The sequence below is a fragment of the Mycobacterium asiaticum genome, from assembly GCF_001673315.1.
Taxonomy (GTDB): domain Bacteria; phylum Actinomycetota; class Actinomycetes; order Mycobacteriales; family Mycobacteriaceae; genus Mycobacterium; species Mycobacterium asiaticum_B.
In genome coordinates this window covers 115344-173014 of record NZ_LZLQ01000124.1, presented here as the reverse complement: position 1 = coordinate 173014, position 57671 = coordinate 115344, and the positions used below count along the sequence as shown (strand labels likewise).

Genomic DNA, 57671 nt, shown 5'->3' with positions numbered 1-57671 from the left:
GCCGAGCCGGCGGTGATGGTGCCGTCCTTGCGAAACGCCGGCCTGAGGCCCGCCAACGAGTCGGCGGTGGTGTTGGCACGGATGCCCTCATCCTCGCTGAACTGCAAGGGATCCCCCTTGCGCTGAGGTATCTGCACCGACACGACCTCGTCGGTGAAGACTCCGTCCTTCCAGGCTGCGGCTGCTTTCTGGTGCGACCGCGCCGCGTATTCGTCCTGCTCCTGACGGGTGAACTTGTCGACATCGTTTCGTTGCTCGGTCAGCGCGCCCATCGGCTGGTCGGTGAACACGTCGTGCAACCCGTCGTAGGCCATGTGGTCCAGCACCGTGACGTCGCCGTACTTGTAGCCGGACCGGCTGTCCATCAGCAGGTGGGGCGCCTTGGTCATCGACTCCTGACCGCCGGCGACCACCACGTCGAACTCGCCGGCCCGGATGAGCTGGTCAGCCAGGGCGATCGCATCGATTCCGGACAGGCACATCTTGTTGATGGTCAGCGCCGGCACCTCCCAGCCGATGCCCGCCGCAACCGCCGCCTGGCGCGCCGGCATCTGCCCGGCACCGGCCGTCAGCACCTGGCCCATGATCACGTACTCGACGAGCGAAGCCGGCACATTCGCCTTCTCCAGAGCAGCTTTGATCGCGATTCCACCCAGATCGCTGGCGCTGAAATCCTTCAGCGAGCCCATCAGCTTCCCAATGGGAGTCCGGGCTCCAGCAACGATCACCGACGTTGTCATCAGACCTCCTACACGCGCTCCGAACGGCTGATAGTGCCAACCCGGAGAAGCGGATTCTTTGTTCCGAGGTTACCGTTGTGTAATGACGACCGATCAAGTTGACGCCCGTCGCAGTCTCGCTACCTCGCTGGTCACCGGACTCGATCACGTCGGCATTGCAGTCGCCGACCTGGATGCCGCTATCGAGTGGTACAACGACCATCTTGGCATGATCCTGGTGCACGAAGAAATCAACGACGACCAGGGAATCCGCGAGGCAATGCTGGCGGTGCCCGGCACCAGCGCACAAATCCAACTGATGGCCCCGCTCGACGAGACGTCGGTGATCGCGAAGTTCATCGACAAGCGTGGACCGGGCATTCAGCAGCTCGCCTGCCGCACCAGGGACCTGGACGCGATGTGCGAGCAGCTGCGGTCTCAAGGTGTCCGGCTGGTCTACGAGGCCCCCCGACGCGGCACCGCAAACTCCCGGATCAACTTCATCCACCCCAAGGACGCCGGTGGTGTCCTGATCGAGTTGGTTGAGCCGGCTCCTCGCTGAGGCGGCTAGTACCACTTCCGGGTGGGGCCGCGGGTAGCGCGGTTGGTCCAACACGGCGTGTGCCAGTGCCGTCGGTCGTCGACCGATTGGGCCGACTCCGTTCGCCACACCACCAAGTGAGCTGTGCCGGAACGGATTTCGTGGTCGCATCCCGGACAGCGGTAGGTCTTCAGGGCGCGTGCGGCCGCAACGGGACGCACCTCGTACTCGTAGCCGTCCGGCCCGATCTCCACTCGCCGCAGCGACGGCGGCGATTGCCGCAGCGGCGGCGGCGATTGCCACCGAGGCGGCGGTTTGCGGCGCCGGGCCATCAGAACAGCCGGTACTCGTCGCTGTCCATCCCCCGCATTTTGTCGTAATCCAATGTCAGACAACGGATCCCGCGATCGGTGGCCAGGGTGCGGGCCTGCGGTTTGATCTGCTGGGCGGCGAACACTCCCTTGACCGGGGCCAGCACGGTGTCGCGGTTGAGTAGATCGAGATAGCGGGTGAGCTGTTCCACACCGTCGATCTCGCCACGGCGCTTGATCTCCACAGCGACCGAACCACCGTTTTCGTCCCGGCACAGCAGATCGACCGGACCGATCGCGGTCATGTATTCGCGGCGGACCAGCGTGTACCCCTCGCCCAGCAGCTGGACGTGCTCGGCCAGCAACGCTTGCAGGTGAGCCTCGACTCCGTCTTTGACCAGTCCGGGATCGACGCCCAACTCGTGACTGGAGTCATGCTCGATCTCCTCGACGGTGATCCGCAACTGCTCGCCCGCCTTGTTCTCGACGACCCACAGCTGACCCGGCTCCTCGGTCAGCCAGCAGGGCGGACTCATCCAATTGAGGGGTTTGTAGGCGCGGTCGTCGGCGTGCACGCTGACCGACCCGTCGGCCTTGAACAACAGCAATCTACGAGCCGACGGAAGATGCGCGGTAAGCCGACCGACGTAGTCGACAGTGCATTTTGCGATCACTAGACGCACCCGACTCACCTTAGAGCGTGCTGGACCGAATAGGCTGACGCCACCATGTCGCCCAAGAAGGCCGCCAAACCGAGCGTGGCGCAGCGCCTGGGCCGGGTGCTGGAGAGGGTGACCCGCCAAAGCGGTCGGCCGGACACCCCCGCCTACGGCTCCTGGCTGCTTGGGCGCGTCTCGGAAAGCCAGCACCGCCGGCGGATACGCATCCAGATCATCCTGACCTCGATGGTGGTCGGCGCGAACCTCATCGGGATCGTCGTCGCGCTGTTGCTGGTGACGGTGGCCATCCCGGTCCCCAGCGTGTTCGACGAGGAACTGCTGTGGATCACATTCGGGGTGTCCCCGGCCTACATCGTGCTCGCCCTGGCGGTGGGAACGTATTGGATAACCCGGCGCACCGTCCAGGCGCTGCGGTGGGCCATCGAAGAACGAGCACCCACCCGCGAGGACGAACGCAATACCTTCCTCGCGCCCTGGCGAGTGGCGATCGTGGACCTCATCCTGTGGGGCGTTGGGGCGGCGCTGTTGACCATCCTTTACGGCATGGAAAACCGCATTTTCATCCCGCGGTTCATGTTCTCGATCAGCTTCTGCGGCGTCCTGGTGGCCACCGGAAGCTATCTGCTGGCCGAGTTCGCGCTGCGTCCGGTGGCCGCGCAGGCGCTGGAAGCCGGCCCGCCGCCGCGCCGACTGGCGCCGGGCATCATGGGCCGCACCTTGATGGTCTGGCTGCTCGGCTCGGGCGTCCCCGTCGTCGGCATCACCCTGGTCGCGATCTTCCAGATCCTGCTGCGGAACATGACCGAGACCCAGTTCGCGGTCTGTGTGCTGTTCGTATCGACGGTGACCCTGATCTTCGGTTTCACCCTGATGTGGATCCTGGCGTGGCTCACCGCGACGCCGGTGCGGGTGGTACGCGCGGCGCTGAGCCGCGTCGAGCGCGGCAACCTGCGCGGCGACCTGGTGGTCTTCGACGGCACCGAACTCGGCGAGCTACAGCGAGGTTTCAACGCGATGGTGGCGGGGCTGCGCGAACGAGAACGGGTGCGCGACCTTTTCGGAAGGCACGTCGGCCGGGAAGTCGCGCTCGCCGCCGAACGCGAGAAACCGAAACTGGGTGGCGAAGAACGCCATGTCGCTGTCTTGTTCATCGACATCATCGGCTCCACCAAGCTGGTCACCACCCAGCGCCCCTCGGATGTCGTCAAGGTGCTCAATCGGTTCTTCACCATCATCGTCGAAGAAGTGGACCGGCATTGCGGCCTGGTCAACAAGTTCGAAGGCGATGCTTCGCTGGCCATCTTCGGTGCGCCGAACAGCCTGGACAAGCCCGAAGACGCGGCGCTGGCCGCCGCGCGCTGCATGTCCGAGCGTCTCGCGAACGAAATCTCTGAGTGCAAAGCCGGGATCGGCGTGGCGGCGGGTCACGTGGTCGCGGGCAACGTCGGCGCCAAGGAACGCTTTGAATACACCGTGATAGGCGAGCCGGTAAACGAGGCCGCCCGACTCTGCGAGTTGGCGAAAGACTATCCGGGCAGACTGCTTGCCTCATCGGACGCGCTGAACGGTGCCAGCGAAGAGGAGCGGCAGCACTGGTCCCTCGACGAGGAAGTGACGCTACGCGGACACGACGAGCCCACCCGGCTGGCCAAACCGGTGCAGCCGGCCGACTCGGACAACTGAACCACGCACATTGATGTCGGTTTTCCGCCAGTCATGTCGGCGCCCGGGTGTAATTGTCGAAGGGTGCACGACGATTTCGAACGGTGCTACCGGGCGGTCCAGGCCAAGGACGCCCGGTTCGACGGCTGGTTCGTCATCGCCGTCCTGACCACCCGGATCTATTGCAGGCCCAGCTGCCCGGTGCGGCCGCCATTGGCCCGTAACGTGCGATTCCTACCGACGGCGGCCGCGGCCCAGCGTGAGGGCTTTCGGGCCTGTAAGCGATGCCGTCCAGACGCATCGCCGGGCTCGCCCGAGTGGAATGTGCGCGGCGATGTCGTGGCACGAGCCATGCGGCTCATCGCTGACGGCACGGTGGATCGCGAGGGCGTCACCGGCCTGGCAAACCACCTCGGCTACACGACCCGCCAGCTGGAGCGATTACTGCGCGCCGAAGTCGGTGCGGGCCCGCTCGCTTTGGCCCGCGCGCAACGCATGCAGACCGCTCGGGTGTTGATCGAGACCACCGATCTGCCGTTCGGCGATGTCGCGTTCGCCGCCGGATTCGCCAGCATCCGCCAGTTCAACGACACCGTCCGCCTGGTGTGCGACAGCACCCCGACGGCACTACGCCAGCGCGCTGTCGCGCGATTCGGGTCCGGGTTGACGTCCGCCGGGGTGGTGTCCCTACGCCTTCCGGTGCGTGCCCCGTTCGCCTACGAGGGCGTCTTCGGACATCTGGCCGCCACCGCGGTGCCGGGTTGCGAAGAGGTGCGCGACGGCGCATACCGGCGCACCCTGCGACTCGCCCGGGGCAATGGACTGGTCACCCTCATTCCAGCCCCGGACCACGTGCGTTGTCTGCTGGTGCTCGACGACTTCCGTGACCTCGCCGCGGCGACCGCCCGGTGCCGGCGGCTGCTGGACCTGGACGCCGACCCTGAGGCCGTGGTCGAGGCGCTCAGTGCAGACCCATCGCTGAGCGCAGTGGTTGCCAAAGCACCCGGGCAACGCATTCCCCGTACCGTCGACGAGGCTGAGCTGGCGGTGCGCGCGGTGCTGGGCCAGCAAGTGTCGACCAAAGCGGCGCGCACGCACGCTGCCCGGCTGGTCTCGGCTTACGGACAACCCGTGCGCGACGACGCCGGCGGGCTGACCCACACCTTTCCCTCCGCCGAGGAGCTCGCCGACATCGACCCGATCCACCTGGCGGTGCCGAACGCGCGGCGACGAAGTTTGAGTGCATTGATCGGCGCGATCGCCAGCGGAAATGTCACCCTGGACCCGGGTTGCGACTGGATCCGTGCCCGACGACAGCTGATGGACCTGCCCGGAATCGGCCCCTGGACGGCGGAGATCATCGCCATGCGCGCGTTGGGCGACCCCGACGCGTTCCCGGCCAGCGACCTTGGCCTGAAACTGGCAACCAAGCAGTTGGGCTTACCGGACCAGGAACGCGCCCTGCTCGAGCACAGCACCCGGTGGCGGCCTTGGCGCTCCTACGCAACTCAGCACCTGTGGACCACGCTCGATCACCCGGTGAACCAGTGGCCGACCCGGGAGCATCCAAAGGAGATCGCATGATCAAATACCGCACCATCGACAGCCCCATCGGACCGCTGACACTGGCCGGCCGGGACGGGGTTCTGACGAATCTACGAATGGTGGATCAGACCTACGAGCCCAGCCGCACCGGCTGGACGCGCGACGACGACGCGTTCGCCGAAGCCGTCCGACAACTCGATGCTTATTTCGCCGGCGAGCTCACCGACTTCGATGTCGAGTTGGACCTGGGAGGAACACCATTTCAACAGCGGGTGTGGAACGCTTTGCTCACCATTCCTTACGGAGAGACCAGGTCCTACGGGGAGATTGCGCAACAGATCAATGCACCCGGCGCTGCACGGGCTGTCGGACTGGCTAATGGGCACAATCCGATCGCGATTGTGGTGCCGTGCCATCGGGTCATCGGGGCGAGCGGAAAATTGACCGGATATGGCGGTGGATTGGATCGTAAACAGACACTGCTCGCATTGGAAAAGCAGCGCGCGCCGGCCGACCTCACATTGTTCGACTAAACACTAAAAGTATTGGCACGCCGGAGCGTCCACGCAATAAATCCATGCAATAAATAGACCGGCATATTTCCGTTCATTAATCCCAGCCGTAGCCGAGGCCCAGAAATGCAAAAACACCCCCAAATGAATGGGGGTGTTTTTGTGTGTTCGGCGGTGTCCTACTCTTCCACCCGAATAGGGCAGTACCATCGGCGCTGACAGGCTTAGCTTCCGGGTTCGGGATGGGACCGGGCGTTTCCCTGTCGCTGTGGCCGCCGTAACTCTATTTAAATTTGTGTTGATGGGGGGTGTGGTGTCCCACGACTAATAGCCGTGAAACTGGATAAGTGGTTGCGCTTGGTTGTGTTGGTAAGTTTTCGGCCGGTTAGTGCCAGTTCCCTACACTCATTACTGAGCTTCCAGGTCTGGCCTATCAATCCTGTGTTCTGCAGGGGGCCTTATCCCACCAAGTGGGTGAGAAGCCTAATCTTGGAGAAGGTTTCCCGCTTAGATGCTTTCAGCGGTTATCCTTGCCGAACGTGGCTATCCAGCGGTGCTCCTGGTGGAACAACTGGTGGACCAGAGGTTCGTCCGTCCCGGTCCTCTCGTACTAGGGACAGGTTTCCTCAAGCTTCTGACGCGCGCGGCGGATAGAGACCGAACTGTCTCACGACGTTCTAAACCCAGCTCGCGTGCCGCTTTAATGGGCGAACAGCCCAACCCTTGGGACCTGCTCCAGCCCCAGGATGCGACGAGCCGACATCGAGGTGCCAAACCATCCCGTCGATATGGACTCTTGGGGAAGATCAGCCTGTTATCCCCGGGGTACCTTTTATCCGTTGAGCGACACCCCTTCCACTCGGGGGTGCCGGATCACTAATCCCGACTTTCGTCCCTGCTTGACTTGTAAGTCTCGCAGTCAAGCTCCCTTGTGCATTTACACTCAACACCTGATTGCCGTCCAGGTTGAGGGAACCTTTGGGCGCCTCCGTTACATTTTAGGAGGCAACCGCCCCAGTTAAACTACCCACCAGGCACTGTCCGTGAACCGGATATACGGTTCGACGTTAGGTGTCCAATACGATCAGAGTGGTATTTCAACAACGACTCCACCCTAACTGGCGTTAAGGTTTCACAGTCTCCCACCTATCCTACACAAACCGTACCGAACAACAATACCAAGCTATAGTGAAGGTCCCGGGGTCTTTTCGTCCTGCCGCGCGTAACGAGCATCTTTACTCGTAGTGCAATTTCGCCGAGTCTATGGTTGAGACAGTTGAGAAGTCGTTACGCCATTCGTGCAGGTCGGAACTTACCCGACAAGGAATTTCGCTACCTTAGGATGGTTATAGTTACCACCGCCGTTTACTGGGGCTTAAATTCTCCGCTTCACCCTTACGAGTTAACGGGTCCTCTTAACCTTCCAGCACCGGGCAGGCGTCAGTCCGTATACATCGTCTTGCGACTTCGCACGGACCTGTGTTTTTAGTAAACAGTCGCTTCTCACTGGTTTCTGCGACCGGCTTCCGCTCCCACCGAAAAGGTGTTCACGACATGCCGGCCCCCCTTCTCCCGAAGTTACGGGGGTATTTTGCCGAGTTCCTTAACCATAGTTATCTCGTACGCCTTGGTATTCTCTACCTGACCACCTGTGTTGGTTTGGGGTACGGGCCGTGTGTGAACTCGCTAGAGGCTTTTCTTGGCAGCAGAGGATCACCGAATTCGCCTCAATCGGCTATGCGTCACCTCTCGGGATATATGAGCGACGGATTTGCCTATCGCTCTCCCTACGGGCTTGCCCCAGTATTACCACTGACTGGTACGGCTACCTTCCTGCGTCACCCCATCGCTTGACTACTACCACCCGGGGTCCCACGCAGCCGGTCACCGTCGCTCCCCGAAGGGATTGATCAGCAACCATTTGGGTGGTTAGCACGGATGATTCATCACGGGCGCGCACACACGGGTACGGGAATATCAACCCGTTGTCCATCGACTACGCCTGTCGGCCTCGCCTTAGGTCCCGACTCACCCTGGGCGGACTGGCCTGGCCCAGGAACCCTTGGTCTTTCGGCGGGCAAGGTTCTCACTTGCCTATTCGCTACTCATGCCTGCATTCTCACTCCCCCACCCTCCACCGTCGGTCACCCGACGGCTTCGCTGAATGAGGGACGCTCCCCTACCCACACCTACATAAGTAGATGTGCCGCGGCTTCGGCGGTGTGCTTGAGCCCCGCTACATTATCGGCGCACAATCACTTGACCAGTGAGCTATTACGCACTCTTTCAAGGGTGGCTGCTTCTAAGCCAACCTCCTGGTTGTCTCTGCGACTGCACATCCTTTTCCACTTAGCACACGCTTTGGGGCCTTAGCCGGCGATCTGGGCTGTTTCCCTTTCGACGTACGGAGCTTATCCCCCGCCGTCTCACTGCCACGCTTGACACCACGGCATTCGGAGTTTGGCTGACGTCAGTAACCTAGTAGGGCCCATCGGCCATCCAGTAGCTCTACCTCCGTGGTGAACCACGCAACGCTGCACCTAAATGCATTTCGGGGAGAACCAGCTATCACGGAGTTTGATTGGCCTTTCACCCCTACCCACAGCTCATCCCCTCAGTCTTCAACCTAAGTGGGTTCGGGCCTCCACGCGGTCTTACCCGCGCTTCACCCTGGCCATGGGTAGATCACTCCGCTTCGGGTCCAGAACATGCCACTACACCCCTTACGGGGATGCGCCCTATTCAGACTCGCTTTCGCTGCGGCTACCCCACACGGGTTAACCTCGCGACATGTCCCTGACTCGCAGGCTCATTCTTCAAAAGGCACGCCATCACCCCACAAGGAGGCTCTGACGGATTGTAGGCACACGGTTTCAGGTACTCTTTCACTCCCCTCCCGGGGTACTTTTCACCATTCCCTCACGGTACTAATCCGCTATCGGTCATCGAGAAGTATTTAGGCTTACCGGGTGGTCCCGGCAGATTCACAGCAAATTCCACGGGCTCGCTGCTACTCGGGAGATTGATCAAGGCAGGTGTCAAGTTTTCGCGTACCGGACTCTCACCGTCTACGGCAGACCATCCCAGGCCACTTCCGCTAACTACGACACTTTTTTACTGCCCCTCAGCCAGGTAGAGCCGAGAAGATCATTCCCACAACCCCGCACACACAACCCCTACCCGGTATCACATGCATGCGGTTTAGCCATTTTCCGCGTTCGCTCGCCACTACTAGCGGAATCACAATTGTTTTCTCTTCCTACGGGTACTGAGATGTTTCACTTCCCCGCGTTCCCCCCCGCACCCTATATATTCAGGTACGGGTAACACGACATCACTCGTGCTGGGTTTCCCCATTCGGAAATCCTCGGATCAACGCTCGGTTGACAGCTCCCCGAGGCATATCGCAGCCTCCCACGTCCTTCATCGGCTCTCGATGCCAAGGCATCCACCATGTGCCCTTAGACACTTACAAACACTACAAAAACCAAAGAATAAAATTGCACAAAAATAACACGTTGCCGCGAACGGCAACGCATACATTTTGATGCTCGCAACCACTATCCAATTCTCAAACACCACACCCCACCACCAAGATGGAGGGACAACGCTTCGTGCTAGCGCCCGAGTGTTGTCTCAGGACCCAATAGTGTGTCTGGCTTGCTTGTTGTTGTGCACCCAGCTCTCGTCCACTACAGACGAGAACTCCGCACGGCTTGCACCCCACCAATTGGAGTGCTTTTCGTGGTGCTCCTTAGAAAGGAGGTGATCCAGCCGCACCTTCCGGTACGGCTACCTTGTTACGACTTCGTCCCAATCGCCGATCCCACCTTCGACAGCTCCCTCCCAAAGGGTTAGGCCACTGGCTTCGGGTGTTACCGACTTTCATGACGTGACGGGCGGTGTGTACAAGGCCCGGGAACGTATTCACCGCAGCGTTGCTGATCTGCGATTACTAGCGACTCCGACTTCACGGGGTCGAGTTGCAGACCCCGATCCGAACTGAGACCGGCTTTAAAAGGATTCGCTTAACCTCGCGGCATCGCAGCCCTTTGTACCGGCCATTGTAGCATGTGTGAAGCCCTGGACATAAGGGGCATGATGACTTGACGTCATCCCCACCTTCCTCCGAGTTGACCCCGGCAGTCTCTCACGAGTCCCCGGCATTACCCGCTGGCAACATGAGACAAGGGTTGCGCTCGTTGCGGGACTTAACCCAACATCTCACGACACGAGCTGACGACAGCCATGCACCACCTGCACACAGGCCACAAGGGAACCGACATCTCTGCCGGCGTCCTGTGCATGTCAAACCCAGGTAAGGTTCTTCGCGTTGCATCGAATTAATCCACATGCTCCGCCGCTTGTGCGGGCCCCCGTCAATTTCTTTGAGTTTTAGCCTTGCGGCCGTACTCCCCAGGCGGGGTACTTAATGCGTTAGCTACGGCACGGATCCCAAGGAAGGAAACCCACACCTAGTACCCACCGTTTACGGCGTGGACTACCAGGGTATCTAATCCTGTTCGCTCCCCACGCTTTCGCTCCTCAGCGTCAGTTACTGCCCAGAGACCCGCCTTCGCCACCGGTGTTCCTCCTGATATCTGCGCATTCCACCGCTACACCAGGAATTCCAGTCTCCCCTGCAGTACTCAAGTCTGCCCGTATCGCCCGCACGCTCACAGTTAAGCCGTGAGATTTCACGAACAACGCGACAAACCACCTACGAGCTCTTTACGCCCAGTAATTCCGGACAACGCTCGCACCCTACGTATTACCGCGGCTGCTGGCACGTAGTTGGCCGGTGCTTCTTCTCCACCTACCGTCAATCCGGAAACCGGACCTTCGTCGATGGTGAAAGAGGTTTACAACCCGAAGGCCGTCATCCCCCACGCGGCGTCGCTGCATCAGGCTTGCGCCCATTGTGCAATATTCCCCACTGCTGCCTCCCGTAGGAGTCTGGGCCGTATCTCAGTCCCAGTGTGGCCGGACACCCTCTCAGGCCGGCTACCCGTCGTCGCCTTGGTAGGCCGTCACCCCACCAACAAGCTGATAGGCCGCGGGCCCATCCCACACCGCAAAAGCTTTCCACCACAGGACATGCATCCCGTGGTCCTATTCGGTATTAGACCCAGTTTCCCAGGCTTATCCCAAAGTGCAGGGCAGATCACCCACGTGTTACTCACCCGTTCGCCACTCGAGTACCCCCGAAGGGGCCTTTCCGTTCGACTTGCATGTGTTAAGCACGCCGCCAGCGTTCGTCCTGAGCCAGAATCAAACTCTCCAAACAAAAACCCCTCGCTAACGAGGTGAATTCACAATCAGAGAAAATCTGATCTAACAAAAAGACACCAAAACTGGCATCAAATTAATTGCGACCGCACCCACACACGGGGGTGTACAGGTGCAGTCAAAAAACAACAACAAACAAAACACCAAACACACTATTGAGTTCTCAAACAACACTTCTAGCTTCATTTTTGCCCGTTTTGGGGCAACCCTGCCAGCTTAATACACATCCGGCAGGAGAGTCAAGCCCCGGTTTCGATCTCCTCTGGGAGGTGACCGCGCCTGGTGGGCGTCGCTCTGTTGGTCGTTACTGTACCCGTTCGATCTCAGCTCCCAAAATCCCCAGGTTCTCAACGAATAACGGGTAGCCACGGTCGATGTGGAACACGTCGTGGACCTCGGTGTCGCCATCGGCGACGAGGCCCGCGAGCACCAGGCCGGCGCCCGCCCGGATGTCCGAACACCACACCGGCGCGCTCGACAGCTGCGGCAGACCGCGCACCACCGCGTGGTGCCCGTCGGTGCGGGCGTCCGCCCCCAGTCGGATCATTTCCTCGACGAATCGGAACCGCGCTTCGAAAACATTCTCGGTAATCATCGAAGTGCCGTCCGCGATCGAGGCCAGGGCGATCGCCATCGGCTGCAGGTCGGTAGGAAATCCGGGGAAAGGCAGTGTCGCGACGTTGACCGCCTTCGGCCGCTCGTACTGTGCGATGCGGAAACTGCTGTCGGTTTGAGTCACCGTCGCGCCGGCGTCGTGCAACTTATGCAGGACCAACTGCAGATGGGACGGATCTATTCCCGTCACCGTGATGTCGCCACGGGTCATCGCGGCGGCAATCCCCCAGGTGGCGGCCACGATGCGGTCGCCGATCACGCGGTGCTCGGTGGGGTGCAACCGAGGCACGCCGGTGATCGTCATCGTCGGCGAGCCGGCGCCTTCCACCTGCGCACCCATCTGGTTGAGCATCGTGCACAGATCCACCACGTCTGGTTCGCGCGCCGCGTTGTGGATGGTCGTCACGCCCTCGGCGACGACGGCGGCCATCAGGATGTTCTCGGTGGCGCCGACGGAGGGAAATTCCAGCTGAATCTCGGCCCCGCGCAACGTATCTGCCTGCGCGACCACGCAACCGTGCTCAATGTTGCACTGTGCACCCAGTTGTCGCAGCCCGGCCTGGTGCATGTCCAGCGGGCGCGACCCGATCGCGTCGCCGCCCGGCAGCGCAACCCGCGCCTTCTTGCACCGCCCGACCAGCGGTCCCAGCACGCAGACCGAGGCGCGGAACTGGCGCACGGCGGCGAAGTCGGCGTCGTACTTGGGTTCGTCGGGTGAGGTGATGCGGGCAACGTCGCCGTCAAGTTCGACGGTGGCACCCAGACCACGCAGCACCTCGGCCATCAGCGGCACGTCGAGGATGTCGGGACAGTTGGTGATGGTGCTGGTGCCCTCGGCCAACAGAGTCGCGGCCATCAACTTGAGCACACTGTTCTTGGCGCCCCCAACTGCGACTTCGCCTGACAACCGGTTGCCTCCGGTCACCACGAATCGCTGGGCCACCCGGGCAAGTCTAGTGAAGCGGTATCGGGTTGTCAGTCAGCCCAGCCCCGGGCCCACCGGCCACCCCGGTACGGTTTTGCTCATGGCAGTCCACCTGACCCGCATTTATACAAGGACCGGCGATGACGGTACGACGGGATTGAGCGATTTCTCACGGGTCGCCAAGACCGACGCGCGACTGGTGGCATACGCGGATTGCGACGAGGCCAACTGTGCGATCGGCGTCGCCATCGCGCTTGGCGGCCCGGACGGCGCACTCACTGAGGTGCTGCGGCAGATCCAGAATGACTTGTTCGACGCGGGTGCTGATCTCTCCACACCTGTGGTCGAGAATCCCGAGCATCCTGCGCTGCGCATCGCCCAGGCCTATATCGACCGGGTCGAGGGTTGGTGCGACACCTACAACGAAAACCTGCCGGCCCTGAATTCTTTTGTGCTGCCGGGCGGTTCGCCGCTGTCGGCACTGCTGCACGTGGCGCGTACCGTGGTCCGTCGTGCCGAGCGCTCGGCGTGGGCGGCGGTCGAAGCCCATCCCGACAGCGTTAGCGTACTGCCGGCGAAATACCTCAACCGCCTGTCGGATCTGCTCTTCATACTGTCCCGCGTCGCCAACCCGGAGGGCGATGTGCTGTGGCGCCCTGGCGGCGGCAAAGGCGGCGAGAAGGGGTAACTACCCCTCTGAACGGAGAGGGACTACCCCTCGAAAGGAACGAGGGACTACCCCGCTAAAGAAACGCGGACTTTGGCGTCTGCTCGCCCCGTTACACGCTGCGTCGGCGGGAGCGGGGCGAAGGCCGCGACTCCAACCACGACTGAAACGCGGTCAATGCCCCACGGTCCAGGGCGATTTCGTAACCCAGCCGGCGGTCCTGGGTGGTGTCGCGCAATTCGAGCACCACGATCTCGTCGCTCATGATGTCGAACTCGTCGCCTCGCGGCGCGCGCCGGCCGACGACCTCCACACCCCGCCGGCTCAGCCGTCGATCCGGCCACAACCGCAAACTCGAGAGTCGGTAATACGCAGCTTCGCCGCCGCGGTACCGGATCATGCCGTGTCGCCATCCATGCCCGCCCACCGCGGGGATATCGCGCATGATGGCAGCCGTTCCACCCTGGCGCAGCTTCCATAGCCGGTAGCTCAACGCGAGGACGGCCGTCCCCAACAGAACGACAAGGACGACGAGCACGACCATGCCGACCATGGGCGCGCTCATCTTCTTCAATCAGTCGAGCGCGCCGATGGCGCGCAACCTTGCGCGGCCCCGAGCGGCGGTCTTCTCGTCGTCGGACTCCGAATCCTGCCGGGCCGCACTCTCGTCGATCTCCGACTCGAACTCCGCGGATTCCGCGAGGATGGTGACCCCCTCCTCGGTTACCGACATGAATCCACCGTCGACCGCCACCCGCAGGTCGTCTTCGCCGTCCCGCTCCACGCGCACCATCGCGTCGTCGACCAATTGCGCAACCAACGGGATGTGGTGCGGAAGAACGCCGATCTCACCGACGGTGGTGCGGGTGAACAGGAAAGTCCCTTCGCCCGACCAGATCTCACGGTCGACGGCGACGATCGCGACATTCATTTCCGCCATGTCACACCACCTTCGTTTCTGTCTGGGTCAGGCCGCAGTTCCCTGTCACAGCTTGACGTCGAAGGTCTCGGCCTTCTTGGCCAAGTCGTCGAGCCCGCCGATCAGGAAGAAGGCCTGCTCCGGTACGTGGTCGAAATCGCCCTTCGTCAACTTGTCGAAGGCCTCGATGGTCTCCTTGACCGGCACTGTCGAACCCGGTTGCCCGGTGAACTGCTCGGCCGCCATCATGTTCTGCGACAGGAAACGCTCGATCCGTCGTGCCCGGTTGACCAACTGCTTGTCCTCCTCGGACAGCTCGTCGATACCCAGGATGGCGATGATGTCCTGAAGGTCCTTGTAGCGCTGCAGAATTCGGATGACTTCTTGCGCAACACGGTAGTGCTCGTCACCGACGACGCCGGGGTCCAGAATGGTCGAGCTGGAGGCCAGTGGGTCCACGGCCGGGAAGATGCCCTTGGAGAACACCGATCGCGACAGCTCCGTGGTGGCGTCGAGGTGCGCGAACGTGGTAGCCGGGGCCGGGTCGGTGTAGTCGTCGGCGGGCACGTACACGGCCTGCATCGACGTAATCGACTTGCCTCGGGTCGAGGTGATGCGTTCCTGCAGTTCGCCCATCTCGTCCGCCAGAGTGGGCTGGTACCCCACCGCCGAAGGCATACGACCGAGCAGGGTCGACACCTCCGAACCGGCCTGGGTGAACCGGAAGATGTTGTCGATGAACAACAACACGTCCTGGCCCGCCTCGTCACGGAACCATTCCGCCATCGTCAGTGCGGACAAGGCGACCCGCATACGGGTGCCGGGCGGCTCGTCCATCTGACCGAACACCAGCGCGGTGTCCTTGAGCACGTCGGCTTCCTGGAGTTCAACCCACAGGTCGTTACCCTCACGGGTGCGCTCCCCGACGCCGGCGAAAACCGATGTGCCACCGAAGTTTCGGGCAATACGGTTGATCATCTCCTGGATCAGCACCGTCTTGCCCACGCCGGCACCACCGAACAGCGCGATCTTGCCGCCACGCACGTAGGGCGTCAGTAGGTCGACGACTTTGAGGCCGGTCTCGAGCATCTCGGTCCGGGGCTCAAGCTCTTCGAAGGACGGCGGCTTGCGGTGAATCGACCAGTGATCGAAGTCTTCTCCGTATCCCTCTTTGTCCAGGCAGTGACCCAAGGCGTTGAAGACGTGGCCCTTGACGCCCTCACCGACCGGCACCGTGATGGACTTACCGGAGTCGATTACCTCCACACCGCGGACCAGGCCATCGGTCGGCTGCATCGAGATCGCGCGCACCAGGTTGTCACCGAGGTGCTGGGCCACCTCCAGAGTGAGTGTCTTCGCCATCGACTCGAAAGTGATTTCGGCGGTGAGGGCGTTGAACAGCTCCGGCACAGAACCCCGCGGAAACTCGACGTCGACGACGGGCCCGGTGATCCGAACCACACGGCCGGTGGTGTCGGAACTCTCCGACTTCTTGTCGGTCTTTTCGTCAGTTGCAGTCATGCTCTTTTCGCTTCCTCGTGGGACTACTTGGCGGCGTCGGCGAGCGCGTTCGCGCCACCGACGATTTCGCTGATCTCTTGGGTGATTTGGGCTTGCCGCTCGCGGTTGGCTTGCAGCGTCAGGTCTTTGATGAGGTCATCGGCGTTGTCGGTGGCCGACTTCATCGCGCGCTGGCGCGAAGCCAACTCCGATGCAGCCGATTCCAAGAGCGCCGCATACACGCGGGTGGTGATATACCGCGGCAGCAGTGCGTCGAACAACGTGGTCGCATCGGGTTCGAACGAATACAGCGTGCTCGGACCGGTGTCTTCCTCGACGTACTCAACCACCAACGGAGCCATCCGGTGGGCGACCGCCGTCTGGGACATCATCGACTTGAATTCGGAGTACACGATGTGCAATTCGTCGACGCCCTGGACGTCATTCGACTCGCCGTCATCGTCCTCGCCGGCGCCCTTCATGAACGCATCGACCAGAGCCTCGCTGATCTCCGAAGCGTTCTCCACCTGAGGTTGCTCGGAAAAGCCTGACCACGACTCGACAATGTCCCAGTTCCGAAACGTGAAGTAGTTCTGAGCTTTTCGGCCCACCGTGTAGATGATGGGTTGCTTTCCTTCTTCCCGCAGCAGCGAAAAGAGTTCCTCGGCGCGACGGAAGATGCTGGAGTTGTACGCACCGCACAAGCCGCGGTCGGACGAGAGCACCAGCACCCCGGCTCGTTTGGGGTTTTCTCGCTCGACCAGCAACGGATGGTCCAGAGCGGCCTCGGCGGACAGCGTGTAGAGCATGCTGGTGATCTGCAAGGTGTAAGGCCGGGCGGCGTTCAGCCTGGTCTGCGCCTTGCCGATGCGCGAGGTCGCGATCAGCTCCTGAGCCTTGGTGATCTTCTTGATCGACCCGGCCGAGCGGATCCTCGACCGTAGTTCGCGGAGTGTGGCAGCCATTGTTAGCTACTTCTTGTCCTTCTTGGCATCTCCGGACTTCTTGGACCCGCCGGAATCCTTCTTCTTCGAGTCCTTGTCCTTCGGCTTTTCCTTCTTGACCTGTACCGACTCCTTGCCCACTTCGTCTTCGTCCATGGCCTCGACGTGCTCGTCGCGCACCACCGACTCGCCATCGCTGGCGGCAAAGCCCTTCTTGAAGTGGTTGATGATGTCGGTCAGCTTGTCTTCGTCCTCTTCGCCCATCTTCTGGCTCTTACGCAGCTGCTCGAGGAAACCCTCCTCCGAAGCCCGCACGTGGTCCAGAAGTTCGGCCTCGAAACGCTTGACGTCTTCGACCGGCACCGAGTCCAGGTGACCGCCCGTACCCAGGAAAATCGAAATCACCTGCTCCTCAACGGGCATCGGCTGGAATTGCTGCTGCTTGAGCAGTTCGACCAACCGCTCGCCACGCGCCAACTGCTTCTTGGACGTGTCGTCCAGGTCGGATGCGAAGGCGGCGAACGATTCCAGCTCGCGGTACTGCGACAGATCCAGACGCAGCGAGCCGGCCACCTCCTTCATCGCCTTGATCTGTGCCGCGCCGCCGACTCGGGACACCGAGGCACCGACGTTGATTGCCGGCCGGACGCCCTGGTTGAACAGGTCGGACTCCAGGAAGCACTGGCCGTCGGTGATGGAGATGACGTTGGTCGGGATGTAGGCCGAGATGTCATTGGCCTTCGTCTCGATCACCGGCAGGCCGGTCAGCGAGCCGCCACCGAGATCGTCGGAGAGCTTCGCGCAACGCTCCAACAGCCGGGAGTGCAGATAGAACACGTCGCCGGGGAACGCTTCGCGGCCGGGCGGGCGGCGCAGCAGCAGCGAGATCGCGCGGTATGCGTCGGCGTGCTTGGTCAAGTCGTCGAAGATGATCAGGACATGCTTGCCGTCGTACATCCAGTGCTGGGCGATCGCCGAACCCGTGTACGGCGCAAGCCATTTGAATCCGGCGGAGTCCGAAGCGGGGGCCGCGACGATGGTGGTGTAGTCCATCGCGCCGCCCTCTTCCAGGGCTTGGCGGACGGCGGCGATCGTGGTGCCCTTCTGCCCGATGGCCACGTACACGCAGCGCACCTGCTTCTTCTCGTCCCCGCTCTCCCAGTTCTGTCGCTGGTTGAGGATGGTGTCGACGCACACTGCGGTCTTGCCGGTCTTGCGGTCACCGATGATGAGCTGGCGCTGGCCCCGGCCGATGGGGGTCATCGCGTCGACGGCCTTGATGCCGGTCTGCAGCGGCTCCTTCACGCCCTGACGCTGCACCACCGACGGCGCCTGCAGTTCCAGTGCGCGGCGCTCGTCGGTCTCGATGTCACCGCCGCCGTCGATCGGGCGCCCTAGCGGATCGATCACCCGACCCAGGTAGCCGTCGCCGACGGGCACGGACAGCACCTCGCCGGTGCGCTTGACCTGCTGGCCCTGCTCGAGCTGCTCGAAGTCACCGAGGATGACGGCGCCGATGCTGTGCTCGTCCAAGTTGAGGGCGACGCCCAAAACTCCGCCGGAGAACTCGAGCAGCTCCTGGGTCATGACCGACGGCAAACCCTCGACGTGCGCGATACCGTCACCGGCGTCGACCACGGTGCCGACCTCTTCTCGAGAGGTGTCCGAGCTAAAGGATTCTACGTACTCTTCGATCGCGCTCTGGATGTCATCAGCGGAGATTGTCAACTCGGCCATGGCTTTTCGTCTTCCTACTTCGGGGTTGTGATGACTAGTTCGTGCTGGAGTCCGGCGTCGTGTCAGTCGGGCAACTGAGCCTCGGCAGCGGCCAATCGAGATTTGAGGGTGCCGTCGATCACCTCGTCACCCACCGAGATCATGAGGCCTCCGAGGAGTTCGCTGTCGACGTGTAACTGAACCGTCACCGGGTGACCATAGATGCGGCTCAGCACTTCGATCACCCGCGTGCGCTGCGCGTCACTGAGTTCGGCCGCGGCACTGACTTTTGCGACAACCTCGCCACGGCGCGCCACCGCAACCTCAGCCAGCAGCTTCAGAGCTTCGTCGGCGGTCTGGCTGCCCCGCAACAGTTCGATCGTGTGCGAAAGCAGCGCCGCCGCAACCGGATTGATCCGACCGCTCGCGCTGTCGACGACTTTGCTCAGCAAGCCGACCCGACCCTCGACAGGTCTGGTGTGGTCGCCCAATAGGACGCCGAGCCGCGGTTGCGCGTCGATGATGCGGGAGATGCGGAACAGCTGGTCTTCGACTTCGTCGACCTCGTTGTCGCGTTCGGCTATTGCCAGCAACGCCTGTCGCGAGACATGTTCGGTGGCGTCGACCAGATCCGCGTTGGCCGACCACCGCTCAGCGACCGCGGTGCGCAGCACGTCGAGGGTGGCATCGCCGACCTTGCCGTCCAGCAGGCGTTCGAGCAGCTTGACCCGGGGCTGCGAATCGTCCGATGGGACAGTGAGGTACCGGGTGACCACGACTTCGCGATTGAGCAGCTGGGCCACCGACACCAATTCGTCGGCCACCGTCTTCAGTGCGTCGTTGTCCAGATCCTTGGCCACCGTGTCGAACCGGTCCACCAGGTTGCCCAGCGCCTCGCGGCTCGACGACCGCATCTTTGCCAGCACCGGGTACTCGACGTCGGCCTCTTCCGGTGCCATCTCGTCGAGTTCGTCGAGGAAGCGATCGACCGTGGCGGACCGCTGCTCGTCGTCAGCGACAAAGCTGCGCACCAAGTCCCGCGCCTGACGCACGGATTCGTGGCCCAGCTCCAGCCGGAGTTGGCGGGTGAGTTGCGCCCGCAGTAATTCCGTCTGGCGAACTCCCTGCGCCTTGATGCGTTCCGCTTCGGAATCCGCTTGCGCCTTCATCTGCTCGGCGATGCGTTCGGAGTCGCCCTTGGCCTCTTCTACGAGACGCTCGGACTCTTCCTTAGCCGACTCCACGGCCCTGCTGTGCGCCGTCGTCGACTCGGTGAGGCGCCTGGCCGCCTTGTCCGAGTCTTCCAATTGCTGGCGGACCATCTCTTGCCGGTCCGTCATCATTCTGCGTACCGGCGGCACGACGTACCGCCAGACCAGCAGCACGATGCCCGCAAACCCGATCAGCTGTCCGATAAATGTCGACATATAAGTGGTTATCCGGTCGCTTTTGAAGTCGCAGCGGAAGGAGCGACGTCAACTCCGAGGATCCGGCTGGCCAGCGTGGCCGACATGGCACCCACGTTGGCACGCAGATCCATTTCGACGGCGTCCCTCTCCCGCTTCAATTGTTCGTTGGCCTGGGCCAACGTCTCTGCCACCTGCTGCTCGGCCCGGGAGCGTGCGTCCTCGACGGTCTTGCGGCCCTCGGTCCGGGCATTGTCGCGGAACGATCCCGCCTCGAGCCGAGCTTCCTTCAGGGCCTCTTCGTAGTCGGACTCGGCAGCAGCGAATTGCTCGCTCGCTTTTTTGGTGTCGGTCTGCGTTTTGGCGACCATCGCATCGCGTTCCCGCAGCACCCGCAGGATGGGCGGCACGACCCATTTGCTGATGACACCGAGCACGACCAAGAAGATGGCCAGCACGAAGAAGAACGTGCCGTTCGGGATAAGGAAGTTCTTCTGGCCTTCCGCTACGAGATCAACAGCCGAAGCGAGAAGGCGGACTTCGCCTTCAGGACCCATCACAGTGATTTACTGGGCACCCGGAGTGGCGAAGACGAACAGCGCCATGAACGCCAAGTTGATGAAGTAGGCCGCCTCAACCAGACCGACGGTGATGAAGAACGGCGTGAACAACCGTCCCTGCGCCTCGGGTTGCCGCGCAACTCCAGCGATCAGCGCGTTACCAGCGATACCGTCACCGATACCTGCACCGATCGCGCCGCCGGCCATGATGAGCCCACCGCCGATAAGGGCACCCTGCAGGATTTCGGGAGCTGCTGCCATTATTTATCCTCCTTGATAACTGGTAGTGGTCTACCAGGATTTTCTAGTGGTGGTCTTCGTCCAGTTCCATGGATTGGCTGAAGTACAGGACTGTCAGCAGGGCGAAAATGAATGCCTGGATCGCCCCGACGAACAAGTCGAACGATTTCCAGATGGCATTAGGCAGCCACAAGATATAGGGCGGGAACATCGCGATCAATGCGACCAGGATGCCGCCGGCGAAGATGTTGCCGAAAAGTCGCAGGGACAGCGAGATCGGCTTGGCCAGTTCCTCGACGACGTTGATCGGCGCCAAGATGGCGACGTGCCCCTTGAGCACCCTGAGCGGATGACCGATGATGCCGCGACGCCAGATGCCGGCCGCGTGGTAGCAAACGAAGACAAATAGGGCCAGCGCCAGCACGTAGTTGATATCCGATGCCGCCGCGGAGAGTGCTTCGGTCGGCTTCTCGCCGTCCTTGTACTGCAACGGGAGGACCGAGAGCCAGTTGGAGATCAGGATGAAGACGAAGATCGTCACCGCCAGCGGCAGCACGAATGGGGCGATACGCATCCCGATCGCGCTTTCAACCTGGTTGCGCATCTGAATGGTGACTGCCTCGAAGAACAGTTGCACCCCACCCGGTACGTCGGTCGAGGTGACTTTCGACTTCAGCCAGAACGCCAGCGCGAGCACGATCACCGCAGCGATCGCAGTCGAGTAGATCGTGTCGGTGTTTACCGTCAGACCGAGCCAAGTGGCCTCATGGTGCTCACCGACCTCGATCTGGGCCGCCGCCAGAAGCGACTCAGTCATCACCGGTGCCCCTTTCTTCCATCCCTTCCGATCCGGTCAATACCCCACCCGGTCCGGTCTCAAGCCCACTTGGCGCTCCTGTCCGCAGCTTCTTCCACACCGGAAGCGCAGTCGATGCCACCAGCAGCACCTGAAATATCGCTAAACCGAATACCACGCCCAACCCCTCGGGCCGAAAGATGAAAGCGATGACCAGCGCCAGGATGGTGATAAGCGCTACGCGCGACGCGGAGTTTATCGCCATCGATCTCTTCAGCGGATGGTCACGCGCGGTGATCGACTCCACCGAGCGGCGCACCAGCAAGGCGTTGAGCAAACCCAGCAGCAGCCCGACGCCGAAGAATGCGCCGACGACGGGGTGGCCGGTGTAGGCGGCGATCGCGGTCACCACCGCTGTGACGGCAATGCTGATGACGAACAGCCGAACGGGCCGGAACGCAACAGCGGGAAACACCAACGGCGCGTCTTGCGCTGGTGTCGTCACTGCAGCACCTCAATCCCGTGGTCTGGATGCGTGAACCACATCACTCTGATCTGTGGCCCGCCGAGCGTATCGCAAGGGTTCGCGCTGGAATCACCCAAGGGGTAGCTCCCTGTGTCGGTCGTCATTCGGCACGGCTGCATACGCTTCCAACGGGCCGGGGGGCCGGCAACCCGCGAGGTTTAATTCGGGGCTCTACCAGGACCGTACCATAGGAACGACGCACCTACTACCCATCGTCGTAGTCCTCGTTGCGGCGGCGCAGCAACGGGATGGCGGTCGCGACGCCCGCCACGACGATGGCGCCCAGCATCACCGCGGCGGTGTGGCTCGGGTCGAAAAATATGGTGCTCGCCGCACCGAACGCCACGATGCCCACCCACAGGTAGATCAGCAGGACGACGCGGCGATGCGAGTGGCCGATCTGCAGTAGCCGGTGGTGCAGGTGCATTTTGTCGGGACTGAATGCGCTGCGCCCGGCGCGGGTGCGGCGGACGATCGCCAGCAGCAGGTCAAGCATCGGGACGAACATGACGGCGACCACCAGCAGGAACGGTGACAACAGAGCAAACACGTCACGAGCCCCGTAGGCGTTCTGGGAAATCGGGCCGGCGGCGGTAGTGGACGCCGCGGCGAGCATCAGCCCGACCAGCATCGAACCGGAATCGCCCATGAAGATCCGGGCCCGGTGAAAGTTGTGCGGCAGGAACCCCAGGCAGGCACCGGCCAGCACCACCGAGATCACCGCGGGCGGGTAGTACAGCACGTCACCGCCGTGGTCGCGGAGTAGACCAACCGAGAACATGCAGATCGCCAGTGCGGTGATCAGTCCCAGTCCGGCGGCCAAGCCGTCGAGTCCGTCGACGAAATTCATCGCGTTGACGATCGAAACGGTCAACGCCAGCGTGAGCAGAATCGAGGACGCCTGATCCAGCACGATGGTGCCGACCCCGCCCACCGGGATGTACAGGACGCTCCACGCCACACCCATGGTGACCAGCACACTGGCGGCGGTGATCTGACCGGCGAATTTGGTCAGCGCGTCCAGGCCCCAGCGGTCGTCGATCAGGCCGATGCCCATGATCACCGCCCCGGCAACCAGCACCGCGGGCATGCCGGTGGAATAGACGAAACCGCGCGTCAGAGCTGGGAGTTGGGAGGCCAGGAAGACCGCGGAGGCCACGCCCAGGAACATCGCGAGCCCGCCCATCCGCGGGGTGGGCGTCACGTGCACATCGCGCTCGCGCGGATAGGCGACAGCGCCCAGCCGGGTGGCCAACACGCGCACCGGCCCCGTTGCGAAATAGGTGATGATCGCTGCGGTCAACCCGACCAGGGCGAGCTCACGCAGTGGGACGCCGGCGCTGCGATCCGACAAGGCGAGCAAACCACCGGCCAGGCTGGTCATGTCGCTGGACACCTCGAGACCGTACTTCACGAGCCTGTGAGAACGTTGGCCGCCTTTGGCCGAGCGTGGGGACATCGCCCCCACATGCGATACAGGGTCACTCGGTCAGGCTGGCCGCGTCCACGCCCAGCACCTCGGCGACCCGTTCGGCGCTCACCGGCCCCGCACGCAGGATGCGGACAGTGTTGCCGGTCAGATCGACGATCGTCGACGCGCTCTGCTGCGCGGCGGGTCCTCCGTCGAGGTAGACGTCGACGAGGTCGCCCAGTTGACGATGCGCCTCGCCGGCGTCGACCGCGGCAGGCTGGCCGGAGACATTGGCGCTGGACACCGCCATGGGACCAACCTCGCGCAGCAACTCGATGGCGACCGGGTGCAGCGGCATGCGCAGCATCACGGTGCCGTGTGCGTCCCCGAGATCCCAGCCCAGTGACGGCGCCTGCGTCACGACCAGGCTGAGCGCCCCCGGCCAGAAAGCGCGGATCAGATCGCGCGCGCCGTCGGGCATTCCGTACACCAAGCCCTCGATCGTGTGCCAGGAGCCGACCAGCACGCCCACCGGCATGTCGCGGCCACGCCCCTTGGCCGACAACAGCGCATCCACCGCGGTGCGGTCAAAGGCGTCGGCACCGATGCCATAGACGGTGTCCGTCGGCATGACCACCAGCCGGCCGGCCTTGAGCGCCCCTATCGCAGCAGTGATTCCACGGGCCCGCTGGTCGGGGTCGGCACAGTCGAAGATGTCAGTCACCCGCGCCGCTCCTCCTGGCCGTCACGAACCGTGGCCGTCCGGCCAGGTCGTTGCGGGCCACGATGTCGTCGAAAAGCCCTGTTTCGGCAACGGAATTCACAGTCAGTGCCGAAGTGCTGTCATCGTGCTCCACGGCGAATGATCCACCAGGACGCAGCCACCGCCCGGCGAGCCCCGCAACGGTGGGAATCACCGCCATTCCATCAGGTCCACCAAACACTGCGTGCGCCGGATCATGTTGAGCTACTTCGGGTTCCAGGACGGCATGGTCGGGAACGTAAGGTGGGTTGGCGACCAGGAGATCGACCTGAGCGTCGAGTTCCGCGAGCAGGCCCGGCGTGCGCACGTCGGCGGATATCAGTTCGACGCCGGTGCCCGCGGTGTTGCGACGCGCGTAATCCAGGGCCGCTGGGGAATCATCGATGCCGATGACGCGGGCGGCGGGCCAATGCCGGGCCAGCGTCACCGCCAGAGCACCCGATCCGGTGCACACATCAACGATGCAGGGCCGTGACGGAAGAGGTTGCGCCATAGCCCATTCCAGGATCGCCTCGGTTTCCGGGCGCGGAATGAACACGCCCGGGCCGACGTGCAACAACGCCGGACCAAAAGCCGTGGTCCCGACGAGATGCTGCAACGGGATCCGCTGCGAACGCTTGGCGACGAATTCGCGGTAACGATCGAAGAATTCATCGGCCGGCGGATCGAACGCGACCAGTCGGCCGCGATCGGTACCGGCCACATGCGCTGCCAACTGTTCGGCATCGTAGCGGGCCGAATCGATTCCCGCCTCAGCGAGGAGCGCCGCAGCGGAGTCGATCGCCTGCCGGAGCGCGGTCATGTCGCTTGTTGGAGCCGGGACTGTTTGTCGGCTTCGCTCAACGCATCGAAGAGGGCATCCAGGTCGCCGTCGAGCACCTGATCGAGATTGTGCGACTTGAATCCGATTCGGTGATCGGTGATTCGGTTCTCGGGGAAGTTGTACGTCCGGATGCGCTCACTACGGTCCACCGTGCGGATCTGGCTGGCGCGGTCGGCCGACGCGTCGGCGAGCGCTTGCTCTTCGGCCAGGACCTGCAGGCGAGCCGCCAACACCTGCAACGCGCGGGTCTTGTTCTGCAGCTGCGACCGCTCGTTCTGGCAGGTGACCACAATCCCGGTGGGCAAGTGGGTGATCCGCACCGCGGAGTCGGTGGTATTAACGCCCTGCCCGCCCTTACCTGAGGAGCGGTAGACGTCGATGCGCAGATCCGATTCGTCGATCTGCACCTCGCCGACCTCTTCAGGTTCCGGATACACCAGCACGCCGGCAGCCGAAGTATGCACGCGCCCTTGAGATTCCGTTACCGGCACCCGCTGCACGCGGTGCACCCCGCCCTCGAATTTCATTCGCGACCAGACCCCGTCGACCGAATCACCTTTGCTGGCAATGGCCAAGGTGGCATCTTTATAGCCGCCGAGATCCGAAGTGGTTTCACCCAGTACCGTCACCGTCCAGCCGTGCCGCTCGGCGTAGCGGATGTACATCCGGGCCAGGTCCGCGGCGAACAACGCCGACTCTTCGCCGCCCTCACCGGACTTGACCTCCAGCAGGATGTCGTCGGCGTCGTGCGGGTCGCGCGGAGCCAGCATGTCGGTGAGTTGGTCGTCCAACTCGGCGACCCTGGCTTGCAGCTCGGTGACCTCGTCGATGAATGAGTCGTCATCGGCGGACAGCTCCCGCGCGGTCTCCAGGTCTTCGCGGGCGGACACCAACTTGCGGTGGGTGGCCACGATCGGAGCCAGCCGGGCAAAGCGACGCCCGACTTTGCGCGCTTCGTCGGGTTTGCTGTGCAGGTCGGGGTCGGCCAGCGCCTGCTCGAGCTCCGCGTGCTCGGCGAGCAGGACGTCAATTGTCTGCACCGGCGGCGTCATGGTCACCTCCCTACTGCGAGCTTGCGCCTAAACGCGAACCGACGCCCGGCCCGTGCGGATGATGCACAGTTCGGGCGTCGGAAAGCGGGCTATTTGTCGGCTTGACCAGTCTCGGCAGCCTGGTCCGCTCCGGCCTTGCGCTTGCCGTAACGCTTCTCGAAGCGAGCCACCCGGCCACCGCTGTCGAGAATCTTCTGCTTGCCGGTATAGAACGGGTGGCATTGCGAGCAGACCTCGGCCACGATCCGGCCACCCGGCTTGGTGCTGCGGGTGGTGAAAGAATTCCCACAACCGCAGACGACGGTGGTCTCCTCGTAAGCGGGATGAATGTCAGTTTTCATGCTGTCCTCTTCGCTAGTCGCGCGCCCATTATGCCAGGTCAACTACTGCCTACCCAAACAGCGGGAGGCGCGCTGCTATTCCGGTGCGAGCTAGTCCCCGCTAGTCCCCGTCCATGCTGCCCGGTGTCGTCTTGGACACCTGCACCAGGAATTCGTAGTTCGTCTTCGTCTTGCGCAGCTGCGACATCAGCAGGTCGATGGCCTGATGCGAGTCCAGCCCCGACAGCACGCGCCGCAACTTGTGCACGATGCCGAACTCGTCGGGCGAGAGCAACAGCTCGTCCTTACGGGTGCCCGAGGGGTTGACGTCGACCGCGGGGAACACGCGTCGTTCCGAGATCTTGCGGTCGAGCTTGAGTTCGGCGTTACCGGTGCCCTTGAACTCCTCGAAGATGACCGTGTCACCGGTGGAGCCGGTCTCGACCATGGCGGTCGCGATGATGGTCAGCGACCCGCCTTCCTCGATGTTGCGGGCGGCACCCAGGAAGCGCTTGGGCGGGTACAGCGCAGTCGAGTCGACACCGCCGGACAGGATGCGGCCCGAGGCCGGCGACGCGTTGTTATACGCGCGGCCCAACCGGGTGATCGAGTCCAGCAGCACCACGACGTCCTTGCCCTGCTCCACCAGTCGCTTGGCGCGCTCGATGGCCAGCTCCGCCACCGAGGTGTGGTCTGACGGCGGCCGGTCGAAGGTCGAGGCGATGACCTCACCCTTGACCGATCGGGTCATGTCGGTGACCTCTTCAGGCCGCTCGTCGACGAGCACGACCATGAGGTGGCATTCGGGATTGTTGCGGGTTATCGCGTTCGCGATGTCCTGCAGGATGGTTGTCTTACCAGCCTTGGGCGGCGACACGATCAGCGCGCGCTGTCCCTTGCCGATCGGCATGATCAGGTCGATGACGCGGGTGGTCAGCCGGTCAGGAGTGGTCTCCAGACGCAGCCGTTGGTTTGGGTACAACGGCGTCAGCTTCTGGAAATCAGGGCGCTTCTTGACGTCCTCGACCGGTCCGCCGTTGACGCTGTCCAGCCGTACCAGCGGGTTGAATTTCTGCCGCTGATTGGGCTGTTCACCGTCCTTGGGCACCCGGACGGCACCGGTTACCGCGTCTCCGCGGCGCAGGCCGTTCTTGCGCACCATGTTCATCGAGACGTACACGTCGTGCGGGCCCGCGAGGTAACCGGAGGTGCGCACGAAGGCGTAGTTGTCCAGGACGTCGAGGATGCCGGCCACGGGCTGGACGACGTCGTCCTCACGCAGTTCGGTGTCGCCGCCGCCACCTTCGCCGGTCCGCTCACCCCGGCGCCTGCGGTCTCGGAATCGGCGGCCACGCCGGCCCCCGCGACCCTCTCCGTCATCGTCCTGCTGGTTCGAGCCGCCGCGCTGGCCACCGCCGCCTTGCTGGTCTGAGCCCGCGTCGTTACCGGAGTCGGCCGAGCGCTCGTCGTTCTTGGTTTCGCGCTCGTTCTTGCGCTCCCGGTCACCCTTTTGCGGCTCGTCGGCCTTGCCGGAGCCCTCGGTGGTCTCACCCTTGCCCGAATCGGCTGCACCGGCCTGCCGATTGGCGCTACGTCGCTCCCGGCGAGGTGTGTCGTTGGGTGCGGCGTTCTGCCCTTCCTGCGCAGCGGGCTGCTGCGCGGCAGGTTCCTGCGCCGCAGGTTCCTGCGCAGCGGTCTGCTGCGGGGCGGACTCCTGGGTGGCGGACTCCTGGGCGGGCTGAACAGCAGGCTCGTTCTGGGCCGGGACATCGGCTTTGACCGCGTCTTGAGCCGGCGCGTCGCCGCCCGACTTGCCGTTGGCCTGTCCCCGGATTTCCCGAATCGCGGCTATGAGTTCGTTCTTGCGCATCCCCGACGTCCCCTTGACGCCGGCCTGAGTGGCCAGCGCGCGAAGTTCGGGCAGCACCATGGTGGTCAGCGAGCCTGTCGGCGCATTGGTTTTGGCCTTAGAGACATCATTAGAGACACCACCTGAGACGTCATCTGAGACATCAGAAGTGCTAGCAGTTACGGCGCCCGACGGGTTTCCGTTGTCGGTGCTTTCGCCAGCCGTGATGAGGTCCGTATCAGTCACGGATTTCCTTTCTTGCCCCGGTGATCACGTCAATCGGGGATTCCTGCATTGGACAAGCAATCAGGCGATTCGCCGAGTGCGTCCAATAGTCGACTCTGAAACGGTGGTCGCCAGGATCTGCGACGAAGTCCGAGAAGAATTGGTGTTTGTCCTAGCGTCAACGCAGTTTTGCAGATGCAGATGCTGCAATTGCTGGACGGCTCCGAGGATAACCCGCTTCCTGGCGGGAAGCAAGCAACCCCACCGGCCACGCTGTGGATCAACCGGAGACGGTCACTCCCGGCTTCCAGCGAACTCCGTCGCCGGCAGTCATCTTCTTGATGGCGAATCCATTCGCGGTCCCATATTCCACCGCTTCGACGGGCAGTTCCGGCTCGGTACTGAGCACGATCAGCGAAGGACCAGCCCCGGATAGTGCCGTCGCTATATCAAGACGCCGCAGCAGCGCCAAATATTCCGCCGAAGGCGGCATCGCCGGTGCACGTTGGGGTTGATGCAGCACATCCTCGGTCGCGGCCATCAACAGGTCGGGGCGCTCGGTGAGCGCGACCACCAGCAACGCGGCACGGCTGATATTGAACCGCGCGTTTTCGTGACTGATCTCCGCGGGCAGCAGCACCCGCGTCTCGGCGGTCAACGACCGCTCCTCGGGGATCGCAGCGAACAAATGAATGTCGCGATGCAGGCGCAACGGAACCGCCCTGTAATCGGGCCGGCCGCTGCGATGATCGACCCAGGAAACCACCGCCCCGCCCAACACGGCGGCCGCGGCGTTGTCCGGATGACCTTCGAACTCCGAGGCCAGCTGGATCAGCTGGGCGTCACTTAGCGGAGTCGAATCCATCTGCACGACAAGGCCATTGACGACAGCCAGGCCGCTCACTACTGCCGCCGCCGAGGAACCGAGACCGCGGGAATGCGGGACGTCGTTGCGGCACCGGACCACCAACCCGCCGACCTGTAAGCCCACGGCATCCAGCCCGCGCTGGATGGCGCGCACCACCAGGTGCTCGGGGCCAAGTGGCACCTGGCCCGCGCCCTCTCCCTCGACTATCACTTTCAAGCCGGAATTCGTTGTCTCCACGACGATCTCGTCGCACAGACTCAAGGCAAGGCCGAGACTGTCGAATCCCGGGCCGAGATTGGCGCTGGACGCCGACACCACCGCGCTGGCCACCAGCCCGGCAGGAAGGACCGCCCCCAACGTCACTATTCCAGGCCTAGCTGCTCGACGACCAGGACCGGGTCGACTGGCAGCGGGGACACTTGCGGCATGTCCTTGAGCGCGGTGTCGGGATCTTTGAGTCCGTTACCGGTGACTGTGCAGACCACCGTAGAACCCCGCTCCACCCAACCGTCGTCGATCGACTTGAGCAGTCCGGCGATGCTCGCCGCCGACGCGGGCTCGACGAACACCCCTTCGGCACTGGCAACCAGGTGGTAAGCGGCCAGAATCTCCTCGTCGGTAGCGGCCAGGAACCGCCCGTTGGATTGCTGCTGTGCCTCGACCGCCGCGGTCCACGACGCCGGAGCGCCGATGCGGATCGCGGTGGCGATGGTTTCCGGATTCGGTACCGGTGCCCCGTGCACCAAAGGAGCCGCACCGGCCGCCTGCGTGCCCAGCATGCGAGGCAGGGTGTCGATCAGCCCGTCGCGGTGGTACTCGGTGTAGCCCTTCCAGTAGGCGGTGATGTTGCCGGCATTGCCGACCGGCAACGCATGAACGTCGGGCGCGGTACCGAGCGCATCGACGATCTCGAAAGCCGCCGTCTTCTGCCCCTCGATACGCACCGGGTTGACCGAGTTGACCAACGAGATCGTCGGGAAATCAGCGGTCATCTTGCGGGCCAGTTCCAGACAGTCGTCGAAGTTGCCGTCGATCTGGATGATCTTGGCGCCGTGCATGACCGCCTGCGCCAGCTTTCCCATTGCGATCTTGCCCTGCGGAATCAGTACGGCGCAGGTGATCCCGGCCCGGGCGGCGTAAGCGGCGGCGGACGCGGAGGTATTTCCGGTCGACGCGCACAACACTGCCTGCTGCCCGCGCGCAAGGGCGTCGGTGACGGCCATCGTCATCCCCCGGTCCTTGAAGGAGCCGGTGGGGTTGAGGCCCTCGACCTTGAGATGGATAGTGCAGCCGGTCTTCTCGGACAGGCGCGGTGCCGGAATCAGGGGCGTGCCGCCTTCGAACAGGGTCACCGGGGTCCAGTCGTCGCCTACCGGTAACCGGTCCCGGTACGCGGCGATCAGGCCGAGCCAGGGCTGATGCACGGCCGTCCGCGGCGCGTTCATAAGTCGGTTCCTTCCAGTCGCAGCACGCTTTCCACGCCCTGCACCACATCCAAGTCGGCCAGCGCCTCCACGGTCTCCGACAGCGCGGCGTCGGTTGCCTGGTGGGTGACCACCACAATTCGGGCACCGACCCGTTGACCGCCCTGGTCCACCACGCCTTCCTGGCGGACCTCGGCGATGCTCACCTCGCGCTTGCCGAATTCGGCTGCCACCGCGGACAACACGCCCGGCTTGTCGGCCACGTTCATGCTGACGTAGTAGCGGGTAGCGATGAAACCCATTGGTGCCACCGGCAATTGGGCGTACCTCGACTCTCGGGGCCCGCGGCTGCCCAGCACCCGGTTGCGCGCAGCCATCACCAGGTCACCGGTTACCGCCGAGGCGGTGGGCGCACCGCCCGCGCCCTGTCCGTAGAACATCAACCGACCGGCCGCCGCGGCCTCGACCACCACCGCATTGAACGCCCCGTTGACCGAGGCGAGGGGATGCGACAGGGGCACCAACGCCGGGTAGACGCGAGCCGAAACCCGTTGCTGCCCTTCATCGGTGGTGATCCGCTCACAAATAGACAGCAGTTTGATGGTGCACCCCAGCGACTTGGCGGATTGGAAATCCGCCGGGGTGATCTTGGTGATGCCCTCGCGGTACACGTCGTCGGCGGTCACCCGGGTGTGGAACGCGATGGACGCCAGGATCGCCGCCTTGGCCGCGGCGTCATAACCTTCGACGTCGGCGGTCGGGTCCGCCTCGGCGTACCCCAGCGCGCCCGCGTCGGCCAGCGCACTGTCGTAATCGGCGCCGGTGCTGCCCATCGCCGACAGGATGTAGTTGGTGGTGCCATTGACAATGCCGGCGACCCGCAACACCGTGTCCCCGGCCAGCGACTGGGTCAGCGGGCGGATGACCGGAATGGCACCCGCCACCGCGGCTTCGAAATACAGGTCGACGGCTTCGCTTTCGGCCGCCGCCGCCAATTCCCCACTGGCGACCGACATCAACGCCTTGTTCGCCGTCACGACGGACTTGCCGTGTTTGAGTGCCGAAAGGATGGCTTTGCGGGCCGGTTCCACGGGGCCCATCACTTCCACGACGATGTCGACGTCGTCGCGCGAGACGAGTTCGTCGATGCCGTCGGTCAGCAAGTCGATCGGTACGCCACGGTCGTCGGCGACGCGGCGCACCCCGACGCCACGCAATTCCAGTCGGGCACCGATACGCCCCGCCAGATCGTCGGCACTCTCTTCGATGATGCGCACGACTTCGCTGCCGACCACACCCAACCCGAGTACCGCTACACCAACGGTCTTCCCGTCACCGGACACGGGTCACCTCACCTCCAAACTCAGCAGATCGTCGACGGTCTCACGACGTAGGACCAGACGGGACTTCCCCTCCCGCACCGCTACCACGGCGGGACGGCAAATCATGTTGTAACGACTCGACAGCGAATAGCAGTAGGCGCCGGTGGCCGCCACCGCGATCAGGTCGCCGGGCCGGATGTCGTCGGGCACCCAAGTGTCGCGGACGATGATGTCGCCGGTCTCGCAATGCTTGCCGACGAGACGGGCCTGGGTGGCCGGCGCATCGCTGACGCGCGAAACCAGTCGGGCGTCGTATTGCGCGTCGTAGAGCGCAGTGCGGATGTTGTCGCTCATGCCGCCGTCGACGCTGACGTAGCGCCGATTCGCGGTCGCACTCACGTCGACGTCCTTGACTGTGCCGACCTCATACAGGGTGATGGTGCCGGGCCCGGCGATAGCACGCCCGGGTTCGACCACCAGCCTCGGCGTCGGCAGCCCGGCGGCGGCTGACTCATTGCTCACGATCGCGTTCAGCTTGGTCGCGAGCTCGGCGATCGGCGGCGGATCGTCACCTGCCAGATATGAGATACCCAGTCCCCCACCGAGATCGACGGTGGATATCTGCGCGGCTTTGTCGAAGCCGAACTCGCCGACGACCTGGTCCAGCAAACCGATGACCCGGTGCGCGGCGATCTCGAAACCTGCGACGTCGAAGATCTGCGAACCGATGTGACTGTGCAGACCGACCAGCCGCAAGTGATCAGCGAGAAATACCTGGCGCACCGCGGCCATTGCGGCACCGCTGGCCACCGACAAGCCGAACTTCTGGTCCTCGTGGGCCGTCGAGATGAACTCGTGGGTATGTGCCTCGACGCCGACGGTAAGGCGCACCAGGACGTCCTGAACGATGCCCGCCTCTGCCGCGATGGCGTCCAACCGCTCGATCTCGAGCATCGAGTCCACAACGACGTGGCCGACACCGGCTTTCACCGCAGCCGTGAGCTCGCCCACCGACTTGTTGTTGCCGTGCAACGTGATTCGTTCGGGCGGAAAGTTCGCATGTAGGGCGACGGCCAGTTCCCCGCCCGTGCAGACGTCGAGAGACAGTCCTTCCTGCTCGATCCATTGGGCTATCTCACTGCACAGGAATGCCTTGGCTGCATAGTGCACGTTGTCCCCGCCACCGAATGCGGCAGCAGTTTCCTTGCAACGTGAGCGGAAGTCGTCCTCGTCGATGACGAACAACGGCGTCCCGTACTCCGCAGCCAGATCGGTGACCTTGACACCGGCGATGGCAGCTACCCCGCCTTCATCACGAACGGTGTTGCGCGGCCAGACATTCGGCGCCAGGCACAGGAGTTCCTCGGGCGACTGCGGGCGGGTCGGGGCGCTTACGTGTCGGCTGTCCTCGGCGTGCCGAGGGCCGGCGGGATGAACGTTCACATTCTCTCCGGGGCGGTGACTCCGAGGATGGCCAATCCGTTGGCGATGACCTGGCGGGTGGCCTGACACAGCGCCAGCCGTGCGGTGTGTAGGTCGGTGGGCTGCTCGTCGCCCTGCGGCAACACCCGGCACGAATCGTAGAACCGGTGGTAGTCACCGGCGAGGTCTTCCAGGTAACGGCACACCCGGTGCGGCTCGCGCAGGGCCGCAGCGGTTTTGAGCACCCGGGGAAACTCTCCGATGGTGCGCAGCAGCGTGCCCTCTTTGTCGTGACTGAGTAGCTCGAGGTGACCGGTGTCCGGTATCAGCCCAAGTTCGGCGGCGTTGCGGGCCAGCGCCGATAACCGGGCGTGCGCGTATTGCACGTAGTAGACCGGGTTTTCGTTCGACGCCGAGGACCACAGTGCCAGGTCGATGTCGATAGGGGTATCGACCGAGGAGCGGATCAGGCTGTACCGCGCCGCGTCCACGCCGATGGCCTCGACCAGGTCGTCGAGCGTGATCACGGTGCCAGCCCGCTTGCTCATCCGCACCGGCAGGCCGTCGCGCACCAGGTTGACCATCTGCCCGATCAGGACTTCGACGGTGGCCGGGTCCTCGCCGAAGGCGGCCGCCGCGGCTTTCAGTCGCGCGATGTAGCCGTGGTGGTCCGCGCCGAGCATGTAGATACACAGGTCGAATCCGCGTGCCCGCTTGTCCAGGTAGTACGCCAGGTCACCGGCGACGTACGCCGGCTTGCCGTCGCTCTTGATCACCACGCGGTCTTTGTCGTCACCAAAGGCGCTGCTGCGCAACCAGGTCGCGCCGTCCTTCTCGTAGATGTTGCCGGTCTCCCGCAGTTTCGCGATGGCCTCGTCGACCCGGCCGCTGGTGTGCATCGAGTCTTCGTGCGTGTACACGTCGAAATCGGTGCCGAACTCGTGCAACGACTCCTTGATGTGGTCGAACATCAAGTCGACGCCGATCTCGCGGAATGTTTCGCGCATCTGGGCGGCCGGCAAGCTGAGCGCGTCGGGTGACTTCTGCAGCACCTGCGCGGCGATGTCGCTGATGTAAGTGCCGGCGTACCCGTCTTCCGGAGCAGGTTCGCCCTTGGCCGCGGCGACCAGTGAATCGGCGAACCGGTCGATCTGCGCGCCGTGGTCGTTGAAGTAGTACTCCCGGACCACGACGGCCCCCTGCGTCGTCAGGAGTCGGCCAAGTGCGTCGCCGACAGCGGCCCAGCGGGTGCCGCCGATGTGGATCGGTCCCGTCGGGTTGGCCGAGACGAATTCCAGGTTGACGTGATGGCCGGCCAACAGCTGTGAATGACCGAAGCTGTCGCCGGCGTCGATGACGTCGGTCACGATCTTGGCCTGGGCCGAGGCCTCCAGACGCATGTTGATGAAGCCCGGGCCGGCGACCTCGGCGTTGGCGATCCCGTCGGCCTGCTGCAATGCCTCGGCCAGCCATCCGGCCAGCTCACGCGGGTTGGCGCCGACCTTCTTGCCCACCTGCAGGGCCAAGTTGGAGGCATAGTCGCCGTGCTCGGGGTTGCGTGGGCGCTCGACCGTGACCGTCGGGGGCAACGCGGACACGTCGAGGTCATGCTCGGTCAGCACCGCGGCGGCGGTGATTCTGAGCAGCTCAGCGAGGTCGGCGGGGGTCACGAGCGTCCATCCTATTGGCTGAGGTGCTTGCGCCCCGAATCCATTACCGGTGGTCGGACGATCGCCGGGATGCGTTAGTCTGGCGGGGCTGTTCAAGCCCCATGGCGCCATGTGTAGATCGTGCGCCCCCGTAGCTCAGGGGATAGAGCGTCTGCCTCCGGAGCAGAAGGCCGCAGGTTCGAATCCTGCCGGGGGCACCAGCTGACCAGCGCAGATGTGATCCCGCGCAAGATTCGCACAACAAGGGCGGGATGCAGCTTCGGCGTGGCCCACAAGGATGGAGCAACCACGCAATGACGACGACAAACCCCGGCACCAATATCCCGCTCCCCCGTGCTGCTGTGTTCGGCGACATCTGGGAAGGTGACGACGACACCGTCCACCGCGTCATCATGGGTGACAATCGCGGGATCACGGACAGCGACGTCATCGTCTGGACATCGGCGATTCAGTTCTGGGACGGCAGCATCGACACCGGCAACGAAGTCGAGCTGCCAGCGGTCCACATTGATGGCGATGTCAGCAGGCTCAGCAGGGATCAAGCTCTCGAGCTGGTCGCGGCCCTGGTCGACGCTGTCGCCGAAGTGGCCGTGTGGACGCCGTGAGCGCAGAACGCGACAAGCTGATCAGACGCCTTCGAGCTGCCATGGAAGCCATAAGCCCAGAACAGCTGACTCTAGACGAGCTATGCCGAATGGTTCCCATCGTGGAAGGCTGCGCCGAGCGCATGTCCAGTCCACCCGGGCCAATTCCCCGGCCCGCCGAAAACGTGATCACCTTCAACGACTGCCGACGCCGTCACGCTAGGCGAATCGGCTCCCGCGGTCAGTTCACCGGTGCCATGAAGTAGGCGGGAACCTGAAGCATTCACCCCGGCAAGCCCCCGCCATTGTGGGCGATCATTCCGCGGGACCGGCCGGAGCTAAGGTATTGCTCTTTTTGCTCCTGCACGCTGTGGACCCCACCAACGTTGTAGGGCTGGAAGTCACCGTTGAAGACGTTCGTGACCCCCGGCGCTAGACCCGCTGCGCCTTGCGAAACGGGAGTCGCGTTAGCCGCGATCGCTTCCCCCTGGGAGAAGGCGGCGAGCGCCGGGGCCGGGTTGAGGTCTGAGAACAAGGCGCCCATCAGGTTGATGCCGCCGCTGATGGCGCTGTTGATGGCCCCAGCCGGGCCTGGTGCCATGTCCGCGCCGCCCATCTCCATGCCTCCGCCGCCGCCGGAGGGGCTGACAGGCACGCTGAGCGGTAGCCCGCCCAGGTTTCCCGGCGTAGCCCCGACCCCGGTGCCACGATGGCCGGGGTTTGGACCCGGCATCCTGGTATAGCCACCCGACTCCATGTCGGCCAAGGGCAAATGCGGAGCCCGGGCAAGGCCCATGCCGAAGTTCAACAAACCGCTTCCGAGCCTGGCAATGCCGAAGTCCAGTGGTGATTTGCTTGTTCCGCCGAAGCCCTTGAATACGCTGCCGTCGAGGCCGACCGACTGGGCGATACCGCCTAGCAGGCCGGCGCCGAGCTGCTGGCCCTGGCTTTCAAGGGGGCTGCCGCCGACACCGCCAGCGCCGCTAGCCGGCATCACATAGAGCGGGTCATGCTCCGTGCCGACCGGGCCAGAACTGCCGCTTTTACCCATCGGCAGGTAAGCGTGGTGTTCGAACTGTGGGCTATTTGCGCCGGCCGCGCCAGCTCCTATGGTGAAGCTGTTGTTGGCGCCGCCTTGTTCGGCGTTGACGCCGTTGGGCAGTGTGGCCGCGGTATGGCCTCCGCCAGGGCCACCGTTGTGCCAGCCGATCCGCAGCGACCCCTCCGGCCCCATGCCGGGCAAAAAGCCATGCGACATCAACCAGTCGCCCTCGTTGTCGGTACTGAACCGTTGCCCGGCTGCAGGTGGAGGAAGTCCTAGCGCCACACTGGCGAGCTCGGACACCATGCCGGAGCAGTCATTACGAAGCGCCGTGCTGTACGGGGTCCCTACGAGCGACTGCGCGAATGCGTACAGGTTCGCCACCCGAGACCCGGCCGCGTACAGGCTGGGGCGGTCGGTGACGCTCCCAGCCCCACCGCCGCCGCCTCCTCCTCCTGTGGAGATGCGCGGAAGAGGAGCGGGCGTGGGAGCGGGGGCCGGCGCGGGAGCGGGTGGCGGAGCCGCAGCAGCAGGAGGTGTTGGAGCTGGGAATCCGGGCGCAACATCTATCGGCGCTAATGGCGCGGGGGCGCCCGGAGCGGGCATCGGCGCTACACCCGCAATGGCGGCGAACGGGTCCAGCGATCCCGGGGTGGCCGTGTACGTCACACCCGGAGGCGCATCAGGGGGGCGCGCGGCCGCTGGCGGGACACCCGGAATCGGCATCTGCGCGGCGGGGGCCTGATCAAACGGCTTCGCCGGGAGTGGGCTCGTGGTCCTGGTGGGCGTGGCCCGAATGTCCTGAATGCCGCGATAAATCGCGTACCCACCTGTGGCGAGCAACGCCAGTGGTGCGGCGGCATCTGCGATTACGGCGAGGGCGGCGGCGAACGCCGGTGCGCCGTTGGAGAGTTCCTTTAACGCGTCTGTGGTCTCTTTGATTCCATCTTTAGTGTCGTGGAAGGTACTTGAGAAGTCGCCGAGCTTGCTGTTGACGTCATCCGGTACCTTCCATCCGGCGATGTCGATGCCGAACCTGCTGGCGAGAGGTTCTGCGGTCTGCAGGGTCCCGTTGAGGTCGCCCAAGGTGTTGGCGAAGGCATCTATGCCCGAGTCTTTGATGGAATCGCCGATGTTGCTCAGCGTGACGGCGAATCCTTCCGCCCGCGAGGTCCTGATGGCGTCCCCGATGCCGCCGATCGCGCCCTTGGCCAGGTCTGAGGCGTTGGCGACAAAGCCGACCGCGTTGGACAACCTTTCCCAAGCCGGGAAGGCGGCGGACACTTTGCTACTTACATCCAACGCTTGATCGAAACCGCGACCAAGCTCTGCCCCGATGTCCTTGATTCTCTTTGTGCCGGACTCGAATTCCTTGGTAAAGCCAACTGCCGCATCCGATCCGGAGCGGGAGAACACGTCAGTAATGCTTTTACCGACACCCGAGAAGGTATCCTTGGCTTTGGTTCCAGCCTTGGCGAGATCCTCGTGGATGGTGTTGCCGATGCCTTTGGCGGCCTCACTGAACTTGCCCTTGGCCTGCCTGCCGGCTTCCTCCATCGCCGGCCCAATTTTCGAAGTCTCCGGGGCGACGGGAACCCACAAAGTGGCGAGATTCAAATCGCCGTCAGTCATTAGGCGCCGCCTCCCTTCTCAGTCAATGTTCTAACCGCGGCCAGTCGCCCCCGACGGCCTTGCACCGCAGCGGTACGCAGCTTGTCGAGCAATACAACTAGCACCTTCGCGGCGGCCGGCTGCTGATTGCGCGACTTCGGATCATCCATTAGCCGAGCCAACGCCAGTGCTGTTTGGGCGATGCCGGGGCGGGCATCGCCCAGTCCGTCGATCTCGGCCCCGACGGCCGTTTCAACAGCACCAGGGGTGTCCACGGCCACGGACATGACCTCAGTCGCGCTGGGGGCGTTAGTTCCGGCCCGCCTCTGGCGGTATCGCTGCTGGTAGGCAGTATTCGCGTTGGTGCAATCGGGGCAGTGGCAGCCTTCAATATATAGGCGCCGTGTCCCGTGCTTCGCAGTCAACATGGACTCCAAACGTGTTGCGTATCAATGCATTTCATGTAAAGACGTCCCGCGAAACCCGTTGTGACAGTGTCACTTTCGGATTCGGTGGGCGAAAAACGGTCTCAGCCAAAGGCTCGTCCGCGAGTGAGTTTGCCGCGATTCACATTCCCCCTCCTGACCCGCAGCGATGGTTTGACGTACGTTTGCCAGTGAGATCGCTTGCGGCACAGCGCATTTCATTCGCGGATTGCCTTGCAGCACAAGGGGTTTAACGGTTCGCGTGTACTTGCTCGGTGCGCCTGGCGCTGGTCGCGGCTCGGGTGGGGAGTAAACCACCGTCGTGGCCGTGCCATCCACCCGATGCCTATGGGGAAAGGTAACCCAACGTAGGTGGTTGACGCCAGGCGCACCGAAGTTCATCGCGCGGGTCAAGCCTTGCTTGTGACTCGCTCAACCCAACCTGATCGCTCCCATTCCTGGGCTACGTTCTCAGGCACGGTGAGCGTGTCGCCTTTGATGTACGGCTTGCCGTCGTGAACCACACGCCACCTGTCGCTCACGCGAACCTTGATCTGTTTGTCAGCCATTGCTTTGTTCTCCAAGATCATGAGGTCGGCAGACCGCTGACCAGGTTGATGGCGCCGGGTCGCGGGGTAGCGAGCGCCAACCTGGTTTCTGCGATGAACTGGTAGATGTTTGACGCGGCCTGGCTGTACGGGTCAAAGAACGTCGTGAGGGCTTCACGGACATAGACGACAGCCGCACCGCTGTTGACCGACAAGACGGCTGCTGTCCCGGCGGCCTGCTGTGTGGTCTGCACGCAGGGAACACCCCAAAGCGTTTCCTGCTCAGTCGTTTGGTTGATCGAACCCGCACCTTGCAGCAGCTCTAGCTGGTAGCGGCTGTTGTCGTCTTTGAGCCTGCGTAAAGCGCCTAGTGTTGCCGGGTGGATGAATACGAGGTCCGGGACGAAGAAGTCCTGCCGCAGATCCACGAACGCCTTAGACAGTGTGTCGAGCGGGCTCTCGCTGTTTGCCGAGTCGAGCGCCCGGGTCAACGTGCCGCTGACCTGGTTCACACCGGCGAACCCATTGGCGCCGGTCGTCCCGTTCAACAACAAGTTTGATTCCTTGTTGTAGACGCTTCGAGCCAGGTCGGCGGTCAGATTGTTCGCGAAGGCATCGCCGGCGTCCTGCACCAACTCGTGGGTGAGGTTGATTCGGCCGGCGACCTTAGCTGGGCGCACGTACTGCTCAGTGATGACGGGGGTGAGGTCGGGTTTGGTTGCACCCTCAGCGACGTAGGCGGCCTCAGCACCGTTGGAATCGTGGCGGAAGTAGGCGATCCCAGGCCCCTCCATCGCCACGTTCGGCAGGAAATTGGCGACACGCGTCAGCTCGTATGGAAGGCCGTAGTAACCCATAGGGCCGAGTTGCTGAATCGGCGGCAGCAAGTTGGGGCTCAGACCGCCGCTGGTGACGGCGGCCTTGGTGTGAACACCGCCCATAAACCCGTGCTCGATGCCTATGGAGCCGATCTGCACCTTGAAGCTGTGGCCCTGCAGCGCGGCTTGCTTGAGCGCGGCAATCTGAGATTTGTCGATCTCATACATGGAGGTGGGCCGGATCAGGTTCTCCATCCCGGGTGCGAATCCTTTGAACGAAATGCCGTTGTCGTCGTCGCCGGGATTGGTGTCGCCGCGGCCCCACTCGGTGGGTGATGCGTAGCTACTCATACATGTTGCTTTCTCGTGAGTCTCTTTCTTGCCGAGCAGGGAGAAACCTTCGTCGTTTAGCCGCGCTAGATGGTCGGCCTGCTTCTGGCTGAGATTGGGATTGTTGACGAGCCGTTTGATTTCGACGCCGATCTCGTCAAGACGCGCCTGCTGGACTCTGGTCCACATTGGGTGATCCTTCAAGGAATCGAGTTGCGCCACAGTAGTTTCGGACGCACAAAAAGTGAAGGGAAGGGACGCCGATTCGCGTTTCGGCTGTTTAGTGACGGCGGAGTCTTCGGCGGCGGGCGGAAACGGCGGATTCCTCGGCGGTCGCTGGTCTCTAAATTACACCGTGGGGATTTGGATATGCAACGGCTTGAGTTCCAATTCCTCCGGGGCTCACGATTCCGCTTCGGCCAAGGCCTTGAACCTGGCCTCGGCAATGGCTGGGTCACGGTTGCCGGCATCAAACGCAGCAAGCCACCGACAGGTGGCATCGCAGAGAGTCCGTAGCTTGATTTCCTCTGCGCTCAGCGAACCGCGGCGAGCCAGAATCGTATCGACCTTCAGCATCTTGATACCAAGTGCGCCCAGCTCTGCGCCTGAAAGGTCGTGAGGAACAGGGAAGCCGTCGGGGGCCAATGGGATCAGGTGTTGCATGGCTTTGAACTCGTAGTAGTCGCGTTGTTCGGAGATCATTGTGTTGCGCTCCCTGTTGTAGTGGACATCTCGCAGTACGTGCAGGCCCGTGGTTGGTTCGTGCATACGCAGTCAGGCCGGCGGGATATGACGTCGAGCGGGATTGGCTGCTGAGGACCGGTTACAGCAGTTACACCGGTTGCGGTTTCGGGTTCTCTGAGCAGGGCGGTTTCGGCTGTAACCGATGTAACCGATGAATCGGGGCTTAGGTAGCGGCTCCAGGCATCCTCGAACTGGGTGCGCGAATACCCCTTCATCACTGTGCCTTCGGTCCGGTGCGCCTTCGAACCGATCCCATACTTATTGAGCCGGCTAGCTAAGCCGCGCGCGTCGAGCGGTTCACCGCGGCGGATGCTGCCCCACGGCGACTCATCCATCCGGTTGAGAGCACACAACAGATCGAGCGTCGTCATCTTGTCCTGGCCGCCGGCGCTGAATGCCGTGCGGATGTCTTGCAGCAGCAGCACACCCAAACTGGGCTTCCGCCCCCTCGACGCGGTTACAAGGGTTACAGCGGCTACACGCGCCGTTTCGGGCCAGTCGCCCCCGGCCAGGTCGGCAACAGCGATCAACGCTTCCCACACGTCGGCGTCACGGTCAGTGACTTCCAGCGGAAGTGTTGGCCAACCGCCGCCAAGCGGCTCGACGCCGTTCGACCACGCGATCAGCCGCCGGTACAACGTGGCGGCTTCGGGACCGTTGACGCGCTGACGCCACGGCTCGACCGGCTCACCAGGTGCACGGCGCCGCATACGGCACACCACCGAGCGGGACATGAGGGTGTCGGGCAGGTCGTCGAGGCCTGCGAGCGCTACGGCGCAGTAAGCGGGCAGATCCTCGGTTTCGACGTTCTTGCCGCGCATGACGCAGCGCCCGGCTATCGCGCCTCTGCGGTGCCCGGCGTTGAGCATCCCGCGGATGTCCTCGTTGTCCTTGGCCTTGGGACCGAACACCGTGTCAATCTCGTCGTACAGGATCGTGGGGGGAGTTGGCTTTCCATCCTCATCCGTCTCAGCAACCTTCCGAAACAGATAAGCCGGTGTGGTGTTGACAGCGTGAATCGGATTCGGCACGAGAGGCTCGGTGACTTCCAGTGCGCGCGACTTCCCGCTGCCCGGCTCTGGTGACAGGAACGCGATTCGCGGTGTGCTGTCCCAGCACTCCATGAACCACGTATGCGCGATCCAGAGAGCATGGGCGGTCAATTCGTGCTGGCTGGGATAAACCACGAATCGGGACAGAAACGCGCGGATCTCATCGAGCAGCTCAGCACCGTCCGGGTTGTCCTCCTCGTACAACTCCCGTAACTCGTCACTGCGATCAGCGTCGTAACTCATCGGCTGACCACCCGCTTCGCCCAGGGACGAGCGTCGCGGAAGTCCCTGAGCTGCTGCATTTCTCGCGACAGCTTCGACCAGTCGGCAGCACCCGATACGCCTTTCGAAGCCTCGGCGCGGGCCTGCTGGTTGAGCTCGAGCCGTAAGGCGTGGTGCTGCGATCCGTCCAGCAGGGCGCACCATTTGCGCGGATCCTCATGCGCCAAGCTGCACCAGGCAGGTGTCCCCAGTGTCGGCCAATCACTGACCTGATTGAGCACGGGCCGGATAAACTCGTGGACGGTCAGCCAGTTCACTTGTTGCGACCAAATCGCGGAACTCATGCGGCCACCGCCTCGGCTACACGGCATTTGCGCCAGCACACCGGGCCACGCTGACGCGACACTGACAACACCGCGCGTAACGGCCGGCGACAACGACGGCAGCGAACGCTAGACTCTGAGGCATTGATGTGGTTGCGAATGGGCCGGTTCTGTGGAGGGGCCGGCCTTTTTCGTTGAGTCATGCGGCACCGCCACCAACGGGCTGGAAGCTGGCCTCTAGCTCATCAAGGTCGACCTTGATGAGCCGCGGCCCGACGCGATAGGCCTTAATTCGGCCGCTGGCAATGTAACGGCGGATTGTCCTTGGGTGGACGTTGGCGTATTCGGCCGCCGCAGAAAGTGATTCGAGCCGCTTGGGCATGACAAACCTCCGGGGGTTTGTCTCTTGCCCAGGGAGATCAGGTTACGCCCAAAGGACGAGGCTGCTTGAGACTTAAGTTAGCACACGTGCCGTTGATGTCACGCCTGGTGACACGTGTGTTCACTGCTGCCAAAGGCCCTCCCACGCGCCGCGGCTCGTCAGGGTGACGGCGCTCTCGCGCCGCTGAGCCGCGCCGAACAGGGCGCCGACATCAACTGGATGGCCTGTCTTGCATGCGGCGCACCATAGGTCGATCTGTACCACTTCCCCGACGGGCGAACGGCGTTGCTGCTCGGACCCAGCTGATAGGTATTTCATACCGTCCTGCGGAGATTCGACCCCTTCCGGGTCGCTGGGGGTCGTCAACACCGAGCTGCGATAGGTCAGAATCAAACCCTCCGCATCAGCAGCGATACTTGCAATTCGGTGGGCGCGAGAACTTCGACTACAGAACACTTTTGTAATCGTCATTTCTGATTTCCTCCTGCCAGCTTGGATAAGCGTTCGGCAATCTCGGCATCACGACCCTCCGCGACGTGCTGATACCGCAGGGCCATCTGCGGCGTGCTGTGACCGAGCCTATGCATGAGTTCTGCTGTGGTGGCACCGCTTTGGGCAGCTAAAACGGCACCGACGTGACGTAGGTCGTGGACGCGCAGGTTGGGTTTTCCAATGGCGGCCCGCGCCTTCTCCCAGTGTGGGCGGTAATTGTCGCCGTGCATATGTCGCTCGCCAGGGGTGTCAGTTGAATCGACGCCCTTTTCACGGGCAACCGTGAAAAGAAGCGAATCTGGGGCGCTAGCCACGTGGTTCTTGAGGTGTGCCTTGATGATTGGTCGTATGTGCGGAGGGACCGCGATATCTCGCACGCCGGCTGCAGTTTTCGGTTCTCCTACGATGAACTCGCCTCTGCGGTATGTGACTGCGCGGCGGACGCGTAGGGCGGCGCAGTCTTTGCTGAGGTCTTTGCGGCGGAGTTCCGAGGTCTCGCCCCACCGCAGTCCGCACCAGGCGGCCAGTATGACGCTGGCACGGAGCTCTGCTGGCATCTTGGATGCTAACCGGTCAACCTCTGCCGGGCTGAGGACATCGACATCGCGTTTGCGTTTGGTCTGCATGGCTGCACGGATGCGGCAAGGGTTCGCATCGAGCACTTCGTCTTGGACGGCTGTCGCGCAGATGGCGTGCAATAGCGCGTACGCGTGCGCGTTACGCGTTGGGTGGTCGGCGCCGAGCGCGGCATGCCACTGTCGAATCTTGGCCGGCGTCAGCGTGACTATCTTTATGTCGCCGAGATCAGACAGGATCAGTCGCTCAAGCATCGACTCATAGTGATGGCGAGTACGAGGCCGCAGTGATCGTTGCTCGATCCACCTGTCGGTGTAGGCGCGTAGCGTGATTCCGTCTGAGCGCTCGACAGCGCCCCAGGTGCCTAGCTCAATCTTTCGTCGTTCCGCTGCCAGCCATCCTTCAGCGTCGGCCTCAGCTGCGTAGGTTCTGGGCGCGCGGTGCAAGTTCGCGTCCGGGCCAATGTAGGCCGCGCTGTAGCGACCCGACCGTTCCTTCCGTATTCGTCCGAACCCACGACGCCTACGTGACATCTGCCGAATCTCCGCGCAATATTTGCACAACATGAGTGTACCGATGTGTCCGGCAGTGTCATATACTGCCGGGTAGGTGGAAGTGCCGAATCTGCAGATCAAAGCATGGAAACCGCAGGTAATCACAGTCACCACGTCGCAACTGTCCGTCAGGTTCGAATCCTGCCGGGGGCACCCACGTTTGACCTGCATAAACAGGATATCCGCGGTGCCGTACCTATCCCCGGTCGACGATGCCATCCAGGAACTGGAGCTGGCAGGCAAACCACATGCGGTGAGTGACAATCCGATCGGCGGCGTGGGTCCAGAACGCTAAAGACCGGTTGGCCCCGGCAGGCCGAATAACAAGCCGCCTTCGCCGCCTTGTCCGGCGGTGTTGTTGGGATAGTATCTGTCGCCGCCGGCGCCGCCGTTGCCGATCAACTGGGCGTTTCCGCCGGTCCCGCCCTTACTTGCGCCGGCGAGGCTATTGAGGCCGACACCTACATTCCCACCGTTGCCACCGCTGCCGAAGAGCGCGGCATTGCCGCCGTTGCCGCCGCTCGTCGTGAAGGCACCATTGCCCCCGGTACCGCCACCGCCACCGTTGCCCAACAACCCCATGGCGTTGCCACCGGCACCGCCGATTCCGCCGACGGTGTTGGCGGCCTGTCCGCCGGTGCCGCCGTGTCCGCCGCTGCCGAAGATTCCCACAGCATTGCCGCCGGTCCCGCCGGCGCCACCCGCACCGCCACTGATGTGCTGGCCACCGTCACCGCCGCGACCGCCATCTCCGAAGAACGTGCCGCCGTTCCCGCCCGCGCCCCCGGTGCCAGCGGTGCCTGCGGTGTTGTTGAGTCCTCCGGTTCCGCCGGTACCACCGTTGCCGATCAAACCCGCATTGCCGCCACTCCCGCCGTGCTGGGTGCCGCTGCCGCTGCCGCCGGAACCACCATTGCCGCTCAGCATTCCTGCGGCGCCGCCGTCCCCGCCAACGGCGCCCGACAGGCCGAATCCCGCGTCACCACCTGTGCCACCGTTGCCGTACATCAGGCCGCCGTGGCCGCCGTGTCCGCCCGCGCCCCCGGTGCCGGAAATACCGGTTCCCAGTGCTAATCCGCCGACACCGCCGGCGCCCCCGTGGCCGAAGAGTCCGACCGCATCCCCGCCGAGGCCGCCGGCACCGGCCGTGCCAGCAACCGCGCTGAAATAGTTGCCACCAGCGCCTCCGGCACCGCCGTTGCCGAGTAATAGTCCTCCCGCGCCACCCGCGCCGCCTCGGTCGGGTTGACTGGTGGTAACCACCCCGGCCGCGCCGCCAGTGCCGCCGTTTCCGATCAATCCGGCGCCCCCGCCATTGCCTCCGGACATGTTGGTTGCGCCGGAGCCGCCGTTGCCGCCATTGCCCCACAACAGACCGCCGGCCCCACCGGCCGCCCCGGAGCCCGGCGCTGCGTTGGCACCGTCTCCAATCAACGGGCGCTGCAGCAGCGCCTGGGTGGGTGCGTTGATCACATCGAGCACTTGCTGCTGGAAGGCCTGCCATGGGTTGGCCGCAGCCGCGGCGTTGACCGCTTCGGCGTAGGCATACGCGCCGCCGGCCGCGTTCAAAGCCTGCGCAAACTGCTGCTGATATCCCGACACTTGGGCACTGACGGCCTGGTAATCGACCGCGTGTGCGCCGAATAACCGCGTCACCGCGGCCGATATCTCATCCGCACCGGCCGCCACTATCGCCGTTGTCGGCGCCGCCGCAGCGGCGCCGGCCTCGCTGATCGCCGAACCGATATTCGCCAGTTTTGTGGCGGCCGCCGCCAACAGCTCGTTCTGCATTACGACAAACGACATCTGACACCCCGCTTCTTATAGCGGAGCGGCGGTCGGCCCTTTAGTCGATCGTCGGGCCGCAAAGTAAGGGACGTAGTTTACCGCGTTTGTTGCAATCGCATAGGTGTTTTATCGCAACTTCCTGTGAGCCGCAAAGGCTGCGCGAGCGACCCAGGCGTGCGGCCACAGCCAGAAGACTTAGTGTCGATCGACGCGAAAAGCACTGTCCGGCAGCGCTAGCGGCGCTGACACCCGCGCTGCTCCGGGGCCGCCATCAACCCCGGCGGTGGGTCGACCTTCCGACAGCATCACCCCCGTCGACGACGCGATCGCGGTGGCTGCGGAGACCGTTGACGACAGCACAGACCGATTACTGGCGATCGTCTTTCGCGGCCTCACCGAATCGTCACCCACCACGCGGTAAACCGCCGGCGTCGACGAGTTTCTGCGGGCAAGCCTGTGACGCGAAGGGCTGACGTCCAGGCTCGGGCTTGTGCTTATCCGAATGGGATCAGCTCGCGGGGGCCGGAAGCCCACCCGGAGCCGGGTTTGACGGCGACTCACTCGGCGTCCCGGCTTCCGGGATGTTCGACGTCCAGATAAGAATGTCCTGTAATCCGTCGTTGTAGACGACACCGTTGGGCGGCGCCCCCGTCGCGTCGAAATACAAGCTGCCGGTCGATTCGCTGCCCTGCGGGATCGGCGCCGGGTTGAGGCCATTCGGTACCTGGGCTTTGTCGATCAGCTTGTAGGTCTGTCCGTTGGGCCCCCGGGCGCTGAAATTCTTGACCATCGGGGTGACTGTGCCGGCATCCGATCTGGCGGTGATATCCGCCTGGTAGAGCGTGCCTTTCGGCGTGTATCCGGGAATTGTGATCGTGCTGGGCTGCAGGTTGCTGACCGTGTAGGTGGTAATCATCGGCCCGCTGATCAGCTGTTGCCTGCTGCCGAACGGTTGGACATTCGGCGGCGCGGCAGTAGCGGTCCCGACGCCGAAAGCGCCCGCCGTCGCTATTCCCATGGCACCGATGGTCGCCTTGAGTGTGGTGATTGTGACCCTCACGATGGGCTCCTTATTTACTCCGCAATCGTTCGAGCGGCCACCCAATTTGCCGGTGGGATAGACCGCACTCAAACGGCATAACCAAAAGCGACTGATCCAAACCTTCTTTCCATCGGAATAGGGCCATGCCACCTGCGGAAATTTGCGAATCAAGCCAAATGATTCTGCTCAGCAACCGGATTGAATTAATGGTCGGGCATCGCACAATCAAGCATGCCGAGAGTGCCGCGGAGCACGCGCCGCGTGAGTACTGCCCAACCGTCACACCGTCGGCAATCGCATGACGTAACCGGCCTCCAGCGCTGCCCACAACGCCCCATCGGGTCCGATCGCCAGGCCGTGCGGCTCACTGCCCGCGGGCAGGTCGATCAAGGTGACCTCACCGTCGGCGCTGACACCGGCTATCTGGTCGGAGCCCCATAGGCTCACCCAGACACCGCCGGTCGGATTGGCTATCACCGCATGTGGCTTGCCCGGCAAGTCGAGTTCCTGGATAGCGTCGTCGACCGGGATGCGGCCGAGTTTGCCTGCCAGGACTTCGGTGAACCACACCGCGTCGTCGTGTGTGGCCGTGATGCCAACCGGACCGGCACCCGGCGTCGGCAGGTCGCGAATCGTGAGGTCGCCTGTCAGCGACAACCTACCGACCGCATTGGCTTGATTCAGCGTGAACCACAATGCTCCGTCGGGACCAGCGGCGAGCATCGAGGGCATCCCTCCCGGAACGGCGACGTCCGTCACCACCCCGTCAACGTCGATCCGGCCCACCACGCCCGAGTTCATGGCGGTGAACCACAGCGCGCCGTCCGGCCCCGCGGCGAGCCCGAAAGGAGCAGTGCCGCTGGCTAATTCAACGTCACTGAGGTCACCATCTACCGTAATCCTCCCGATCCGGTCATCACCGGTACGGGTAAACCATAGTGCGCCGTCCGGCCCCGGGGCGATGATCGACGGCTTGCTCTCCGGCGCAACCGGATACACGTCGAGGCCACCGTCGCCGGCGACGCGGGCGATCCCGCCGCTGTGCACCAGCGTCACCCACATCGCACCGTCGGGCCCTGCGGCCAGAGCGTACGGACCACCCGTGACGGGGACTTCGAGAATGCGATGGCTTGACACCGGACTCCCCCTTCGGTTCTTACGCTTGTCGATTCTCATCCGGTCGCATCAGCCCGGCACCCGGTTGTAGCAGCCGCACTGCATCAGCCGCAAAGGGATCCGGCACGCGCGGGGCGACCCCAGAATGCGTACCGATCCCTCGGCCCCACCTCGACGGGTTGTTCACGGGACTGGTGGGTAACCTTCAACCCAATTCCGATGAGGTGGTCAATGTGACAGGTACGCAACGCGGTGACGCCGGCGACCGATCGCTGATCGAGGACGCTCTCAACCACATTCGCGAGGCGGCACCCGTCGGGTGGCAGCGCGTACGCGTCGAATTCATGTCGGCAGCCGAGCCGCCGTGGGCGCGGGGATGGGCGGTAGTCGGATCGGACACCTTGCCCGTGCCCGTCCTCCCGATAGCCCTCGAACTGCTCACGGAATATCAACGCCGCGCCGTGGCCGGTGGTGGCGCTGGGTTCCGCAAGGTGGTCGTCGAATGCGACTACACCGAAGTGTTGACAGTCCACACCGAACCCGCGCAAACTTCCGGCCCGGCTTCCGCCTCGAACGCAGAACGCGGGGGCAGGTTCCGCAGAATGTGGTCGCGTCGGTAGCGAACCCTCGTCCTGCAAGTGACGCGCTGAGGGCACGGGCCCTCGTCTTGCAAAGAACGTGCTGAGGGCAGCAGGGACGCGCGAGATCGAATTTCCCGGGAATAGGTGAAACGTCACGCATGTTGCAGGGTGCGTCGGCAACACGCAAGCAATGAAGGGAAGCGATGATGGGTCAATTGGACGGCAAGACGGCGCTGGTCACGGGCGGCACCTCCGGCATCGGCCTGGCCGCCGCGCAGCGCCTGGCGGCCGAAGGTGCGCACGTGTTTCTCACCGGCCGTCGCCAAAATGTCCTCGACGAGGCGGTCGCATCAATCGGCACCGCCGCGACCGGGCTGCGCAGCGACGTCTCGCACCCCGAGGATCTCGACGCCGTGGCCGCAGCGATCCAGGCTCGCGGGCGCGGGCTGGACATTATTTTCGCCAACGCCGGCGGCGGAAGCTTTGCGGCGCTGGGTGACATCACTGCCGAGAACTTCAACGACACCTTCTCGATCAACGTCGGCGGCACCCTGTTCACCGTGCAGAAGATGCTTCCGCTGCTGAACTCCGGTGCCTCGATCGTGCTGACCGGATCCACCGCGGCATACAACGGCACCCCTGCCTTCAGCGTGTACGCGGCCAGCAAAGCGGCGATCCGTTCGTTCGGACGGACGTGGGCCGCGGAACTGGCCGACCGCGGGATTCGAGTCAACACCGTGGTGCCGGGCCCGGTGGAGACACCCGGCCTCAAAGATCTGGCGCCCGCTGGTGCTGAGCAGGAGTTGCTCGATGCAGAGGCGGCGAAGGTGCCGTTGGGGCGGGTCGGACGTCCCCGCGAGATTGCCTCAGCTGTCCTCTTCCTGGCATCAGCCGAAAGCAGCTTCATGACCGGTGCCGAATTGTTCGTCGACGGCGGTGCGGAACAAATCTGAGCTAATCAGCAGCCGCCGGCCCGAATTCCGGCTTGGGAAGGGTTCCTTCACGCAGGACCGACTCGTAGACAGCGGTCAGTATCTCAGCGAGCTGACCCTCCTGATCACGATCTATGCCTGCGAAGAAGAGTCGTTTGACGTGAGCCGCATGTTTGGGGGCGGCAGCGACGAGTTCGTGCTCACCGTGGTCGGTGAGCACCACATCCGTTCCGCGGCCATCGCTGTCAGAGGCAACGCGATCGACGAGACCGCGTCGGCTCATCCGCTGAAGGTGGTGTGAAAGCCGGCTGCGCTCCCAGCCGATCACCGTCGCCAGGCCGGACAGCTGGGCACGGTGCCGCGGCGCGTTGGATAGGGCGTTCAGCACGGTGTAGTCACTGAGCGACAAGCCGCATTCGATTTGGAGTTGGCGGTTCATCTCGTACTCGAGCCGGTGGTAGACCCGCATGTAGCTCAACCATGCTTCTTGTTGCACCCGACTCAAGCGACCGGACTTCGATGACGAGCTACCCACGCCTCCTAGTGTGACCCGCCCACATCAGTGCGCATTCAGCGAGACCCGACCTACCTCTTCCAAAGCCGTTGTTCCGCGCGGCTGTTCGAATACCACCATCGCTTTGCGGTCGTTGACCGCTAACGTCGCGATGGTGTTTCCGAACAGCGGACCGCAGACGTTGGTCCACGTGAACGGTGGTGAGGGAAGTCCGCGCCGGCGGACCCACCACGCGGTGACCGCGGCCGCAGGTCGAGTCCAGCCCAGCATGAACGCCGGTTTGACGAACTGCGGCACGTAATTGTGCACCGGTGAGCACACCAGCTGATGCACCGTCGCCGCGTCCGCTGAGAGCCCGTCGAGTTGAGCGCGGGCCGCGTAACTGTGGTGCACATCGCCGGACAGCACACTGATCGTTGCCGGGCCGCTGGGATGATCTGCGATCCTGCCGATCATCTCGCCGAGCCGCACGAATGACCGGTAGAACGCCGGCCAGTGCTCGAAATCGATTCCCTGACGTAGCTTTTCGGCGAACTTGCCCCGCCTGCCGGTGCGCTCCGCGGCCCGCTCGTTGAGCGACTCCAGATCGCCGATCGCCGGTGGCATCAACCACGGGACCGACGTTGCGAGCAGCAGGTGGTCGTAGCGATCCGGCCGCTCCTCGGCGTTTGACTCCACCCAGGAGAACTCTTCCTCACCGATCATCATGCGCTCGCCGCGCTCCAGGATCCGCCCGTTGCGGGAGTCGATCATGATCAGTCGGGTGCGGCCCAGCTCCCAGCGGTAACTGAACCGAACTCCCTTGTGGGCGTCGACTTCTCGATCGGCACGCTCGGCCAGTTCGGCAAGGAGCGGCCAGGTGTCGCCGCCGGCGCTCAGCAGCCGCTGGACGTCCTCGTTGTCGGCCAGCTCCGCGGGACTGAGATTTCCCAGGTGCTGGTACACCCAATACGACGCCAGCCCCGCCTTGATCCGGTCCCGCCACCACGGCACCTTGGCCATCGCGGCGCGCCACGGCGCCGAGGTGTTCCAGTCATCGCGGATGTCGTGGTCGTCGAAAATCATGGCCGTCGGCACCGTCGACATCAACCACCGGATTTCCGGGTCCCCCCACGAATGCCGGTACAGCCGTTCGTATTCGGCGAAGCTGACCACCTCGTCCGGCGGGCGGCTACCACGCTTGTTTCGTCGCCTCCTGCGGTTGGCGACACGGCGCTGCTCATCCGGTGGAAGCTCGTCGGCGTAGAGCTGGTCGCCGAGCATGACTGCCGCATCGGGCCATTCGTCGATCGGCAAGCCGGCCATTCGCCCGGCATAACAGTCCAACGCGTCGAGCTTCAGCTTGGCCTCGAGGCGCGAGTCGTCGGTTTTCGGGTAGCGGCAGGACCCGAAGATGACCCGCAGCCGATTCGCAACGGCCGGCCCGCGGGTCCGGATCACACTCGGCGGGAACTTTGCGAAATCCTCGTCATCGAGTGGCCACACCGTGGTGCCGTCGATGCTGACCTGGTATTCGGTCACGCTGTCGGGCGCCAGACCCGTCACCAGGACGAGTGCGAAATGGAAACCCTGCACCTCGAACGTCCGCGCCGTGCAACCAAGAATTTCGACAGTGCCCGGGTTTTCGGTCTGCACCCAAACCAACGCCGTCGTATCGGAAACGTGCCGCAAGGCCGGACCCAGGATCAATCGCATCAACGTCAGCCTATGACAGCGTTCGTGATCCCCACGTCACCCGAGTCCGATTCACGGCCGCGCCGCCCACAGCGTCATTCAAGACGGACATTCGGGGGATATTCGCGGGACCTTTGGGGAGGTTTGCGGGAGGTTCGCGGCACCTTCACGGGACCTTCGCGGGACCTTCGCGGGACCTTCGCGGGACCTTCGCGGGACAAGGGCGCCACATTGGCGGGATATTCGCGCAAGCTGATCAAAACCCGCCGAGGACCTGTGGGGTTTACCTGAAAACAGCCAGAGCAGGGGTGTAAGCTGCGATTTTACCGATACACTCTGGCTACATTGCCCATAGGCAATGAACTCACGGCCGAAGGCGGGAGCATGGGAAAGAAGACGGTAGTCGCCGCGGTCGCGTTATCATTTGCGGCTTTGTTCAGCGCAAGGCTGCCGAGCGCCGCCGCCGAAGTCCCGGAGATGCAAGGCGTCTACGCCTACACCGAGTCCGATGGCGTCGCCGCTACCTGGACCATCACCACCACGTGTGCGCCAGGTTGTGTCGCTCATGTCACCACGTCGCCGGGGCACGGGTTCAACGCTCCCCTGGTCAATGGCCGCCACACCGTCACGCGCAGCGTCCCCGACGGCGTGACGTGCCCGGCGTACTTGCTTGGCGACAACGGCTCACTGTGGAGTGGCGGGACCTGGCCGGTGACGGTTCGGCAGTGGTGGGACCCGGTCAGCCTGAACGGCGGGGTGGAGTTCCTGGACAGCCCGTCGCCGTGCGGCATCCCGAACCCCCGTACCTCGTTCACGCTCACTCCCATCGACTGATTCTCCGATTCCAGCAAATATGTTCACGCTGGTCAGAGCCGGTTAGCGCACGCATCAAGGATTCTCCAAGAAGTCCCCAAGGTCTGCCCTGGAATCTTGTCTCAACACCCGCTATGGCGGTGGAAAGACTGGGGAGAGGACAGACATCATGGCGAACCAAACACGCCGGCACCTGCGGCCAGTACGGGATGTCACCGCGCCGAAGCTGCAGTTCCGCACCATCCACGGCCACCGCCGCGCCTACCGTATCGCCGGTTCCGGCCCGGTCGTCGTGCTGCTGCACGGGGTGGGTGACAGCTCCACGACGTGGGAACCGGTGCACGCCAAGCTTGCGCAACGATTCACCGTCATCGCCCCCGACTTCCTGGGCCACGGCGAATCGGACAAGCCGCGCGCGGACTACTCGCTGGCCTCCTTCGCCAACGGCCTGCGCGACCTGCTCACCGCGCTCGAGATCGACCGCGTCACCTTGGTCGGGCACTCGCTGGGTGGCGGCGTCGCCGCGCAATTCGCCTACCAGTACCCACAGTTCGTCGAGCGCGTCGTGCTGGTGAGCGCCGGCGGAGTGACCAAAGACGTCAGCATCGCGCTGCGCCTGGCCGCCATGCCGATGGGCGCCGAAGCGCTCTCCATGTTGCGGCTGCCGGGCGCGGTCCCTGCCATGGGACTCGTCAGCCGCGCCGTCGGGAGCCTCGTCGGCTCGACCCGGTTCACCCGCGACGTGGCCAGCCTGCCCCGTCTGGTCGGTGGATTGAGCAAGCCCGGCGCCGTCGCCGCCTTCGCACGCACGCTGCGCGGGGTCGTCGACACCCAGGGTCAATTCGTCACCATGCTCGACCGCAGCTACCTGATGAACGGCCTTCCGGTGCAGATCATCTGGGGCGAGGACGACTTGATCATCCCGGTGAGCCACGCCCGGCTCGCGCACCAGCAGATTCCAGGCTCGCGCCTGGAAATCCTGGCGGAGTCAGGGCACATGCCGCACGGCGACCACCCGGATCGGTTCGTGCAGATCGTCCTCCAGTTCATCGACTCGACCGAACCATTCGAGTCCGACCCCGAGCTGGTTCGCAATGCCCTGCAGACCGGCGTCGCGCAGTGCGCCGAGTACGCGCCGGCCGACAGCGACCTCGCTTAGTCCACACGCCCACCCGCACGCGGCATGATGTCTCTATGGCGGTGCCGCAACGGGCTCGACTGGTGCCGAGCACCGGCCAGCAGCGACGAGCGCCGCTGCGCTGGGTCGTCATCCTCGGTGTGGTGATCGGTGCGGTCCTGTACTCCAACTGGGTACTGGAAGTCGTCTTTACCCGCACGTTGCCCGATCCCGATCTGTACATCAGTGAACTCGCCGCGGCGGATCAGCCGTACGGCGAGTGGTTTCGTGCCTGCGACCTGGCCTCGGCGGCGGTCCTGCTAGCCGCGACCGCCGCAGCGCTTGTCGGGCTGCGGGGCGGCAAGTGGAGCCAACGAGGATGGTGGGCACTCGGAATGTTCGCGGTGGCGACAGCCGTCGACAGCACCGTGTGGCGGCTCGTTTGTGCGCCGAGTTCGGATGCCGGGTGCGCGGCCCGTGAAGGCTCGCGCACGGTGCCGATAGGTCATCAGCTGCACTGGCTGAGTAGCGGCGTGGTGCTGACAGCCGCGGTCGCGTCGTTGTTCGCTTTCGTCATGGCCGATTCGCGGGAGGGCGCCGCGCCACGAACGCGTCGCTTGGGCCGGTTCATGTTGGGAGCACTGATAGGGACCGCTGTGCTGACCGGTGTGGCGATCCTCATCGACAGCGCTGACGTCATCGGCGTGGTCGGGATTGCGCAGCGAGCCGAGCTGGTGGCGTTCGCCGGCTGGTTGATCTACGTCGCACTGCGCACCGCCCGCGCGCCCACCGAAACGGACTCATGACCGACCGCCTCGAGGTCGAGGTGGGCGGCTACCGAGTGCAGATCCGCGTCGACGGGCACACGGGCCCCGTCGTGGTGTTGTGCAGCGGGCTCGGAGGCCGCGCGCTGCATTGGAGCGACACCGTCGCCCATCTTTCCGATGACCACACCGTGGTGCGCTTCGACCGGCCCGGCACCCCGACGGGGGCCCAGCCACCGCTGGGCGGTCGTCTCTCGGTCCGAGCCGAGGCCGACCGGATCTCAGCCGTGCTCGACGCGGTACGAGGCCCCCGGGACGCAGTGGTGGTGGGGCATTCGGTCGGCGGCTTCTACGCCGAAGCATTCGCGCGCCTGTACCCCCGACGCACCCGTGCGATGCTGCTGCTCGATTCCAGCATCGCCCCCGACCGGCGGTGGCTTCCCACGCTGCCGCTACCGATCAAGCTCGCCGCCGCCAACGCCGCGGTGGCCCTGCTGAGCCGGTGGCATCTACAGACAGCATTGAGCCGGGCCGGTCTCGAATTGGCGCAGCGCAGACGTCCCGGCGGGCTCGACTCCCGGGTTCGCGCCGAAATACACGCAGCCGCAACCGAACCCGGGTTCCCGCTGGCGCTGTGCGCGGAGTACCTCGGCTATCACGAGCTCGCGGCGGAGCTGTGCACACTGCGGGCTGTTTATCCGCTCCCGCCGGTGCCGCGGACAGTGGCGACAGCGCACACGGGCTGGCGCACCCGGTGGTGGCGTACCCAGCAGATCCGGCTGGCCGAAACACTCGGCGCGGAACACCTCACGATCAGCCCTTCGGGACACTTGGTCATGATCGAGCGGCCGCGGCGCACCGCCGACGTCATCCGCGAGATCGGGCGGGCGAGCGCGGCGAAAATTAAGCCATCTCGATAGCGTCGATGCCGCGTAAGATTCGCCCAAATAACCGCGATCGAGCTCGTTGAGCAACGTCGGCGTGGCGGCGGCCCCGGTCCGCCGAGGAGGGGTGAGAAGACGATGGGCATGCGGGACATGATCCGAGGCGAGTTCGTCGACATCATCGAATGGCTCGACGATACGAACACCACGCTGGCTTGGCGGTTTCCGCGGTACGACAACGAGATCAAGAACGGCGCGCAACTGATCGTCCGGGAAGGCCAGCGCGCCATGTTCGTCTATCGCGGGCAGTTGGCCGATCAGTTCACTCCCGGTCACTACACGCTCACCAGTGAGAACATGCCGATCCTGGGCACACTGCAGGGCTGGAAGTACGGATTCAACAGCCCGTTCCGCTCCGAGGTCTACTACGTCAACACCCGCCCATACCCTGACTTGCGTTGGGGCACACCCCAACCCGTCACCGTCCGGGACCCGGACTTCAAGATGGTGCAGGTGCGCGCGAACGGCACCACGGTGGTGCGGGTGACCGATCCCACCGTGTTCCTGCGCCAGGTGCTGGGCACGCAAAGCGTCGTCGACATGGATCAGATCACCGAATTGATCCGCCGCAACATCGCGCTCGCCTTCAACGACATGGTGATGGGCAGCGGTCTCGGTGCCATCGATCTGCAGGGTCGGCAAGTCGAACTTTCGGACAAACTGCGAGAGTTCGTCGCCCAGCGCGTGCAGGCGTTCGGCCTAGGCATCGACGCCGTCACGATGACGATCTCGTTGCCCGAGGAGATCCAGCAGGCGATGACCCGCGGTGTGGCGCGTGGTCTGGAGGAGAGCAGTTTCCTCAACAACGTCGGCGACCTCGATCGCTACGCGCAAGCACGGCGAGCCGACGCGATGTTGGCGGCGGCGCAGAACGAGGGCGGCGGCGCCGCCGGGTCCGCCATTCAGGCCGGACTCGGTGTCGCACTGGGCAGTCAGATGGCCAATGCAGCGCAGGGCGGGTACGCCCAGCCGCAACAGGTTGCACCGCAGCAGCAGCAGCAGCCGATGCAGGGCGCGCCACCGCCGTTGCCGCCGCAGCAACTGTTCCATTTCGAGCAGGCCGGCCAACCCGCCGGTCCGTACCCGGTCAACGCATTACGGCAATTCGTCGCCAGCGGTCAACTGACCCGCGACACCGTGGTGTGGACCGAAGGAATGGCGAACTGGGCCCCGGCGTCCAGCGTGCCTGCCCTGCAAGTGTTGTTCAGCGCCCCGCCGCCGCTGCCAGGCACGCCACCGCCGTCACCGCCGCGCTGCCCGGGCGCGCCGTTCGCGCCGTCGCCAATCAGCGGGCGCCCGGTCAGCGACTGCGCAGGCGAGTTGATCGCATCGAGCAGGGTTTGCTGGACGTTGGTGGCCTCGGCGGTGACATAAGCAGCCGCACCCGAGTTCAGGGTCTGCACGAATTGCTCATGGAAGGTAGCCGCCTGAACGCTCAGCGCCTGGTATTGGCTGGCGTGC

54 protein-coding genes, 1 tRNA gene, 3 rRNA genes and 1 pseudogene (2 of these 59 cut by a window edge) are annotated in these 57671 nt (G+C 63.8%); 15 read left to right on the top strand and 44 right to left on the bottom strand.

Features of this window, described 5'->3' with window-relative positions; genetic code table 11:
• On the bottom strand, nt 1-740 hold the 5' portion of the coding sequence (locus A5636_RS19840; RefSeq protein ID WP_065160326.1) for an acetyl-CoA C-acetyltransferase. It extends 442 nt beyond the left edge of the window; 740 of the gene's 1182 nt are visible here — the first part of the coding sequence; the start codon lies at nt 738-740; its stop codon lies off the left edge, out of view.
• Between the two features lie 82 nt (nt 741-822).
• On the opposite strand from A5636_RS19840, the gene mce reads away from it, so the two are divergent.
• Nucleotides 823-1281: a methylmalonyl-CoA epimerase gene (gene mce / locus A5636_RS19835; RefSeq protein WP_065038526.1), complete on the top strand. Its 459-nt coding sequence runs from the start codon at nt 823-825 to the stop codon at nt 1279-1281.
• Between the two features lie 5 nt (nt 1282-1286).
• Here the strand turns inward: mce and A5636_RS19830 are convergent, their stop codons facing one another.
• Both A5636_RS19830 and nucS read right to left on the bottom strand, forming a co-directional pair.
• Nucleotides 1287-1592: a hypothetical protein gene (locus tag A5636_RS19830; protein WP_065160325.1), complete on the bottom strand. Its 306-nt coding sequence runs from the start codon at nt 1590-1592 to the stop codon at nt 1287-1289.
• A complete protein-coding gene (gene nucS, locus A5636_RS19825; RefSeq protein WP_065160324.1) occupies nt 1592-2254 on the bottom strand; it encodes an endonuclease NucS in 663 nt (220 codons plus the stop codon). Before nucS ends, A5636_RS19830 begins: the two co-directional genes overlap by 1 nt.
• A 45-nt stretch (nt 2255-2299) precedes the next feature.
• Between nucS and A5636_RS19820 the strand changes: the two genes are divergently transcribed.
• The 3 genes from A5636_RS19820 to A5636_RS19810 all read left to right on the top strand — a co-directional run bounded on the left by A5636_RS19820 (nt 2300) and on the right by A5636_RS19810 (nt 5991).
• Nucleotides 2300-3934 (top strand): adenylate/guanylate cyclase domain-containing protein, encoded by a 1635-nt coding sequence (locus A5636_RS19820; protein ID WP_065160323.1) that lies wholly within the window; start codon nt 2300-2302, stop codon nt 3932-3934.
• A 63-nt stretch (nt 3935-3997) separates the two neighbouring features.
• Complete coding sequence (locus tag A5636_RS19815; RefSeq protein ID WP_065160322.1) at nt 3998-5497, top strand: DNA-3-methyladenine glycosylase 2 family protein; 1500 nt, start codon at nt 3998-4000, stop codon at nt 5495-5497.
• On the top strand, nt 5494-5991 hold the full coding sequence (locus A5636_RS19810) for a methylated-DNA--[protein]-cysteine S-methyltransferase (RefSeq protein ID WP_065160321.1): 498 nt from the start codon (nt 5494-5496) through the stop codon (nt 5989-5991). Before A5636_RS19815 ends, A5636_RS19810 begins: the two co-directional genes overlap by 4 nt.
• A 145-nt stretch (nt 5992-6136) precedes the next feature.
• Here A5636_RS19810 and rrf read toward each other — a convergent pair.
• The 4 genes from rrf to murA all read right to left on the bottom strand — a co-directional run bounded on the left by rrf (nt 6137) and on the right by murA (nt 12817).
• A 5S ribosomal RNA gene (gene rrf / locus A5636_RS19805) occupies nt 6137-6250 on the bottom strand.
• Nucleotides 6251-6335: 85 nt separating this feature from the next.
• A 23S ribosomal RNA gene (locus tag A5636_RS19800) occupies nt 6336-9445 on the bottom strand.
• Nucleotides 9446-9728: 283 nt separating this feature from the next.
• Nucleotides 9729-11257 (bottom strand): 16S ribosomal RNA (locus A5636_RS19795).
• The 16S, 23S and 5S rRNA genes sit together here, the layout of an rRNA operon.
• 306 nt (nt 11258-11563) lie before the next feature.
• On the bottom strand, nt 11564-12817 hold the full coding sequence (murA, locus tag A5636_RS19790) for a UDP-N-acetylglucosamine 1-carboxyvinyltransferase (protein ID WP_065160320.1): 1254 nt from the start codon (nt 12815-12817) through the stop codon (nt 11564-11566).
• Between the two features lie 82 nt (nt 12818-12899).
• On the opposite strand from murA, the gene A5636_RS19785 reads away from it, so the two are divergent.
• A complete protein-coding gene (locus A5636_RS19785) occupies nt 12900-13487 on the top strand; it encodes a cob(I)yrinic acid a,c-diamide adenosyltransferase (RefSeq protein WP_065160319.1) in 588 nt (195 codons plus the stop codon).
• A 91-nt stretch (nt 13488-13578) separates the two neighbouring features.
• Here A5636_RS19785 and A5636_RS19780 read toward each other — a convergent pair whose 3' ends face one another.
• The 21 genes from A5636_RS19780 to argS all read right to left on the bottom strand — a co-directional run bounded on the left by A5636_RS19780 (nt 13579) and on the right by argS (nt 35222).
• The gene (locus A5636_RS19780; protein WP_065160318.1) at nt 13579-14031 is read right to left on the bottom strand and encodes a DUF2550 domain-containing protein; all 453 of its coding nucleotides are present in this window, start codon (nt 14029-14031) and stop codon (nt 13579-13581) included.
• 9 nt (nt 14032-14040) lie between these two features.
• Nucleotides 14041-14406 (bottom strand): F0F1 ATP synthase subunit epsilon, encoded by a 366-nt coding sequence (locus A5636_RS19775; protein WP_065160317.1) that lies wholly within the window; start codon nt 14404-14406, stop codon nt 14041-14043.
• Nucleotides 14407-14451: 45 nt separating this feature from the next.
• On the bottom strand, nt 14452-15906 hold the full coding sequence (gene atpD, locus A5636_RS19770) for a F0F1 ATP synthase subunit beta (RefSeq protein WP_065160316.1): 1455 nt from the start codon (nt 15904-15906) through the stop codon (nt 14452-14454).
• A 23-nt stretch (nt 15907-15929) separates the two neighbouring features.
• Entirely contained in the window at nt 15930-16850 is a 921-nt protein-coding gene (locus tag A5636_RS19765; RefSeq protein WP_065160315.1) for a F0F1 ATP synthase subunit gamma, read from the bottom strand.
• Between the two features lie 6 nt (nt 16851-16856).
• Nucleotides 16857-18566: a F0F1 ATP synthase subunit alpha gene (gene atpA, locus A5636_RS19760; RefSeq protein WP_065160314.1), complete on the bottom strand. Its 1710-nt coding sequence runs from the start codon at nt 18564-18566 to the stop codon at nt 16857-16859.
• A gap of 62 nt (nt 18567-18628) precedes the next feature.
• Complete coding sequence (locus tag A5636_RS19755) at nt 18629-19972, bottom strand: F0F1 ATP synthase subunit B/delta (protein WP_065160313.1); 1344 nt, start codon at nt 19970-19972, stop codon at nt 18629-18631.
• A gap of 8 nt (nt 19973-19980) precedes the next feature.
• A complete protein-coding gene (locus A5636_RS19750; RefSeq protein ID WP_065160312.1) occupies nt 19981-20508 on the bottom strand; it encodes a F0F1 ATP synthase subunit B in 528 nt (175 codons plus the stop codon).
• Between the two features lie 9 nt (nt 20509-20517).
• Nucleotides 20518-20772, bottom strand: a complete 255-nt coding sequence (locus tag A5636_RS19745) for a F0F1 ATP synthase subunit C (RefSeq protein ID WP_065160311.1) — start codon at nt 20770-20772, stop codon at nt 20518-20520.
• A 43-nt stretch (nt 20773-20815) separates the two neighbouring features.
• Nucleotides 20816-21568 (bottom strand): F0F1 ATP synthase subunit A, encoded by a 753-nt coding sequence (atpB, locus tag A5636_RS19740; protein WP_065160423.1) that lies wholly within the window; start codon nt 21566-21568, stop codon nt 20816-20818.
• Entirely contained in the window at nt 21561-22052 is a 492-nt protein-coding gene (locus A5636_RS19735) for an ATP synthase subunit I (protein ID WP_065160310.1), read from the bottom strand. Before A5636_RS19735 ends, atpB begins: the two co-directional genes overlap by 8 nt.
• 226 nt (nt 22053-22278) lie before the next feature.
• Nucleotides 22279-23487, bottom strand: coding sequence for a UDP-N-acetylglucosamine--decaprenyl-phosphate N-acetylglucosaminephosphotransferase (gene rfe / locus A5636_RS19730; protein WP_155763909.1), 1209 nt, complete (start codon nt 23485-23487; stop codon nt 22279-22281).
• A 67-nt stretch (nt 23488-23554) separates the two neighbouring features.
• Nucleotides 23555-24208: an L-threonylcarbamoyladenylate synthase gene (locus A5636_RS19725; protein ID WP_065160309.1), complete on the bottom strand. Its 654-nt coding sequence runs from the start codon at nt 24206-24208 to the stop codon at nt 23555-23557.
• Nucleotides 24201-25049: a peptide chain release factor N(5)-glutamine methyltransferase gene (prmC, locus tag A5636_RS19720; RefSeq protein WP_065160308.1), complete on the bottom strand. Its 849-nt coding sequence runs from the start codon at nt 25047-25049 to the stop codon at nt 24201-24203. The genes A5636_RS19725 and prmC overlap by 8 nt, the downstream gene beginning before the upstream one ends.
• Complete coding sequence (gene prfA / locus A5636_RS19715; protein ID WP_065160421.1) at nt 25046-26122, bottom strand: peptide chain release factor 1; 1077 nt, start codon at nt 26120-26122, stop codon at nt 25046-25048. Before prfA ends, prmC begins: the two co-directional genes overlap by 4 nt.
• An 89-nt stretch (nt 26123-26211) precedes the next feature.
• Nucleotides 26212-26463, bottom strand: coding sequence for a 50S ribosomal protein L31 (gene rpmE / locus A5636_RS19710; RefSeq protein ID WP_065160307.1), 252 nt, complete (start codon nt 26461-26463; stop codon nt 26212-26214).
• A gap of 100 nt (nt 26464-26563) precedes the next feature.
• Complete coding sequence (rho, locus tag A5636_RS19705; RefSeq protein ID WP_065160306.1) at nt 26564-28537, bottom strand: transcription termination factor Rho; 1974 nt, start codon at nt 28535-28537, stop codon at nt 26564-26566.
• A 259-nt stretch (nt 28538-28796) separates the two neighbouring features.
• Nucleotides 28797-29741: a homoserine kinase gene (gene thrB / locus A5636_RS19700; protein WP_437339847.1), complete on the bottom strand. Its 945-nt coding sequence runs from the start codon at nt 29739-29741 to the stop codon at nt 28797-28799.
• A 5-nt stretch (nt 29742-29746) separates the two neighbouring features.
• The gene (gene thrC, locus A5636_RS19695) at nt 29747-30829 is read right to left on the bottom strand and encodes a threonine synthase (RefSeq protein ID WP_065160304.1); all 1083 of its coding nucleotides are present in this window, start codon (nt 30827-30829) and stop codon (nt 29747-29749) included.
• Complete coding sequence (locus A5636_RS19690; RefSeq protein ID WP_065160303.1) at nt 30826-32151, bottom strand: homoserine dehydrogenase; 1326 nt, start codon at nt 32149-32151, stop codon at nt 30826-30828. Before A5636_RS19690 ends, thrC begins: the two co-directional genes overlap by 4 nt.
• Nucleotides 32152-32154: 3 nt before the next feature.
• A complete protein-coding gene (gene lysA, locus A5636_RS19685; protein WP_253900653.1) occupies nt 32155-33486 on the bottom strand; it encodes a diaminopimelate decarboxylase in 1332 nt (443 codons plus the stop codon).
• Nucleotides 33487-33569: 83 nt separating this feature from the next.
• Nucleotides 33570-35222 carry an arginine--tRNA ligase gene (gene argS / locus A5636_RS19680; protein WP_065160301.1) on the bottom strand — a complete coding sequence of 551 codons (1653 nt, stop codon included), beginning with the start codon at nt 35220-35222 and terminating at the stop codon, nt 33570-33572.
• A 124-nt stretch (nt 35223-35346) separates the two neighbouring features.
• Here argS and A5636_RS19675 point away from each other — a divergent pair.
• Both A5636_RS19675 and A5636_RS19670 read left to right on the top strand, forming a co-directional pair.
• A tRNA-Arg gene (locus tag A5636_RS19675) sits at nt 35347-35422 on the top strand.
• A 93-nt stretch (nt 35423-35515) separates the two neighbouring features.
• Entirely contained in the window at nt 35516-35827 is a 312-nt protein-coding gene (locus tag A5636_RS19670; protein ID WP_065160300.1) for a hypothetical protein, read from the top strand.
• A gap of 262 nt (nt 35828-36089) precedes the next feature.
• Here the strand turns inward: A5636_RS19670 and A5636_RS26270 are convergent, their stop codons facing one another.
• The 11 genes from A5636_RS26270 to A5636_RS19610 form a co-directional block, all read right to left on the bottom strand.
• Nucleotides 36090-38480 carry a hypothetical protein gene (locus A5636_RS26270; RefSeq protein WP_065160299.1) on the bottom strand — a complete coding sequence of 797 codons (2391 nt, stop codon included), beginning with the start codon at nt 38478-38480 and terminating at the stop codon, nt 36090-36092.
• Nucleotides 38480-38740, bottom strand: coding sequence for a hypothetical protein (locus A5636_RS19660; RefSeq protein WP_253900648.1), 261 nt, complete (start codon nt 38738-38740; stop codon nt 38480-38482). Before A5636_RS19660 ends, A5636_RS26270 begins: the two co-directional genes overlap by 1 nt.
• 730 nt (nt 38741-39470) lie before the next feature.
• On the bottom strand, nt 39471-40802 hold the full coding sequence (locus A5636_RS19650; protein WP_155763907.1) for a phage major capsid protein: 1332 nt from the start codon (nt 40800-40802) through the stop codon (nt 39471-39473).
• Between the two features lie 180 nt (nt 40803-40982).
• Nucleotides 40983-41282: a hypothetical protein gene (locus A5636_RS19645; protein WP_065160296.1), complete on the bottom strand. Its 300-nt coding sequence runs from the start codon at nt 41280-41282 to the stop codon at nt 40983-40985.
• Nucleotides 41279-42619, bottom strand: coding sequence for a DUF3631 domain-containing protein (locus tag A5636_RS19640; RefSeq protein WP_081287889.1), 1341 nt, complete (start codon nt 42617-42619; stop codon nt 41279-41281). Before A5636_RS19640 ends, A5636_RS19645 begins: the two co-directional genes overlap by 4 nt.
• On the bottom strand, nt 42616-42915 hold the full coding sequence (locus A5636_RS19635; protein WP_065160419.1) for a DUF2742 domain-containing protein: 300 nt from the start codon (nt 42913-42915) through the stop codon (nt 42616-42618). Before A5636_RS19635 ends, A5636_RS19640 begins: the two co-directional genes overlap by 4 nt.
• Before the next feature lie 23 nt (nt 42916-42938).
• Nucleotides 42939-43124 (bottom strand): DUF6011 domain-containing protein, encoded by a 186-nt coding sequence (locus A5636_RS27760; protein WP_367592743.1) that lies wholly within the window; start codon nt 43122-43124, stop codon nt 42939-42941.
• On the bottom strand, nt 43121-43303 hold the full coding sequence (locus A5636_RS19630) for a helix-turn-helix domain-containing protein (RefSeq protein ID WP_065160295.1): 183 nt from the start codon (nt 43301-43303) through the stop codon (nt 43121-43123). The genes A5636_RS27760 and A5636_RS19630 overlap by 4 nt, the downstream gene beginning before the upstream one ends.
• A gap of 120 nt (nt 43304-43423) precedes the next feature.
• A complete protein-coding gene (locus A5636_RS19625; protein WP_155763906.1) occupies nt 43424-43774 on the bottom strand; it encodes a hypothetical protein in 351 nt (116 codons plus the stop codon).
• Nucleotides 43771-44904, bottom strand: coding sequence for a tyrosine-type recombinase/integrase (locus A5636_RS19620; protein ID WP_172827277.1), 1134 nt, complete (start codon nt 44902-44904; stop codon nt 43771-43773). Before A5636_RS19620 ends, A5636_RS19625 begins: the two co-directional genes overlap by 4 nt.
• A gap of 312 nt (nt 44905-45216) precedes the next feature.
• The gene (locus A5636_RS19610) at nt 45217-46731 is read right to left on the bottom strand and encodes a PE family protein (protein WP_065160291.1); all 1515 of its coding nucleotides are present in this window, start codon (nt 46729-46731) and stop codon (nt 45217-45219) included.
• Nucleotides 46732-46996: 265 nt separating this feature from the next.
• On the opposite strand from A5636_RS19610, the gene A5636_RS26265 reads away from it, so the two are divergent.
• Nucleotides 46997-47134 carry a hypothetical protein gene (locus A5636_RS26265; RefSeq protein ID WP_155763905.1) on the top strand — a complete coding sequence of 46 codons (138 nt, stop codon included), beginning with the start codon at nt 46997-46999 and terminating at the stop codon, nt 47132-47134.
• 87 nt (nt 47135-47221) lie between these two features.
• On the opposite strand, the gene A5636_RS19605 is transcribed toward A5636_RS26265, so the two are convergent.
• Both A5636_RS19605 and A5636_RS19600 read right to left on the bottom strand, forming a co-directional pair.
• Complete coding sequence (locus A5636_RS19605) at nt 47222-47773, bottom strand: MPT63 family protein (RefSeq protein WP_065160418.1); 552 nt, start codon at nt 47771-47773, stop codon at nt 47222-47224.
• Between the two features lie 261 nt (nt 47774-48034).
• Complete coding sequence (locus tag A5636_RS19600) at nt 48035-48877, bottom strand: virginiamycin B lyase family protein (RefSeq protein ID WP_172827276.1); 843 nt, start codon at nt 48875-48877, stop codon at nt 48035-48037.
• A gap of 227 nt (nt 48878-49104) precedes the next feature.
• On the opposite strand from A5636_RS19600, the gene A5636_RS19595 reads away from it, so the two are divergent.
• Nucleotides 49105-49491 (top strand): hypothetical protein, encoded by a 387-nt coding sequence (locus A5636_RS19595; protein ID WP_155763903.1) that lies wholly within the window; start codon nt 49105-49107, stop codon nt 49489-49491.
• Between the two features lie 167 nt (nt 49492-49658).
• Nucleotides 49659-50405, top strand: coding sequence for an SDR family oxidoreductase (locus tag A5636_RS19590; protein ID WP_065160417.1), 747 nt, complete (start codon nt 49659-49661; stop codon nt 50403-50405).
• 1 nt (nt 50406) lies between these two features.
• On the opposite strand, the gene A5636_RS19585 is transcribed toward A5636_RS19590, so the two are convergent.
• Nucleotides 50407-50919 carry a MarR family winged helix-turn-helix transcriptional regulator gene (locus A5636_RS19585; protein WP_065160288.1) on the bottom strand — a complete coding sequence of 171 codons (513 nt, stop codon included), beginning with the start codon at nt 50917-50919 and terminating at the stop codon, nt 50407-50409.
• A 24-nt stretch (nt 50920-50943) separates the two neighbouring features.
• Nucleotides 50944-52593, bottom strand: coding sequence for an alkaline phosphatase D family protein (locus tag A5636_RS19580; protein WP_065160287.1), 1650 nt, complete (start codon nt 52591-52593; stop codon nt 50944-50946).
• Between the two features lie 363 nt (nt 52594-52956).
• Here A5636_RS19580 and A5636_RS19575 point away from each other — a divergent pair, with 363 nt between their 5' ends.
• The 5 genes from A5636_RS19575 (at nt 52957) to A5636_RS19555 (ending at nt 57584) form a co-directional block, all read left to right on the top strand.
• Nucleotides 52957-53406, top strand: a complete 450-nt coding sequence (locus A5636_RS19575; protein WP_065160286.1) for a hypothetical protein — start codon at nt 52957-52959, stop codon at nt 53404-53406.
• Between the two features lie 148 nt (nt 53407-53554).
• On the top strand, nt 53555-54544 hold the full coding sequence (locus tag A5636_RS19570; protein WP_065160285.1) for an alpha/beta fold hydrolase: 990 nt from the start codon (nt 53555-53557) through the stop codon (nt 54542-54544).
• Between the two features lie 35 nt (nt 54545-54579).
• Complete coding sequence (locus tag A5636_RS19565; RefSeq protein WP_065160284.1) at nt 54580-55308, top strand: DUF998 domain-containing protein; 729 nt, start codon at nt 54580-54582, stop codon at nt 55306-55308.
• Nucleotides 55305-56186: an alpha/beta hydrolase gene (locus A5636_RS19560; RefSeq protein ID WP_065160283.1), complete on the top strand. Its 882-nt coding sequence runs from the start codon at nt 55305-55307 to the stop codon at nt 56184-56186. Before A5636_RS19565 ends, A5636_RS19560 begins: the two co-directional genes overlap by 4 nt.
• A 108-nt stretch (nt 56187-56294) precedes the next feature.
• Nucleotides 56295-57584: an SPFH domain-containing protein gene (locus A5636_RS19555; protein ID WP_253900647.1), complete on the top strand. Its 1290-nt coding sequence runs from the start codon at nt 56295-56297 to the stop codon at nt 57582-57584.
• 35 nt (nt 57585-57619) lie between these two features.
• Here the strand turns inward: A5636_RS19555 and A5636_RS26260 are convergent.
• Nucleotides 57620-57671 (bottom strand): annotated as a pseudogene (locus tag A5636_RS26260) (PE family protein) (its annotated part continues 140 nt past the right edge of the window); the annotation flags it as partial.

Excerpts from the sequence above, each read along its gene's own strand:
- A5636_RS19555 (WP_253900647.1), top strand. The coding sequence starts at position 56,295 with ATGCGGGACATGATCCGAGGCGAGTTCGTCGACATCATCGAATGGCTC.
- A5636_RS27760 (WP_367592743.1), bottom strand. The coding sequence starts at position 43,124 with ATGACTCAACGAAAAAGGCCGGCCCCTCCACAGAACCGGCCCATTCGC.
- A5636_RS19820 (WP_065160323.1), top strand. The coding sequence starts at position 2,300 with ATGTCGCCCAAGAAGGCCGCCAAACCGAGCGTGGCGCAGCGCCTGGGC.
- A5636_RS19830 (WP_065160325.1), bottom strand. The coding sequence starts at position 1,592 with ATGGCCCGGCGCCGCAAACCGCCGCCTCGGTGGCAATCGCCGCCGCCG.
- A5636_RS19610 (WP_065160291.1), bottom strand. The coding sequence starts at position 46,731 with ATGTCGTTTGTCGTAATGCAGAACGAGCTGTTGGCGGCGGCCGCCACA.
- A5636_RS19575 (WP_065160286.1), top strand. The coding sequence starts at position 52,957 with ATGGGAAAGAAGACGGTAGTCGCCGCGGTCGCGTTATCATTTGCGGCT.
- A5636_RS19625 (WP_155763906.1), bottom strand. The coding sequence starts at position 43,774 with ATGACGATTACAAAAGTGTTCTGTAGTCGAAGTTCTCGCGCCCACCGA.
- A5636_RS19670 (WP_065160300.1), top strand. The coding sequence starts at position 35,516 with ATGACGACGACAAACCCCGGCACCAATATCCCGCTCCCCCGTGCTGCT.
- mce (WP_065038526.1), top strand. The coding sequence starts at position 823 with ATGACGACCGATCAAGTTGACGCCCGTCGCAGTCTCGCTACCTCGCTG.
- A5636_RS19645 (WP_065160296.1), bottom strand. The coding sequence starts at position 41,282 with ATGATCTCCGAACAACGCGACTACTACGAGTTCAAAGCCATGCAACAC.
- A5636_RS19620 (WP_172827277.1), bottom strand. The coding sequence starts at position 44,904 with ATGTCACGTAGGCGTCGTGGGTTCGGACGAATACGGAAGGAACGGTCG.
- A5636_RS19750 (WP_065160312.1), bottom strand. The coding sequence starts at position 20,508 with ATGGGTCCTGAAGGCGAAGTCCGCCTTCTCGCTTCGGCTGTTGATCTC.
- A5636_RS19580 (WP_065160287.1), bottom strand. The coding sequence starts at position 52,593 with ATGCGATTGATCCTGGGTCCGGCCTTGCGGCACGTTTCCGATACGACG.
- prmC (WP_065160308.1), bottom strand. The coding sequence starts at position 25,049 with ATGACCGCGCTCCGGCAGGCGATCGACTCCGCTGCGGCGCTCCTCGCT.
- rpmE (WP_065160307.1), bottom strand. The coding sequence starts at position 26,463 with ATGAAAACTGACATTCATCCCGCTTACGAGGAGACCACCGTCGTCTGC.
- atpD (WP_065160316.1), bottom strand. The coding sequence starts at position 15,906 with ATGACTGCAACTGACGAAAAGACCGACAAGAAGTCGGAGAGTTCCGAC.
- A5636_RS19765 (WP_065160315.1), bottom strand. The coding sequence starts at position 16,850 with ATGGCTGCCACACTCCGCGAACTACGGTCGAGGATCCGCTCGGCCGGG.
- atpB (WP_065160423.1), bottom strand. The coding sequence starts at position 21,568 with ATGACTGAGTCGCTTCTGGCGGCGGCCCAGATCGAGGTCGGTGAGCAC.
- A5636_RS19810 (WP_065160321.1), top strand. The coding sequence starts at position 5,494 with ATGATCAAATACCGCACCATCGACAGCCCCATCGGACCGCTGACACTG.
- A5636_RS19785 (WP_065160319.1), top strand. The coding sequence starts at position 12,900 with ATGGCAGTCCACCTGACCCGCATTTATACAAGGACCGGCGATGACGGT.
- A5636_RS19565 (WP_065160284.1), top strand. The coding sequence starts at position 54,580 with ATGGCGGTGCCGCAACGGGCTCGACTGGTGCCGAGCACCGGCCAGCAG.
- A5636_RS26270 (WP_065160299.1), bottom strand. The coding sequence starts at position 38,480 with ATGACTGACGGCGATTTGAATCTCGCCACTTTGTGGGTTCCCGTCGCC.
- A5636_RS19570 (WP_065160285.1), top strand. The coding sequence starts at position 53,555 with ATGGCGAACCAAACACGCCGGCACCTGCGGCCAGTACGGGATGTCACC.
- atpA (WP_065160314.1), bottom strand. The coding sequence starts at position 18,566 with ATGGCCGAGTTGACAATCTCCGCTGATGACATCCAGAGCGCGATCGAA.
- A5636_RS19745 (WP_065160311.1), bottom strand. The coding sequence starts at position 20,772 with ATGGCAGCAGCTCCCGAAATCCTGCAGGGTGCCCTTATCGGCGGTGGG.
- A5636_RS19640 (WP_081287889.1), bottom strand. The coding sequence starts at position 42,619 with ATGAGTTACGACGCTGATCGCAGTGACGAGTTACGGGAGTTGTACGAG.
- A5636_RS19630 (WP_065160295.1), bottom strand. The coding sequence starts at position 43,303 with ATGCCCAAGCGGCTCGAATCACTTTCTGCGGCGGCCGAATACGCCAAC.
- A5636_RS19560 (WP_065160283.1), top strand. The coding sequence starts at position 55,305 with ATGACCGACCGCCTCGAGGTCGAGGTGGGCGGCTACCGAGTGCAGATC.
- prfA (WP_065160421.1), bottom strand. The coding sequence starts at position 26,122 with ATGACGCCGCCGGTGCAGACAATTGACGTCCTGCTCGCCGAGCACGCG.
- A5636_RS19780 (WP_065160318.1), bottom strand. The coding sequence starts at position 14,031 with ATGAGCGCGCCCATGGTCGGCATGGTCGTGCTCGTCGTCCTTGTCGTT.
- thrC (WP_065160304.1), bottom strand. The coding sequence starts at position 30,829 with ATGAACGCGCCGCGGACGGCCGTGCATCAGCCCTGGCTCGGCCTGATC.
- A5636_RS19755 (WP_065160313.1), bottom strand. The coding sequence starts at position 19,972 with ATGTCGACATTTATCGGACAGCTGATCGGGTTTGCGGGCATCGTGCTG.
- A5636_RS19775 (WP_065160317.1), bottom strand. The coding sequence starts at position 14,406 with ATGGCGGAAATGAATGTCGCGATCGTCGCCGTCGACCGTGAGATCTGG.
- A5636_RS19590 (WP_065160417.1), top strand. The coding sequence starts at position 49,659 with ATGGGTCAATTGGACGGCAAGACGGCGCTGGTCACGGGCGGCACCTCC.